The following is a 57671-nucleotide window of genomic DNA, read 5'->3' on the forward strand; positions in this document are numbered from 1 at the left end:
CATCCTTGTCTTTTCCTGGATTTCCTGAATAAGCTTTTCCCGTGTCATCCCGTTACGCCAGGACTTTTTATCCTTAAGATGGATTATCGTTTCAATCATCCCCACCGGAGCGGGATCAGTAGCGGTTTCTGCCCGGCCAAGCTTTCCCACTACCCACTCTACTTCCGGAAACTCATTTTTTATAATGATGTCCTGTTTCTTCATAACATCCATTACCTGCGTTAAGGATGCGCCGGGTAAAAACACGGGCATAAACAAAAGATCGCCTTCATTAAGCGGCGGCATAAATTCCTGTTTCATTAAAGAGCCGCATATTAATCCAGTAATCATTACCCCAATAGAAATAAGGACGATTATCCCTTTATGCTTAATAGACCATCTTATAAGAGGATTGTATCCTTTGAATAACACCTGGGCTGTTTTATTCTCTTCAACCGGCTTCAGCCTGCCCCTCAAAAAGTAATAACACAGCGTCGGTAAAAGCGCCAGCGCGATAATAGCGGCCGCCGCCATAGTAAATGTCTTTGTAAAAGCAAGGGGCCTGAAAAGTTTCCCTGCCTGTCCTGTTAAAACAAATACAGGTATAAATCCTATGATTGTGGTAAGAAGCGCGAAAAGAACCGGCTTGCCCACTTCCTGAGCGCCTTCCACGCATGTATTTAAACGTTCTTCAGTATTAAGCTTGTCTACATTCAGTTCTTTGCGCCGGGTTACAAGTCTCCTGTAAATATTCTCTACAAGAACGCAGCCGGAATCCACCATAACCCCTATGGCTATAGCAATGCCGCCTAAACTCATTATGTTCGCGTTCACTCCGAACTGCTTCATGAATATGAAAGCAATGAGAATGCCTATAGGCAGGACCAATGATATGACAACACTGCCCCAGAAGTGCAAAAGAAAGACAAGAATAACAAAGACAGTAATGATAATTTCCTGTATGAGGGCTGTTTTCAACGTGTTTATAGAACGCTGTATTAGCCCTGTCCTGTCATAAAAGGGAACGATTTTAACGCCTTCGGGCAACCCCGCGGAAAGTTCCTCTATTTTTTGTTTAACCCTTTCTATAACTTTTAAAGGGTTCTCCCCGTAACGCATAACGACAACGCCGCCGGTTACTTCCTGTCCTTCCCTGTCAAGAGCTCCTCTGCGAAATTCAGGGCCTATAATCACGGCGGCTATGTTTTTCACATATACAGGCACGCCTTCTTTCTCGCCGATAACAATGTTTTCTATATCCGAAATATTCTTAATAAAACCTAATCCCCGGATAATGAACTCGGCTCCTCCTTCTTCAAACACCTTTGCGCCGACATCTATATTGGATTTCTGGACAGCATCTATTACATGATGGAGATTAACATCATGCGCGATGAGTTTATTCGGGTCCACATCTATCTGATATTGTTTCACATACCCGCCAACCGAAGCTACTTCTGAAACCCCGTCTACCGCGGTCAACTGGTAACGGACATACCAATCTTGTATAGAACGAAGTTCGGCAAGATTGTAACCGTCGCCCTCGACTGTATACCAGAAAATTTGGCCCAGGGCTGTGGCATCCGGACCTAAAGTAACAGTAGCATCTTTGGGAACATCTTTCCGCGCGAAGTCCAGCCTCTCCAGCACACGGGTCCTGGCCCAATAAAAATCAGTGCCGTCCTCAAATATCATATTTATCAAACCGAAACCAAAGGCTGAGGTAGAACGCACCACCTTGACCCCGGGTGTGCCCATTAAGCCTATTGTCAAAGGATATATTACCTGGTCTTCTATATCCTGCGGGCTCCTGCCGGGCCAATCGGCATAGACTAAAATCTGGAGTTCTCCGATATCGGGTATCGCGTCAACAGGAGTTTCTTTCATAGATGAAAAACCCCATACGATGACAAGGGCGAAAGCTGCTATTACCAAAAATCTGTTTTTAAGACAAATCTCTATAATCTTGTTTATCATGGTAATACCTTATATTTATATTATGTTATGCTAAAAGAGATACAAAAACATCAATGCTGATGTATCGGCGGCGCTTTTGTTTCTTCTGACTCAAGCGAGCCGCCATAAGCGCTTGCCGCAATACCGGAAATCTGGCTCTGGGAATCTATAAGAAAATTCGCTTCAGTCACTACAAGCTCGCCTTCACTTACTCCCTTTATCACAGGATAAAATTTGCCTTCCTTCTCTTCAACCGCAGCGGTGGCCTCCGGCCCGATTTCAACTAATCTTCCCTCATACTCCCCGTTTTGTTTGTCTATCCAGATTATCTTACGCGTACCCGTATTGAGAACAGCGCTTTTGGGTATCGCCAAAACCAGGTGTTCGCCGCCCGGACCCATATACATATTCTGCATCACTACATCAACATACATCCGGGGTTTTAGCATTAACTCCGGATTTTCTATCTCGGCCCTGAATCTTACTGAGCGCGTCTTTGGGTCCAGCACAGGATTAACGCCGGATATAACTCCATAAAATGTCTCCCCGGGAAGGCTGGACGCGGTAACTTTTACTTTTGAACCCTTTTTAACCCAGCTTAATTCATACTCATAGACATCTCCGTAGACCCACATCTTTTTTTCAGGCATGATAAGGCCTGTTTGGATTTCCCCTGTTCGCGCAAGTTCATCTATCTGTTCATTACTCAGGCCTAAAAACTTCAGCTTTTTCTTTGAAGATTCAACTAAGTTCGCGGCCCGTTCCTTAATTTCTGAAATCTTCCCGGCCTCTATCTTCTCCGAAGCTTTCAAGCTGGAAATAAATTCTTCCTGAGCGATTGCAAGCTCGGGATCATAGGCAACAGTGCCGACAGTCCGGATTTCTTTATAGAGATGCATCTTTTTCACGGAATCTGTCTTAACACCGGCAAGCCTTGCCTGCTCTCCTTTTACCTTAACCCGGCTTACAACACCTGTTAACTTATCCGCTTCTTCCTTTGTCAACTTCTTAAGAGGCATCCCGCATACAGGGCATTTAGACATCCCTTCAATCTCCTGTATCATAAAAACATGCTCTTCCCCTTCCATTCCGCATCCGTAATATGAAGTATCCGCCTCTTCTTCTTTGAATATAGGCACTAATTTCATATTACAAATGGGGCAGTTAACCTCGCCTTTATCATATTCTTCCGGAGAGACTCTCACAGAGGGATGCATTCCGCAGGTGTAATAAAGTATTTTTTCTTCCGATGACATTTCTTTTTTCTCCCGGGACCGTTCCCCGGTCTTATTCTTACCGCAAGATACAAGAGAGAAAACAAGCGCTGTTAAAACGATGCCGACGGTTAAAGGTGTGTATTTACTGAATCCTGAGTTTAAGCGGTAAGTCATTTTTCCGGCCTCCTTACAGGTCGTTTCCAATAACCCTTTCAAGAAAAGCGATTGATTTGCGATAATCGGTTATCGCTTTATAATATGCTAATCTCGTCTGCAAAAGAATCCTTTCCGCATCGAGCCAGTTTAAGAAATCAACTTTGCCCGTCTCATAACCTGCCTTTGCCGCGTCAAAGGCCTGCTCCGACTGCGGTATCAATGCGGTTTTGTACAGCGAAATGATATCTTTATAAGTAAGTATCTTAAAATACAAATCATCCACTTCAAAAGAGACGTCATTCTCCATGTTCTCATAATTTTTCCTGGCGGCCTCTAACTGCGCTTTTTTCTCATTCACCTGAGCATTTAACTTATCAAACCATAAAGGGATATTCACGGCCACGCTTACCATCCACGCATCCTGTCCGTCGTCGGGGCTCATGGTGTACCCGTCGCCGACCTGAATATAATCGAAACCGAAATTAAAATCAGGCAGGTAATCCATCTTCGCCAAAGACCTTTCGTATTCCGCCCTTTCTATATCCATGTTCGCGGCTATCAACTCCTGTCTTGAATCCCCGGCGATTTCATGCAGAGACTGAAGGTCATACTGGAATTCCGAATAATCAACATTCGTTACTTTTCCCAGCTCCGCGCCCCGCGGCCTGTTCAGAACAGTGTTCAGCTTCGCGACCAGGCTTTTCCTGTTCTGATTCAAACGCAGTAAGTTATCTATTAACTTTGAAAGCTTAACCTGCGCCTTAATCACGTCCTGCTGGGGTGTAAAATCCGACTCATATCTTTTTTGGGCGACTTTTTCCAGGCTTTCCAATATGGCTTTCTCCTCTTCCGTTATCTGAACGGCCTTATCCACCCAGAATATGTCATAATAAACAAATTTCACGTTCTTTATCACTTCCCGCTTCGCGGCTTCATATCTTTCTTTAAATATCTCGGCCTGCTTGGACTGGGCCCTGCCTTTAAGCCCGAGTTTTCCGGGAAACGGTATTTTCTGCGATACCCCGTATTTATTTTTCTGCGGGCCCACTCTTGTCTCGACACTTTCGCCGAAATATTGATATTGCGCTACGGGATCGGGAAGGCTCTTCACCGTCCTTATCTTATACTCAGCCGCCTTCCATAAATTGTAGGATTCCTGGACGGCGGGGTTATTATCTAAAGCCTCGGTTATCAGATCCGCCATGTTTTCCGCCGCATTATCATCCGGAAATACATCTGAAACAAATAAAGCTCCGGCTGTCAATAATATGGTAAGAAACAAATATCTCATCACGCCTCCTGTAATCTCTGTCAGCGCAGGTTACGCAGTTTTTATGATATACACCGCTTTATTAATTTTACAGCTTAAGCCTGTCCGGACTTATTTTTTATGTTAGCAGGTTTATCCCCACAAGTAAAAGAGCTATCAAAACTATTTTCTTAAACGGTTCCCGGTTTATTTTTTCAAGAAGTATCCTGCCGGTTTTCACTCCGAGATAGGCGCTGAACAGCAGGAAGGGCAAAAGAATATAATATGACGGGTCATGAACAACTTTAGTGAATAAATAGGTCGGTATTCTTATTAAATCTATGACAAACGCAATCATGGCGCCCGTAGCGACATATGCCTCTTTGGGCAGATTAAAGGCGATGAGAAACGCCGATCTTATCGCTCCTCCTAACCCTATGAGGCCTGCAAGCAATCCTGATAAGCTTCCCCCGGCTATAGCAGTTACGCGATTTTGTCTGAATCTGAATTCAGGGTTCAGGAATGAATACAGCGCGAAAATTATTAAAAATACGGCTATCGCCTTTTTAAGAGCGGCGGCAGGCGCTATTGAAATCAACATAGCCCCTGCAAAAGCAAAAATGATGCTTGGGACACCGAAAAGAATAACTATTCTGAAATTTATCCTGCTCCAAAAAAATTTTACTTTAAATATGTTATTAAACAGGTGAAAACACGCAATCAGGACAACGGCCGTTTTCGCGTCCATAAACATAAGCGCCGCGGGTATCAGCAATGTTGAACTGCCGAAGCCGGCGATCGTCGCTATTACGGCCACCGCGTAAGATAACGCCAAAAACCCGGCATCTGTCAGCATTTCAGGTCTCCTTTAACCCGTATTATCTATAGAAATTAAATATGCTTCCTTATCATATCAAGAATCTTGCTTGAAGCTTCTTTATCACCTCTTATTCCCACGCGAATTTTGATCTTTGATTTATTTTTAGTTATCGGGCGCACATCTATCCATGTTTTAGAACCATCCGTATATGCGCTTATTATCTGGGTAACATTATCCCCTATCTCTATTTTGCTGATACGCATATCGAGCGACGCGAGAGCGTCTTTAGCCGCTTCCACTGTATCGTCATAAGAAGCGTTTATTTCGTCACTCAACTTTCCTGATAACCACATGGCCGTTCCGGCGCCGCCCGCGCCCGCGGCCAGCAAAGTCACACATCCGCAGATACCGGGCAATAAAGTTACCAGGGCAACCATACTTAGAATTTTTCCCGTCATTTTATTCTCCTTTTTTTTCTGTAGTATATGAACATTTATCCAATAAGCCGGCAGCCGCCTTAAGAAATTCCTGTATTGAACTTGTTTTATTGGCAATAAGGCATCCCGCGGAATCGAAATGGCCGCCGCCGTTATATTTATATGCGAGGCAGGCAACATTTATCCCGCCTTTTGACCTTAAACTGACTCTCAATAGTCCAGGACTCTTTTCCCTGAAAAGAATCGCGATTTTAACAGTCTCTATCGAAAGCATGTCGTTGGCTACGCTGTCTACGTCTTCGTCCCTGCCGCCCATTCTGGAAAAGTCCTTTTTTGTCGCTATCGACCACGCTATTTTATCATTTTTCAAAAAATGTATATTTGCCATGCACAGGCCCGAAAGCACCGCCGCCTCTTTTGTCTTTAACCAGTAAACCATTTCCGAAAGCCTGTTGTAATCCACACCGGTCAAGAGCAGCCTGTCGCACACGCGGAAAGTGAAAGGCTTGACTGACGGCAGCCTGAAGGAATTGGTCTCGACTATAATCGAAGTCAGTATGTTCCGCGCTATATTTTTTGTGATATCGATATTTAAACTTTTAAGCAGTTTGTAAATTATTTCACCCACGGCCGCGGCTTTGCCGTCTATAAGAGAAAGTGTGCCGAAGGGTTTTCTGTACATATGATGGTCTATTTCCAATATGTCTTTCGCCCTTTTAATGGCGTTGAACGGGGCGCCTACCATTTCTTTCGTATTGCAGTCCACGGTTATTGCCAGGTCAGGCGTTTCTTTCATCCTTTTTTTTATCTTATTCGCGCCGGGAAGGTTCCTGTACGCTTTGGGAATATCATCCTGCAAAAGCATATGCGCGCGCTTGCCTGTACTGTTCAGGCCCAGGCCGAAAGCAAGAAGCGAACCGATACAATCACCGTCGGGGTTTACGTGACCCGCTATGGCAATCCTGCGCGCGCTTAGTATCTTTTTTTTAATCTGTCTGAGATTTTTCATTTATAAAACAATATGGGTCCCTGTCATGGAAAATATTCAGGCCCGCTCCATTTACTACAGCCATGCATCCGCCGCAAACGGGCCTTAATGAACAGCCTTCGCATGAGGCCGGCCCCTGCCTGTAAAGTTTAGCGCTCACGGATTCATATATATCATGAATCGTTGAGGCCAGAACATTGCCTATGGGCGAAGGAAATTTACGGCAGGCATGGACTTCACCGTCAGGCAAAAGCGTCACAAAATTAAAAGCCGCGCCGCATCCATACCCCGTACAGCCGTCAAAAAGTTTGCGTTTTTTCCTGTTTAGCGCGGTATTTATAAGATTATCTTTGAAACCGATGACTTTATTTTTTTCAGCTTCATCTACATAAGCATCCAAAAAAGAAATGTATTTTTCGCGGGAAGGCAATGACAGATCAGCCCCTTTCCCGACTTGTGATAAACGGTTAAATGTAAAATGGTCTGTTTTGTCCTTAAGTATCCCGGCAAGAGGCAGAACCTGATCAATATTGTCTCCGGTAAGAGTAAGCATCACGGATGGGGAAATTTTCATTTCGCGCAGGACATCCATGAATTCCATAACTTTCCTGAAATGGCCGGGTCCGCGGATACTGTCATTATGCTCCTCTAAACCCTCCAGGCTAACCTGGAAATAAGACGGTTTGCGTATGGAACCTATTTTTTCCAATTTTTCCCGCGGGGTGGGATTCCCCAGAATAGAAGTTGAAAAACCATGATCCACGGCGGATTTATAAAGGTCGTTAAATCTGTCATACATAAAAGGGTTGCCGCCCGTAAAACACACATGCCCATCCACCTTCTTTATATCGCAGAAAGAACTCAGGTCGTCAAGTATATATATTCCCTGTTTTAACGTAAGGGGAGAGCGCTTACTCCGGTCATAACAGTGTTTGCAGTTCAGGTCGCACGCCTGTGTTATATGCCACTGCAGTGTGAAAGTTTCAGCCGTAAGATATTCTTCCGCTGAATTGGGCGTATTATAAAAATGCCCACCTTCTCTCGCTATCCCGGATTTATCCGCTATCAGAATCCCTTTCTCGGCCGAAGCCGACAGTACGTCGCGTATTAAACTCATCGAAACATTTCCGGTTTTTGCCGCCTCTTCCGGCTGCAGGTCATCCGATATTATTTTTAAAGACAATAAATCTTCTTTGAAAGCTTTTTCGATATATTCTTTCCCGTTTTCCGGACCACGCCATTTAAGCATAAACGACCCGTTATTTTTTCTTTCGATTTCAAGAGTTGAGTTTATACTATATGTTCTCATAACCACTGGTTTAAAGGGGGGCGCAACAACTATGCTTCCGGCGCCCCCCGGGTTATTCTTCTTTTTTATGTCCCGCAGGAACCTTTTCCGCAGGATGTGCTGCTTTTTTCGGTGCCGGCGTCTTTTGAGCCGCATGAACTTTTACCGCAGCTTGCAGACCCTTCTTTTTTGCATCCGCCGGACACAAGCCCTATGCCGGCTACAAGCGTGGCTAATCCCAGGCCTTTAAGGACTCTTCTTACCTTGTCTTTATTCATCCGTTGCCCCTCCTTTCCATATCTAATTTATAATTCACAACCGATTAAAATTTAGCGTTTATGCATACTTTGCCCGAACCTAAAAGAGCCAGAGAAATCAGAGCGCAGGCTATTACAAATATATATTCGATACCGCCGTTCATGAGGAAAAAACCGTTTTTGAGATGCACTTTAATACCGGCGACCAGAATCAACACAAAAAGCAGAGCGGAAGATATTCTGGTGCCCAGCCCTATAATCAAACATATGCCCCCCAACAGCTCCACACCGGAAGCCAGATAAGCCCAGAATACAGGCGGCGCAAATCCCAGTTCCCCGAGCATTTCTGAAAATCCTTTTATTCCCGGCCCCCCGAATACCCCGAAAATTTTCTGAAGGCCATGCGCGGCAAACATTATGCCTAACCCCAGACGAAGCGGAATACTTGCCCATTCAGCCATGTTAAGCTCCTTTCGCGTTTTGCTTTTTTTGAAACATATCCCTTATAATAGAAAACTTGTTTTCCCGTTCCGAGCGATACAGGCACATGCAATAATGCATAAGATAACCTAAGCGGCCGTGTATTTTTCGCCCCATTACAACACCCGGCGCCTTCCCATGCGCCATAGGAATCAGATAACCGAGATCCACGGGGCGGAATTTTTTGAGAGGCCGGTTAAGAACGCTTTTTATCACATTTCCGGCCGCTACGCGGCCCTGCCCGATAGAAAACATAACCGCCATCCTGAGCGCGGACTTCTTCCTGTCATCAAAAAAATACCCGGCATCTCCCGCCACGAAAACATTTTCAACACCGTCTTTCGCGATCCTGAGGTCTTCTTTTACTTTTATCCTCGTCCGCTCCTTCTCCGCGTCAACCGCATCTATAAAAGAAGATGTTTTAACTCCTGCCGACCATATGCAAAGCGCATTTTCAATTTTTTCGCCCGATTCCAATAAAACATCTTTGCCGTTATATTCTTTGAGAGAATCATTGCAAATAATGCTCACATTCAGGCTGTCAAGCCCGGTTCGGACTTCTTTCCTCATCCATTCGGGGACCATCGTCAATATATTATCCGCCTTTTCCAGAATATAAATCCGGCGCTTCACTTTTTCCCTTCCAAGAAAATAGTCTGCATTTGTCGCTATCTCGACACCCGTATAACCGCCCCCCGCAACAACAACATTCACTCCGGAAGGCATCTTAGCCTCCGCTCTTTTTAATAATTCGCCTCTGATTTTTACCGCGTCATTTACATTGTCCAGTTTAAAACAGCTGTTTCGGGCATTCCCGTTTTTAAAAAAATTCGTCTCTGACCCGCTTGATATAATCAGATATTCATAATCGAGCGTATTATTAACCAGATATATTTTCCCTGTTATAAAATCTACTTTTATAACTTCGTCTTTAAGCCATTCACAGCGGCGGTTGTCTGTAAGTTTTTTAAAACCGGCGCTTAACGCATCATGCCCAAGCCAGCCCCCTATTACATCCGGAAGCATCGGAAGAAATTCGAAATTCTCTTTCCTGTCTATCAGAATAACCCTGAAATCTTTCAGGGAATACTTTTTAAACCCTGACAGATACCTGAGGGCGGAAACTCCCGCAAATCCTCCGCCTATTATTACGATATTTTTTCGGGGCATGACTGATTTTATCTCCTATCCATGATAAGATATCGAAATCGTTCCGGAAATTTTTCGCCACAGTTTCCGGCAGCATGACTTTCAGATTTTCCAGAAAAATTTTTATATCCCTGAAAACCATACAAGGGACTTCGTAACGTTCCATTAAAGACACCAGTTTTTTTATGCTTCTATATTCCGGATCTCCGCTATTCAAAACAGACACAATATCTTTTTTTTCTCCGGCGGAACATTTCTCCAAAAGGTATATAAGAGGCAGTGTAACAAGGCCTTCTTTTATGTCTTTGAAAGTATCTTTGCCCTCATCCTCGCCGAAATAATCCATGTAATCATCCATTATCTGATAAACTATTCCGGTGTTAACCCCGTATTGATAAGCTTTTTCCGTTATGCTCCCGTCCAGCCCTTTTATTCCGGCGCCCAATCCGCACGCCAGGCCGAAAAGGACACCGCTTTTTTTCTCTATTATCGAGATATATTCATTTTTTGTTAAAGAGGTATCCCTGCGCCTGTAATTTTCAATCATCTCCCCCGTTAAGACTTCTCTTAAGGCATCTGTCATCTGCCTGTAAATCCACGCGTCGTCCAGCTTCGCTATCATGGAAAATGCCGTTGAGAAAAGGAAATCGCCGTAGAGCAGGCTTGTTGGAATGCCATGCCTTGTATGAAGCGCCGGTTTTCCTCTGCGCAACACGGAATTATCTAAAATATCGTCATGTATCAGCGTAGCCGCGTGCAGAAGCTCGATTGCCGTTGCTATATTCACCGATTTCTCTCCCGCATCCTGTGAAAAAGCGAAAAAAACCTTTGCCCTCAGCCTCTTGCCGGAATCCAGCATCGCATCCCGGTGTAATTCCGGGAGAAAATTCCGGCTTTCCTCTGTTATGAGAAGTATGTTCCTGTTTACCCTGTCTAATAAGTTTTTTGATTTCATGAGATTAACAACATTAAAATAATCGCTATTCCTACAAAGGAATGCTGCATTACCGTAAACCGGCTCGCCTTAATCAGCCTGTTTATATCGGAAAACCCGTTCTTCAGATTGGAGTACGCTTTTACTCCGGGGAAATATACTATCCCTATCAGGGCGGCGTAAAAAGGCAGGATACCTTTCGCTACGTTCAGGAAAATAGCCAGGAGCGACAAACAGACAACAACACCGTAAAGAATGCCGCCTCTTTTTACGCCCGTAAGAGACAAAAGGTTTTGTTTGCCGGCGCTGATATCCGATTCAAAATCAGGCACTTCATTGCATATTATGACCGCGGCTATCAGAAAAGCCACGGGAAGCGAAATGGAAAACGAACCGTAATCAAACCTTCCGCTGAACAGGTAAAAACTGCCCATGACAGTGCCCACGCCGAATAAAAGGAATATATCAAGTTCCCCCAGCCTTCTGTACGCCAGCCTTAACGGCGGCGCCGTATATTCAACAGCCAGGATCCCTCCTGCGGCCATCAATATCAGGAATACCGGATCCCGGGTCATAACGAATATAAACGCGCCGCAAACAACCGCGACGGACATAAGCAACAGGGAAAACCCGAGTATCTGCCTATCCGTAAACACACCTTCCTGTATCGCTCTCGAGCCCCCGAAAAAAGAACTGACTTTGGCGGTTCTGTTATCAGCGCCGCTCCTGTAATCGTAATAATCATTAAGAAGATTGGCGGACAGGTGCGCGGCGGCAATACCGGTTAACCCGAGAACAAACCTGGACAGCGACAGGGAAAATCCCCTGTTAACGGCATAAGCCGTTCCCACAAAAAACGGCACTATGCTGGCCGGAAGAAAATCGGCTCGGGCCGCTTTCAAAAGCTGTTTTAATTTTTCCGCCAAAATCTTTCCTTTCCCCGGCTAAAACCTAAATTTATACCGACAGGACAACGGCCCGAATCTGATGCATCCCCTGCAACAAATGTATTTTTATAAATTAGATATAAGGTTTTAATAACCTGTTCTCAAAAAATAGTAGCAAAGACAGGAAATGCTGTAAATTAGACCTTAGTCCAATAAGGGAAATCTTGCCTTTTGGACAGGTTTATCCTACACTTTTGACCGAGGCAACGGGAAAATGGCTGACATATCAAATACAGTAAATATAGAAGACATATTCCGCAAGTACAACCGCAGGATATATGCCCTCGCATTAAGCATTATAAAAGACGCGAAGGAAGCTGAAGATATCGTTCAGGACGTATTTTTGAAGATAATCAGGAAAATCGATACTTTTAAAGGTAAATCGGATATTTCCACATGGATATACAGGATAACATATAATGAAGCGCTTACTCACCTGCGGGAGAAAACGAAGCTGCGAAGCATAAACTATGCCGATGATAATCAGCATGGGATAACAAAGAACAGTGAAGGGTTATCCGTAAATTGGCCGCTGATGCCCGATGAACTAAGCGAACAGAACGAATTGAAAGAGAGCATAGACAAAGCCATAGCGCGCCTGCCCATAAAATACAGGGTTATTCTTTTGCTGAGATCCGTTGAAGGGTTTTCTGTTAAAGAGACGGCGGGAATCTTAAAAATTAAGGAAAATTCGGTTAAATCGCGCCTGCACAGGGCAAGGCTTATAATTCATAAGGAGCTTTCAAACCATATAAAAACATCCCGGCCGGAATCTCCCGAAAAAGAAGACGTGTCCTGCGATATAAACACCCGTTTTATATACGATTACATCGAAGGACATATGGACGCGACAAAAGGGAGAGCATTCAAAAAACATATAGCGGACTGCCGGGAGTGCAACGGTTTTCTGGATACATATATGAAGGCAATAGCCATCACTAACGCCTTACAGTGCGCAGACATACCCAACTCCCTGCAGGACAGGATAAAAACCTTTATAGCCCTGAACAGCTGATACCACCTCAAATCCAATTTTCCCGTAAACCTTCAGATTCATGGAACCTTTTCCATTCTCCCGCGTCTAAACTGTAAAAGAAGGGAGAGTGGTTATAATGAAAGGTAAAATAAAAAGAAGAAGGCAAAAAGAAGAAAGCGGGAATTGTTGCGGATGCGGATGCTGAATATAAATAAACTAAGGTTCGGGGGTTTGTGTATTGCGCGGGTTCTCGCGCGATATCAAACCTCCGGAATGCGGATGGCTCTCCGGTAAACGCGGTTATTTTCGCGGTTTATCTTTTATTGTTTCTTTTATTAATCCGCATGCTATGCGGTTACATCCTTTTCCTGCGGGGTCGGTAAAATAATCATCGGGCATTTCATGGATTACCAGAGAAGTCCCGGGAGCCTTTAATATCGAATTAGCGCCCGTTTTTGAAAGGGAAATCTGGTTTGTGATAAATGACATTTTGCAATTACCTTTTTTATCAACGATTATATTGGGAAGGTCTCCGGCATGGTGGCCTTTGATATTCAGGAATCCGTGTTTTTTATTGTACGGATTAAAATGTCCGCCGGCTGATTTGAAATCAGGCGCTTCGCACACAGGCTTTTCATGTATATGGAAAGCGTGCGCGCCGGGCGGAAAAGAGCTCAAATCAAGTTCTATGCCTACCGACCCGTCATCGTTATCCATAAACAATACTTCTCCCACGCTTTTTCCCTCTGTATCAATCATCCTGGCTTTCGCCTTCAACTGCCCGCCGTAAACACAGTTGTTTATTAAGAACAGCGCGCAGACAGCATAAACACATCTCCTGAGAACTCTCGCATATTTCATTTCATCCCCCATTTTTAGTTTATTCGGCGGGAACCTTCCGTCCCGTCTATAATACGCGCCATAATAAAATCATTGTCGCTGAGCCCTCCGATGGCGTGCGTGGACAGCGTAACCGTTACCTTGTTATAACTTATGCTGAAGTCAGGATGATGCCCCTGCTCTTCGGCGATAACGCTGATAATGTCCAGAAAATATTTGGCTCCGGCAAAATCTTTAAATTTAAACATCTTCCTGATTTTTTTGTTCTCAACAAGTTCCCATCCTTTAAGGCCGGCAAAAAGCTCTTTAACACGTCTTATATCAAGCGGCGGCGCGCCGGCTTCACATGGAACACAACGGGATGGCAGTTTTTCGCTCGCCGGCGCCGGCGGATTTTTTGTCACATCTTTAAGCGCCGTCAAGACGGCTTCATAATCCGGCGCGTTGGTCGCTTCTTTCACAACCTGCGCATACCGGATAATATTATTTTTATCTATAATAATCACAGCGCGGGCTAAAAGATGCAGTTCCCTGATAAGCAGTCCGTAATTAATGCCGAAAGACGAAGTCTTATAATCCGAAAGGGTTATCACTTTATTGATTTTGTTGTCCCGGCAAAACCTTTTCTGGGCAAAAGGCAAATCCTGGCTGATGCCTATTATAACGACATCATCCGACAATTCAGCCGACCTCCTGTTAAACTCCTTGACCTGCAGGTCACAGACCGGGGTATCCAGGGAAAGAAACGAGGTAATTATCTTTACAGACCCTTTGTAATCGCTTAGCTTGACTTCTTTCAGGTCAGCGTCAACAGCATAAAATTCCGGGGCAAAACCGCCTTCCCTGATTTTTCTGCCCGCCAGAGACAGCGGTTTCGACTTAAACGTTATTACCCTTTCCGGATCATTCATCTTTTACCGGTTCAAACTGTTCTTTATTAACGCCGCATTCGGGACATTTCCAGTCGGCAGGCAAATCTTTAAAAGCCGTCCCGGGCTTTACACCGTTATCCGGGTCGCCTTTTGCGGGGTCATAGATATAGCCGCAAACTTTGCACCGGTACTTTCCCGTAGATTCAACTTTTCCCAGGGGTTTTTTCGCGGGAGCTTCCGGTTTCTTCTCTGCGGCCGTTTTCCCCTCGATATTAAAACCTACTTTCAACCCGACCTGCCAGTAAGCGACGGCGCCGTCTTCTATTTCGCCTCTGATTTGCGTAATCTCAAACCAGCGGCTGTTTCGGACAGTCTTATCCGCCCGGGAAAGCGCGTTTTTAACCGCGTCTTCAACAGTGGCTTGCGAAGAACCGACCAGTTCAATCATCTTATAGGTATGATCGCTCATATAAACCCTCCTTAATGTGTTCAGATAAAGGATATTTTTCAGACGGCGTCTGACAGCACCTTATCTATATTCGAATTAACATCAACTTCTTTGCCGGAAAATTTGAACCCTTCGTCAAAAGCCGGGGCGTCTTTTTTATAAAACACTCCGAGACCTATCGGCGCGTCATTGTGATAATCCCATTCTCTTATTTTTTTTAACGCTTCGGAATAATCAGCGGGATTATGGTCCTTCAGCTCATACACCCTTTTATCGTAATATTCATACATATTATAAAATGTGGCGCATACCTGGAGTATATCCAGTAAAGCGAAACCCTTATGGTTTACGGCTTCCTTAAAAATCTTCTTCAGATGTTCAATGCCGTGTGAAAAACCGCGGGCGATAAACGTCGCGCCGGCGGACAGCATAAGCTCAAGCGGATTTATCGGCATTTCAAGCGAGCCGCGCGGAGTGGACCGCCCTTTAAATCCCATCGGGGATGTCGGCGCGCATTGCCCCGTGGTAAGCCCGTAGACCCGGTTATCATGTATGATCATCGTAATATCGATATTCCTTTTGGCCGCGAATATCAAATGCTCAAGGCCTTCCCCGTACGCGTCCCCGTCGCCGGCAAAACCTATTACTTTCAGTTTCGGGTCGGCAAGTTTTATTCCCTCAACGACAGGTGTCGCCCGCCCGTGAATCGAATAAAAGCTGTTCACATTGACATAGTCAACGATTTTGGCGTGGCATCCGATTCCGGAAACCAGAACTACATTATCGAGAGGCGTTCCCTCTTCCCGGATACTTTCCAGAACCGCCTTTATTGAATTTAAAATCGAAAAATTACCGCATCCCGGACACCATGTGTTTTTCGCGTAAGTTCCCGGCTCCTGAACGGACATGATATCATCTCCTGTCTGCCGCTATGCAGACTTTGACTTTCTCTTCCAGCTCTTCCACCGTAAACGGCCTGCCGTCATATTTCAATATTTTCTCATCAACCGAACATCCGTATTTGCCGATAAGTTCCGACAACTGAGCGGTGGCATTGTTCTCGACATCTACTAATCTCTTTACCCCTTTCAGGGCATCCCTGAACCGTTTTGCCGGAAAAGGAGAAAGCACAATCGGCTGGATTACTTTTAACCCGAGAGTTTCCGCAACCTCCAGACATACCCCTTTATTGGAACCCCAGCATAATAGCGCGGTTGAAGCGTCTTTGTTCCCGTGCACTTTCACGGTGTCGTAGTTATACAGTTTTTCTATCAGATATTTTTCTTTCCGCAATCTCTTCTCATACATGGAAACAACCTCTTCCGGGTCTTCGGTGGTTATACCGTATTCATCGTGTTCATAACTATTCACCTTGACGACCGCGCCTTTGGCGGTCGGAAAAGCCAAAGGAGATACACCGTTATCCGTATACCGGTATCTTTTGTAATCGCCTTTGCCGTCCCACGCCGGGATCTCTTCCTGCCGGATATTTCCGGCTGTTTCCCCGCTGAAACTGAACGCCCCCTCGCTTAACGTTTTATCGGAAACGATAATAGAGGGAATCTGATATGCCCATGAGATATTTAAAGCGGTTCCCGACCAGTAATAAGCTTCTTCCGTATCGCCGGGAGCAACGACAAATCTCACAAATTCTCCGTGGCCCGCGTTTAAAATAAAATTTAAATCCGCCTGCGCCGTATAAGTGGGAATACCCGTCGAAGGCCCGGGGCGCTGGGATACAACAATAACTATGGGTAACTCCGCCATGCCCGCCAGGCTGAGAGATTCGGTCATAAGGCAAAAACCGCCGCCGGAAGTCCCTACTGCGACCCGCCGGCCTCCATAAGAAAAACCGAGAGCCATTAGTATAACTCCTATTTCACTTTCAGGATGTATGACTTTCAAATTAAACTTATCGGCCCTCTCAGCGAGAAAATGAAGAATACCGGATGAAGGCGTCATCGGATAGGCGACATAAGCCCGGAGTCCGCTCTTAACAAGTCCCAGGCCTATCATCTCATTTCCGGTAAGAACCGGAAGGCTTTCTCTGTTAAGCGCTTCCGTCTTTTCCTCTTCTTTCGCGTTTTTATAACCTTTCTCTGCCAATTTCAAATTTAAATCCGTATCTTTCAAAACATTTTTCTTTATCACTTTTTTCAAAATCTCATAATCGATTCCCGCCGATTTGGCAAATGCGCCGACAATAACAGAATTACGCATAATCGGTTTCCCGCCTTCTTCTTTGACGATTTGCGACAGCTGGAGCCCGAGCCCCGCGGATTTTACAGCGTCTGAATCATAAATTATATTATTTTCATCCCTGAGTCTGTCCCTATGTAAATCCACAGTATCCTGATTTATAGCGAGAATGTAATCCACCTTCCGCCGGTGGGCTGATATTTTCTTGTCCGAGGCTCGGATAACGGCAAAGTTATGTCCGCCGCGGATAAGAGAGGGATAATCAAAATACATATATACAAAATACCCCAAATTGGAAAAAAGGCGCGCCAGCAGTATTCCTGCCTGGTTAATGCCGTCTCCGGCCTTACCGCCTATAAGGACCGATATCTCTTTCATCCGTTATTCCCCTTCAGACACCCGCCATCTTATGTTCCCTGACTTTTTTCAACGACTCAATCAATTTTCCCGCTTCTTTCCTGGTTAGCCTGTTGATGCTTCGCTTATGATAATACTTATTACGGTCCATCTTATTTCCATTCTTTACTTGCCATATATCTTGCCGCTTTCAAAAGGGCTATACAGCCCTGCCCCGCCGCAATAGTATACTGGTATTCATGGACCGAGGTGCAGTCGCCGGCGGCGAATATCCCCTTTACCGACGTCCTTCCATGGCAATCTATAACCACATGCTTATGGCTGTCCAACTCCAGAAAGCCCTCTAAAAACGCCGTGGCGGGCGCCCTGCCTATCTCCACTATTATGCCTTTAACATCCAACCGGTGTTTTTTTCCGCCTTTTTCATATACAAGGCCTGTTACGGTCTTATCTCCCGTAACTTCGGTTGTCCTGGCCTCATTAATAATTTCAACATTCTTATAAGAAGTGACTTTCTCAATCAAATACTCGTGGGCGTCGAAACTTTTACCGATATTCACAAGATATATTTTTTTGGCGATGTCTTTTGTGAAATCAACGCCTTCAAGGGCTGAATTCCCTCCGCCGATAACCGCTATATCCATGCCCGAAAAAAGAGGGCCGTCGCATATGGAACAATAGGTAACCCCTTTGTTGGCATATTTGCTTTCTCCGGGAACATTCAGCTTTCTCGGTTTTGACCCTGTGGCGATAATAACGGTTTTTGCTTCGTAACTTCCCTTATCGCTTATAACCCTGAAATTTTCTCCGTCTTTCTCTATCTTTTTTACTTCCTCGCCCGTATTGATTTTTACATCATTGAATTCGAGTTGTTTTTCAAACATGGAATTGAATTCAAAACCGTCGGTTTTCACGATACCGGGATAATTCAGGATTTCCCCCGACTCCATAAACTGTCCGCCGAATTCCCTGGCAATCAGAAGGAATTTCATCCTTTTTCTCGAGGCGTATATTGACGCCGTACAGCCGGCTATACCGCCGCCGATTATTATTACCTCATACATCCCTGGATTTCTCCATTTGTTCAACCATAGCGCCGTATTTCCCATGAATCAGCGACGCGTCAAATTTCCGGAACTCTTCAAGCATATCGTCTTTCTCTTCCCTGCTGAAATAATCCATGCAGGGGAGAAAAAAATGTTTGTCTTCTTTTTCGATATGTTTTGGATAAAACGCCGCCAGCGCTTTCATGCTGTTTAACGCGTCAGCCTTTGCTTTCTTATCGCCTTTCCCGTATCTGTCGCCGGCTTCCTCAAGTTCCTTAAGCGTCTTTCTCCCGTATTTATGTTCGGCGATAAGCTGATTCACCATCCGGAAATGCTCCTCTGAAAGTTCTTTTTTAAGGAGCTCTTTGAATAATATATCCTCTTCTTTCCCGTGATGACATTTGTCAGCGTAAGTCCTGATAAAATCAACCGCTTTTTTAATGAAAAGCGTGTTTAACTCCGAACCCGCCTCAAGGTTCTCCGCCTCTTTCCTGAGCGCGGCTATCATGCGTTCTATAAGCCTGTGCTCTATCATCAACGGCCCGGCGGGCAGAATCTTGCCTCGCGCTTCTTCCATGTGCTTTAATCCCTTTTCTGTTTACCCGATAAGTTATGACTTCAATTTAACGCCGGATTATTTTTTGGCGGATTTCTTCGCTTTGGCTTTAACGCTTTTTTTCATCGGCCTTCCGCAGCACCAGATTGTAGTCGCCGATGCGCCGCAGGAATCAACTATCACTTCCCTTCCGCAGGGTATACACGCCAATCTTGAACCTTTTTTCAATTTTTTCACTGCCATTTTACACCTCCTTTTATTCATCTTTTTCCGCAAAAATAACTTCTTAATTTTCATCGTCCTGCATCGCTGAATCAATCAAATCCAGCAAAGATTCGTCATTAAACGGTTTTTGCAGAAAACCTTTCGCCCCGGCTCTCATTGCGCGCTCGCGGTCATCGGCTTCCGCATAGGCGCTGATAAAAATAACCCGCATATTATAATGCCTGTCATTCAATATCTTTTGAAGTTCAAAACCGTCCATACCGGGCATGCGGGCATCCAGAACCAGAATACCCTTCGTATCCTGCGGAACGGAATCCAGAAAATTCCGGGCGCCGTTGAATGTCTCTGCTTCATACCCTTCGGATTTCATAAGGCGGCTGAGCGCTTTTCGCACAGAATCATCATCGTCAACCACATAAATTTTCAGTTTTGTATTAACCATTTACCAATAAAAATATCAAATCTGATAAATGATGTAAATTAGACCTTAGTCCAATACACAAAAACTCTAAACTCGAAACCCTAAACTCTAAACAAATACAAAAAAGCTTAAAATCCAAAATATAAGTTTTGAGTTTTGAGACATTGGGTTTTGGATTTGTTCAGGGTTTTACCTGGCTGGTGTTATCCCGGCTTTTTCAGCAAGGCGGACGAGTTCGGCAACCGATACAACCCGCATCTTCTGCATTACACGGCCGCGATGGACCTTAACGGTTTTTTCAGTAATAGCCATTTTGGAGGCGATCTGCTTGTTCAACATACCAGTAATTACCCAGCGCAGGACATCGTATTCCCGGGAAGTAAGGGCGTCAATCCGGTGTTGAATTTCTTTTTTCTCCGATCGGTCTTTTCTTATTCGGATATCCTTCTCTATTGCCCGGTCAATCGCGGAAAGAAGGTCTTCTTCATCAAAAGGTTTAGGCAAAAAATCCACGGCTCCGTCTTTCATAGCCTGAACTCCCATAGGAATGTTTCCGTGCCCTGTAATAAATATGACAGGCAGCAAAAACCCTTTTTCGGCAAGTTCCTTTTGCAGGTCGATGCCGCCCTGTCCCGGCATACACACATCAAGTATTAAACAACAGGGGCCGTCATAGGGCTCGCTTTGCAGGAATTCTTCCGCCGAGGCAGACACTTCCGCCCTGAGTCCCGCTGATTTAACCAGCCTTTTCAGGCCCTTGCGGACTGAAGGGTCATCATCAACAATAAATATCATCGGGGAAGGTTTTCCCATTTTTCATCTCCTGTTTTTACCTGTCCCGCCCGTTAAGGACGGGTAAAGTAAAATAAAACGACGCTCCTCCGCCGATGTTATTTTCCGCCCGCAGAGCCCCGCCGTGAGACTCAATAATCGTTTTATTGATTGAAAGCCCCATGCCCATGCCTTCTTTTTTAGTGGTAAAGAAAGGCTCGAACAGGCGGTTTATGTTTTTATCATCGATTCCGGTTCCCGTATCTTCAATACCGACAGCAACAAACTTGCTGTCTTCCCTCATTGACCGTACGCATAATTTTTTCACATCCGAGTCTTTCATCGCTTCACAGCTGTTAAGCGCAAGGTTTAAGATAACCTGCTGTAATTGTATGCGATCGCCCTTCACAAACGGGATATTCTCATCAAGTTCACTGTTTAACGATATGCCTTTTATTATCAAATCACTGTGTAGAAGAGAAATTACTTCCCTGATAATAACGTTGATATTTAATATCTTAAATTCGGGATCAGACTTTCTCAACAGCGCCCGAAGCCTGTTGATTACTTCGCTGGCCCGTTTGTCGTCTTCGATAATATCGGAAAGTATTTCCCTGAATTCATCAAGGTCGGGGTTTTCCCTTAACAGGAACCGCCGCGCCGCCTGGGCGTTGCTCATAATCGCCATAAGCGGCTGATTAAGTTCATGCGCTAACGCCGCGGTAAGCTCTCCCATCGTAGTTACCCGCGAAATATGCGTTAGTTCATCCTGGAGTTTACGAACACTTTCTTCTTTACTCCTGAATTCGGTGATATCCTGAACAGTCCCGACGCCGGTAACGGCTTCCCCTTCCTCATTAAGCTCTATCTCAGCCTTTGCCACAACCCACTTTATTCCGCCGTTGACCACTATCCTATGCTCAATATCACAGGATTTTTTCTTCTCAAGAGCGTCTTTCCAAATTCTATCTACATATTCCCGGTCATCGGCATGGACAATCTCAAGAAATTTCTCATAATTAACCGTTGTCCCTGAATCCAAACCGAATATACGGTATGTCTCATCCGACCATTTGAATATATTGTTCGCTATATCAAGGTTCCAGCTCCCGATATGAGCGACTCCCTGGGCTCTTTCAAACTCATCCTTGATAATTCTCAAGACCTTATTCGCTTCTTCAAGTTCCCGCGTGCGCTTTCGCACGCGTTTTTCCATTTCATCACGCGATTCTTTAAGAAGTTTCTGGATCTGCTTTTGCCGGGTAATGTCGATACCGTATAAATTGATGTAGCCCTGTTTCGTGATAGGCGCGAAAGAAAAATTAAAAACCTTTTCTCCCGCTTTTATTTCAGTTTCTTCTATCTTGCCCGCGATAAAAACTTTTTTAATCACATCAGAAAGATTATCAGGCAGAATCCCCCCGATTTTGGTTTTCCACTCTTCCAGCAGCGGCGCGCTTGCGTTGTTGGCAAAAATAACCCTGCAATCCTTATCAACCCGCAGCACAGGGGATGGATTTTCCTCGGGAAAACGGGAAAGTTTTTCGATATCCGCCGCCGCCTCTTTTCGCGCGGTAATATCCTGTGTCGTGCCGAAACCTCCGAGAAGTTTGCCTTTTTTATCAAATTCAAGCTCCGCCTGTTCTCTCACCCATTTTATCTTTCCGTTCACTATAATGCGGTGTTCGATGTCATAAGGCTCGCCGCGCATGGCCGCGTTCCATTTCGTATCAACGTATTTGCGGTCATCAGGATAAACGGCGGAAAGAAAAGTTTCATAGGTCATTGTTTTATCTTTCTTTACGCCGAAGATACGGTGATTTTCTTCCGACCAGGTAAGTTCATTTTTATGGACATCAAGCCGCCAGCTTCCGAGATGAGCTACCGACTGCGCGTGTCTCAGGTCTCCCTCTCTTTCCTGCAGATCCGCAGTCTTCTCTTTGACCAATTCTTCCAGATGTTTTTTATGCTTATTCAACTCCGTCTCGGCGCGCTTGCGCTCGGTGATGTCAATGCCCATCTCAAGGATCATTGTGGAACCGTTCGCCTCAGGAAACGGATAATCGTAAATATCATAAACACGCCCGTCCGGCCCGTTCCACTCCCAGCGGTGCGGAGCGTTTGTCTTCAGAACTTTGTAAGTTTCGCACTCGTCACAGGGTTCTTTTTTGTTGAAGAGAAACTCGTAACAACGCTTTCCGTACGATTCGCCGAACCGTTCGCGGAAGATTTTGTTGGCAAAAGGCACGCGGTAATCCTTATCAAGCAGGACAACATAGGCGGGCAGAGCTTCAAGAACGCTGTAAAGGCGCTGGCGTTCCATTACAAGCTCTTTTGTCCTTTTCTTTACTATATCTTCAGGTCTATTTTTCATGTTTGTCTCTGCCGCCTGTCTCATTAAAGTTGTAGCATTATATGACAACTAACAACATCATACCGGCATATGGATAAGATAAAGAAGAAATATCATTCAGCCCCCCAGCCTAATTAACAGGTAAATATTTTAACACAGGATATCAGGTGTTACAACGGAAAGGAGCGCGGAGATTTAAACTGAAAAATATCCGCGGCAATACGGCGCGGTCGAAAACGTCTTGACATAATCAAAGAATGCTTCCAATATATGATTTAAAGGCTGTATTTATAGGGGGTATGCGCCTTGGCTGAAAAACAAAAAGTTTTTTCCTTCTCTAAATTCCTATTTTTCGCCGCGATTATTCTTATCCTTGTTATTTCCATTATCATCATAAAAGCGCCCGCAATTTTATCCTCCGGCAAAGGCAAAGATTTTCTGCTGGGCGCTATCAACAGAAAAATCCCGGGCTCCATCAACATTGAATCGCTGAACCTAAGCTGGAAAAGCGGTCTGGAAATAACAGGCTTCTCCCTGAAAGACGGGGAAACCTCGATTGTATTCGGCAGTTTAAAAACAGAGTTATCCCTCCTGGATTTAATATCCGTAAAAAAATTAGACTTCGGAAAAACACAGATGCGGGACATCTACGTAAAAATATATTTAGACGGCATAAAAGAACTTCCGGGAAAAGAAGTTACAGCGGTAAAAAGCCATGAGCAGGAAAAAGTTTCAGGACAATTCATAATCCTGCCCCGGTCTTTTTCAGGCGAGATAGAAATTGAAAATGCCAACATAATGATATCAGGGCCGGATATTAAACCGGCGCGTTTCACGGAAATCAGCGTGAAACTCTTTTCAAAACCGGGCCGGAAGATCTTCAGTTTTTCAACCAGAGGAAAAGCGTCACAGGATAAATTATCCGGTTTCTTCGATGTAAAAGGGAGGCTGGAAAATCTTAAAGATATCATGGATTTCGACCTTTCAAGCGCAAAAGCGGAAATTAACGCCACTTTAAAGTCCGTACCTACCGAAGGCATAGATTTCCTGCTTAAAACCGACGGCTTATTCGAAGCCGCTTTCGGCAGCAACCTGAATCTTGAAACATCCGTATTAACCGGCGCGGGAACAGCAAATGTTTCTTTTAAGGCCGATTCCCCTGATTTTTCGGCTGATTTCACTATGGAGCTAACAGATGAAAGTATCAGATTATTAAAAGAAGCAAATATAAAATGCTCCGTATCCCCGGTTCTTTTCAAAAAAATCGTCAAGACCGCTCCGTTCCGGCTGAAAAACAAAACCGGAGTGGAAGCAACCATAACTAAACTGGAAGTCCCTCTTCGGGGGCGCGCCGGAAATCCCCTGTCAATCCTTTATGCCGCAAAACTAAACGCTGAAATCCGCGCTTCAAAACTGTCTTTAGCCGGCGTAAACGATAAATACACCCTGACCCTGGACCCTTTAAGACTTGCCGTATCAGGCGAACAATTGGGCAAAAAAACAATTATAAAAGCAGACTGCCGCCTTTCAGGACCCGGTTCGCTGGATAAAGGGGAAATATCATTTGACGGCGTCGCAAACAATATTCTGAAACCGGAAGGCCTGTTTAACAAAGAAGGTTTTTCGATAAAATTCAACTCAGGCATCGACGGGGTATCCGTAAAAGAATTAGACCGGCTCTTTGACACAGACCGGTTTCTTGCCACAGTCATGGGAGAGACTTTAAATATAAAAGCATCGGCGGAACTGCAGGATATGAAAGGCCCCGTTAATCTCAGTATTGAAGGCCTTAACGCGAATGCCGTGATACCGGCATACCTTAATGAAGGATATCTTTCGCTTCATGACAACATACGGGCAGAAATAAAAGTTACACCCGATTTAGGAAGGATAATCTTAAAAAATATCAATCCTCTGCTTATAACCGCTGTCAGCGCGAAAAAGCCTATCTCCGTTAATATCAGCCGGGATGAGTTTTATCTTCCTCTGAAAAACTTTTCAATCAGTAACGTCACTGTGAAAGAAGCCGTTGTCGAGCTCGGCGAAATAACGCTTGATAACGGAGGCATACTGAGCCCGCTTGTGGCATTTTTGAAATCCACTTCCGGGCAGGCTATGACCGCGAGCTTTACGCCTTTAAGGGCAAGCCTCCGTAAAGGAACAGCGCGGTATTCCAGGATGGATACAATCCTCGCGAACAGTTTTCATACTGTTACATGGGGAACAATTGATATCTCAAATGATAAACTCGATATAATACTCGGGCTTCCGTCAGATACTCTCGATAAAGTCTTTGACCTGGAAGACCTGCCCGAAGATTATATCCTGGAAATCCCTATCCGCGGCTCAACCGCAAACCCGAAAGTCGACTGGTCGAAAGCCGCGGCAAAAATCGGCACTCTTTTCCTGAAAAAGAAAATAGACGAAGAGGTCCCCGGATTAGGCACAGCGATAGACGGGCTCTTTAATAAATCCGGCAAAGATGACAACTCTGAAGACAATTCCCCCGGCTCCATACTTATAGATTCACTCAATAAATGGCTTGAGAATCAGGATTAAGTAGTTAGTAAAATAGGTGTTTGCAGTTTAGCCACGTTGTGTTATATGACGTGTTGTACATAACCACGTCACGATAACACTCACGTGGTCCCCATTTAAACGATATGTTGTTTGCTTTTCTATCTGTGTGTATCTGTGTTATCTGTGGTTACTATTATTTTTTAACTATCTATATGTTTTTGCTTTTCTATCTGTGTGTATCTGTGTTATCTGTGGTTACTATTATTTTTTAACTATCTATATGTTTTTGCTTTTCTATCTGTGTGTATCTGTGTTATCTGTGGTTACTATTATTTTTTATTTTTTCATATTTAGTATTTACGTCTTTCGTCCTATGTTTTAATCGTCCCACGTCCTACGTCCTACGTCCTTCGTTAAAAGGCATCCCGCATTTCATAGACTGGTGCATACGAAGTTTCTTCGCGTTATCTTTGAATTCCTCAAATTTAGCTTTCTGCTCATCGGTCAGGATACTTTCTATCTGGCTATCCGTTTTATCTTTGACAGCGTCTAATTTGCCTTTGAATTCTTCCCTGGCAGTTTCTATTTCTCCCTTATTGGCCTCAAAAATAGCTTTTACCTGTTTTTTCTGTTCATCTGTAAGGTCGCACTTCTTCGCCATTATATTTAAAAACATCTTGCCCATTTTTTCGCGCCTTTCTTCCCTGTCTCCGGGCTCCATATCGCCGCGGCGCATCTCGCCCATCATTTCTCCGGGGCCTCTGTGACGGTTTCCCCGGCTTTCATAATCGGGGCGGCCTTCTCTTTGAGCCGACATGTTTTTCAACATCATAAGTTTCTGGAATTCGCTGTGTCTCGCGGAACTCTGGATACCTCCGGCAACCAGATATCCGCCTATCCCGCCCACCAGGAGGGTCAGAATCATAAGAGCAACCAGAATAATTTTTGAGTTTTCCATATTTTTCTCCTTAGTTAAGGGTTAACCTGAATACATCATATTCAGACAGGTTTTCGGTTTCCAAAACAATTTTTTCGTTGGAAGTATAGTTGCCGGCCAGCAGGACTTCTTCCAGCGAAACGGCTCTTTCCTCAAAAAGGCCTGAAAAAGAAATAAGGCCTAAGATCAATAAAACCATAGCCGCGGCGGGAACCAGCTTCAAAGCCAGCGGCCTGACATTAAATATCCAGCCTGAAGTAAAACGGTTTTCTATTTTTTCCATTATCTGAGAGGTAAACTCATCTCCTGCTTTAAGAGGCGCGCCGCTTTTTAAAGAACCTTTAACCGTTTTCAGGATTTCGATTCGCTTTTTGCACTGAGGGCACCCGCAAATATGGGCTGACATTTCTTTTTCCGCAGAAACTTCCAGTTCCCCGTCAAAATATCTGTCAATCAGTCCGGAATATTTGCATTTCATTCTTATTATCCCTTTATATAATCTTTTAAAATCTCTTTTAACCTTGCTCTCGCCCTTGACAATCTCGACTCCACCGTACCCACCGGACGCTTAATAACATCCGATATTTCCCTGTATGAAAGCTCCTCGTAATCCCTTAAAACCACAACCGTCTTAAGCTTCAGGGGCAGCCTTTCCACCGCATCATTTATAATATCCCTTAATTCCGCCTTTTCGGCTGTATCTTCCCGGCTCGCGATTACATTTTCATTCAGGAACACGGTCTTTAACTTATTCTTCCTTATGTGATTGCAGGCCGTATTATAGGTAATCCGGTAAAGCCAGGTCATAAATGAAGCTTCTTTTTTAAAAGAACCGAGTTTCACATAAGCCTTGATAAAACTTTCCTGGGCTACATCCTGAGCCGCCTCATAGTTATCCAAAAGCTTATAAGCTATGTTCAGCACCTTATTTTTATGTAAATCTACGAGCCGGCCAAAAGCTGCCTTGTTCCCCTCTTGCGCCTGCTCAAGCAGCTGCTTCTCTTCCGTCATCTGAGGAAATTTCCTTTTTCAACCAGTTAGACACCGACCTGCTTATTTTATTCCCTTTTATTTTAACTTTTAATCCTTACCATTTCCAGCCGGCTCCGATCGAGATTTGTTTTTCTCCTTTTGATACGGCGCCCCGCAGAAAAAGCTCGCCCCGGTCTTTCAATATTTTCCTTGAAAGTTTGACATCCATTCCCAGGTCTTTCCCCTGTTCATTTTTCAGTTTAAACTCAAGATTGCCGTTTTTGCCCAGTTTACAGCTTGCCCCGAAAACAATCCGCCTGAGCTCTCCCTTTTCATACGGCATTTCAAAGAGAACACCCAACTTTTCATTTACCTTCCACTGCCCGAAAAGAGTTATCCTCTCTCTGGAAGGGACACCACCTATGCCTATCTTATACTCAAGGCCCCTCGCAAGAGGTTTCCCCAACCCCACCTCAAAATCAAACTGTGAACCTATCCTCTTATTTAAAACGTATAAAAGCCTGTGCTTTTGTGTAATATCCCAATGCCCTTTAAAGGTTACAGTCTTTGTTTCTTTTGTTTTCGTTTTTAAGTGAACCTTCTCGTAAGTATATACAACCCGGTTATCTTTATTGATAATCCAGCCGCCTTTAAAAGTTAATGCGCCGCTTTCGCCCTTTTTACTTTTCAGATTGAACGTCAGGCGGTTATATTTATCGGCCTGCCAGCTTCCTTCCAGGTTTAAAACATATTCCCTCGGCCGGCCCGACATATTCTTCCCCGCGGCGGAAAAAGCGAGTTTATTCGCTTTCGCGTCTTTTATCTCGCCTTTTATCGTAAGTTCATCTCCGGCGCTCCGGCCGTGTTTTTCATCGAGGGTAAGGACGAGGTCGTGATTTTCGTCCAGAGACCAGTTCCCCGAAAGCCTGATATGCCGGGGGATGGAAGAGTCCTGCGGTTTTTTCGCGTGGTAGATAAAAGTGTTTTTCCTGTCTATCTCGATTCTGCCGTCGATAATTTCCCGGTATTTGGGAACATTTGATTTTTTCCCAGTCCTTGTGTAGACAAGTTTGTTGTTCGGGTCGATCTCATATGTTATTTTTTCGCTTTTTCTCATTCTGCCGTCTCCGTGAATATATGGATGAAAGTAAAATTGGCTTAGATATTTTAATATTTTAACATGAAAAAAAAGCGGTTACAACGGGAAGGGAAGGAATGACCGGTCAAACAGATATGTTCGCTTTTATCTCGGCTGCGCGCCGCGGCTTGCCCTTTTGCGGTCTATTTCCGTTAAATGCATTTTCCTGAGCCTTACATGCTTGGGAGTTATCTCAACCAACTCGTCATCTTCTATAAACTCAAGGGCAAACTCTAACGTCATCTGACGCGGAGTTATAAGCGTAAGCGCGTCATCGCTTCCTGCCGCGCGCATATTCGTTAATTTCTTTCCGCGCTGGGCGTTTACGACGATATCCGTCCCTTTGTTGTTTACACCGATTATCATCCCCTCATACAACTTTTCCCCCGGATTAATAAAAATTTCCCCGCGGGGCTGCAGATTAAAAAGCGCGTACGCCACCGCATCGCCGGCTGCCTGTGAAACAAGAACACCGCTTTGACGTTTTGGAATATCCCCTTTGTAAGTCTGGTATTCAAGAAAATTCTGGTACATCATGCCGTTACCCCGGGTCATCATAAGAAACTCGCCTCTGAACCCGATTAATGCCCTCGAGGCAACAATAAATTCCATGCGGTTAGTGCCTGAAGATGTTGTTTTTATACTGCGCATCTGGGCCTTGCGGGCTCCAAGCGCCTGCATGACAACACCCTGATATTCGCTTTCCACCTCGATTACAACTTCTTCAACAGGCTCGAGCGTTTGCCCGCCCATTTTCTTCAAAATAACCTGCGGCTTGGAAACTTCCATCTCATATCCTTCGCGGCGCATTGTCTCGATAAGAATGGCAAGATGCAGTTCACCGCGGCCGGAAACCTTCAGCCGCTCGGTTCCCGCGACTTCCTCGACTTTAATGCCGACATTTATCATAGCCTCATGTTTAAGGCGTTCCCGGATATGGCGCGACGTTAAAAATCTGCCGCCGTCCCGGCCTGTAAAAGGGCTCGTATTATGGGAAAAATTCATGGAAATTGTAGGCTCATCTATCTTGATGGCAGGCAATCCTTTCGGATTATCAATACACGCAAGCGTCTCGCCGACTTCCACCCCTTCTATTCCCGCAATCAATATAATATCCCCGGCTACAGCCTCATTTGCGTCAATGCGGACCAGTCCGCGATACTTCATGATCTTAGTTACCTTGCTTTTAGCGATGGTTCCGTCACGCTTCACAAGCGCCACGGGGTCCCCGACACGGATAGACCCGTGAAAAACACGCCCTATGGCGATTCGCCCGACATAAGAATCATAATCAAGCATTGTAACCAGCATCTGGAAAGGCAGTTCAGGGTCAGCTATCGGCGGCAATACCCTGTGCAGGATAGTTTCTAAAAGAGGTTTTATGGAATCTTTCGGTTCGTCAAGGTCGAGAGTCGCGTAACCTTCCTTTCCCGAAGCGTAAACAATCGGAAAATCAAGCTGTTCTTCGGAAGCGTTCAGCTCGCAGAAAAGGTCAAATGTCATATCCGCCACTTCATTCGGGCGGGCATGCGCGGAATCAAGCTTATTTATCACAAGTATCGGTTTTAAATGCAGTTCAAGCGACTTCTTCAAAACAAATTTAGTCTGCGGCATAGGCCCTTCAAAAGCGTCAACAAGAAGCAACACGCCGTCAACCATCTTAAGGATACGTTCGACCTCGCTGCCGAAATCAGCGTGCCCGGGCGTATCAACAAGATTAAACTGCACCCCTTTATACTGGAGAGAAGCGTTTTTAGAAAGAATCGTAATCCCTCTTTCCCTTTCAAGAGGATTCGAATCCATTATGGTAGTCTCGCCGGCTTTAAACTCATAAGCGCCTGTATATTTGAGAAGAGCATCCACAAGCGTGGTCTTCCCGTGGTCAACATGCGCTATAATCGCGACATTCCTTACATCTTTTCTTCTTTTCTGGTTCGGCATATTTTTCAGTTTCTCCTGTCCGCGTTACTGTTCCGCATAAAAAAGGCCCGGCTGTTTTGCAACCGGGCCCTATATGTATCAAGGTTATACCTTTACTACATTTGCGGCTTGAGGACCTTTAGGACCGTCTTCAACTTCGAACTCGACTGCCTGTCCTTCGCTTAAGCTCTTAAATCCGTCACCACGGATTACACTGTGATGTACGAAACAATCTTTACTTCCGTCATCCGGCGTTATAAAGCCATAGCCTTTTTGATCACTAAACCATTTAACTTTACCTGTTACCATTACTTACCACCTCACCTTCTTATTAGATTTTAGTAAATAACGGCTGAAACAAAAAAAACCACAAGGCGAACTTTATTTTACCTTGCGGTCCAAATACTTCCATTCCTTTATTTACTACTTGGGTCAGAGTGTACCCTACCCCCGCGCATTTGTCAAGTACATTCTGAAAAACAAAAAACTTTAAGAACTTTTTTATGCTTTTTAGGATTTTGTGCTTTATGTCCCTCGTCTTACGTTTACGCGTCCTTCGTTTTTCGTTCTACATAAACGGTGTTTCGGTTATTGAATGATTTACTTACCGGGCAGAATATGATATAAGAATAAGACATATTTTCGGAAGAAGAAAACGAGGAATAAAAATATTATGACAAAAAACGCAGGAACAAATGTTTCTTTTGACGGGCTGGGCATCGCCCCGAAAACACTCGAAGCGCTGGACCGGTTGAAGTTTACCCATCCTACACCCATCCAGTATAAAGCTATCCCCGTTGCCATAAACGGCACAGATATCATCGGGGTGGCCCAAACCGGCACAGGCAAAACACTGGCTTTCGTAATCCCCGTCGTCCAGCGTCTTTCCCGCAGCAAGGGTAAGTGCCTGGTGCTCGTTCCCACAAGGGAATTAGCCATGCAGGTAAACGAGACTTTCCGGAAGATAGCTCCCTTATTCGGCATAAAGACCACCGTCATTATCGGAGGAGTCCCGATACGCGCCCAGCTGAATGAACTCAGGAATAACCCGCGCGTCATTATTGCCACGCCCGGGCGGCTTGTCGACCATATGAAACAGAAGACAATACGTCTCAATGACGTTGAAATCCTTATTCTGGATGAAGCCGACAGGATGCTGGATATGGGTTTCAGGCCGGATATAGAACGCATTCTCAGGTTCGTCCCGCAAAACAGGCAGACTATGCTTTTTTCAGCGACGATACCCGAAGAAGTCGTGTCGATAGGGACAGCTCATATGAAACTGCCCATCCATATCGAGGTCGCGCCGTCGGGAACCACCGCGGAACGCATTATTCAGGAGTTATTCATCGTAAAAAAAGAGACAAAAAAAGAACTGCTGGGTAAACTTCTCAACCAGTACCGCGGTTCGGTATTGCTTTTTGCGCGGACAAAAAGAGGGGCAAACAAAATAAAACGACTGATAACGGGAATGGGATATAACGCGGCGGAGATACATTCGGACCGAACGCTCGCCCAGAGGAAAGAAGCGCTTGAAGGTTTTAAACGGGGCAAATACAGGATACTTGTCGCGACCGATATAGCGGCGAGAGGAATAGATGTTGTCGGTATAGAAACAGTGATAAACTACGATATTCCGGACGACGCCGAGAATTACGTGCACAGGATAGGGCGCACAGGGCGGGCCGGGCATGAAGGGCGCGCTATCTCGCTCGCCACCCCGGAACAGGGCAAGGAGATACGCAATATCGAGAAGATTATAAAGGCGGCCCTGCCGGTCTCGGAACATCCCGAACTTCCGGGCGAGAAATTCAGGACTCAGACAGTCTTCCAGAGCAGGAACTGGAATTCGTTAAGGAAAAGCCGCAGACGCAGGTGAGATAATACCCGTTATTTTTTTTCTGTCGTGTCCGCTATTTCCCGCTGTTTCCGGAATATTTAACGGCGAGCAGCGTTATATCGTCAGACTGCGGCGCTCCTTCGGAGAATTCATTGACCCTGCTATAGACACTTAAAATTATTTCCTTAATAGTTTTCCGGCGCGCCTCATATACCGCTTCTTTCAACCGCCCTTCATCGAACAACACGTCTTTTTTATTGGCGGCCTCCGTGACTCCATCGGTATACAGGCAGAGAACATCTCCGGAATTAAGCTGTATTCTGTTGGTTCTGTACACCGCCGTTTCCAGAATTCCGACCACAATATCGCTGTCGCCTTTCAGGAATTCAACTTCTTCGCCGGAACGTATAATCAGAGGCAGAGGATGCCCCCCGTTTGAATACAGTATTTCTCCGGTTTTTATGTTTAAAATACCGCAAATAATCGTTACAAACATGCTGGCGCCGTTATCATGCGCGATTCCTTTATTCACCCTGTCCAAAATCTCGCCCGGATCTGACGCGTCTTTTGACATTGTCCTGATCATCGTTATTGTAATCGCCATAAGAAGCGCCGCCGGAACGCCCTTGCCGGAAACATCTCCCGCCACAAAACAGAGCCTCTCATCATCCATAAAAAAGAAATCGTAAAAATCCCCTCCGACCTCTCTTGCGGGTTCAAGTATGCCGTATATATCAAACTCGGTCCTGCCGGGAAACGGGGGAATATCTTCGGGACGATTCCCATCTGGATATCATGGGCAATCCGCAATTCGCTCTGCATCCGTTCTTTTACTGCCGTAGTTTCGGTAAGGTCCCTGATATATTTTTTCAGCGAGTCCCTCATGTATATGAAAGAGTCGGCAAGCATCCCCACTTCATCTTTTGATGTGATGCCGGAAAGTTCAAAATCGAGGCTGCCTTTCCCTATATCGCGCGTTGTGGCCGCCAGGATTTTAATCGGACGAGTTATTGACATCGCTATAAAAAACAGGATTATAAAAAGAACAGCCAGCCCGAAAAAGCTGAGCGCAAGCACCACGCGGTTGAGCCTGTTGATATCGGAAAGAAGCTCTTCGCGGGGAAAAATGACTCCGAGAGACCATCCTGAAGATGATAACGGCGCGTATGAAAGCCATGATTTTTTCTCGTTTACCATGCTGAAAAAAGAAACGAAATCATCCTCTCCCTTAACCATGCTTCTTCCTATTTCGCGTAATTGCGCGTTCCCTGTTTCTTCGGCTAAGCTGAAAATCGTTTCATTCATAATTAATTTATTGTTGGGATGGGTGACAAATATCCCGTTCCTGGAAATAAGGAACCCGTATCCGGATTTCGCGATTTTAATCGAAGAAACCATTTCCTGAAGCCACATCAGCGAAATATCCGCGGTTACAACACCCGCAAACTTCCTCTCCCCGCCCACATTCCGGTAAAACGGGACAGAATACGTGGCCATAAGGATATTCCCGCCGCCTTCGTCATAATACGGTTCGCTCCAGGCCGGCGTTTTGATTTCTTTCGGTATCTGGTACCAGTCAAGGTAAAAGTACTGGTAAGATTCGCCGCCCAGATACGTTAATTCCGGCTTATCTTTTTTCTTGCAGTAATAAGGCGCGAAATACAGCGATTCAGGCTCAAACGCGTATGCTTCGAAAGAAATTGTCGCGCCGTAGATCTCGGCATTAGACTCAACCGCCGAATAAAGTATGTTCAGCAGTTCATTCTTATCGAAAGTATTGTATTCAAGCAGTGATGCGACTCCCTGGGGAACTTTCTGAATCCTGTACAATATCGAATCAACTTCATTTACGGTGGCGCGCGTCAGGTTTTTCGCGTTTTCAGATATGTTCTCCGTAATCATCCTCTTTGAGAATAAATAGTTATATCCGAATATCCCGAGAAAAAGCGCCGAACAGCTGATAAGAATATATGCTATAAGCTTAAAGGCTATGCTGTTATATTTCATCGGGTTACCGGCAGTCCTTATAAAAATCGCTGAATTCAGGAACGGATTTTATCAATCCGCTTTCCCTGAGACAATCTGAAACATATATATAGTCGCTTTCCGATAATAGCCCGGATGGTTTCGCGGAATTTCCGTCTGTCATCAAATCTTTCATCCTTTCAAGCATCCATTTCTGATGGGCCCTGTTCGCGGGGATATGGGCCGCTTCCATATATTTCACTATGATGTCGAGCGCTTCTTCCTGATGCTCAAACGCGTATTGCCATCCCTCAAGCGACGCTTTTACAAAAGACCGGCACATCTGCGGGTTTTTTTCAAAATAATCTTTATCGGTATAAACCCCGTCTTCGGGAAAATTGAGCCCGTAATCATAATAGAAAAAAGTGGTTAACTCTCCCGCGTCATATCCCGAATTCAATATTGTATGATATTCGTTGTACCACATCGCCGATACGACATCAACACCGTCGCGCAAAAACAGGTTAACCGAATAGGATTGCGGGATAACATTTACCGTCAAATCAAACTTCCTGAAAAATTCGAGAGGCTGTATCCGGAATATATCGCCCCACAGGCTTACCTTCCTGTTGTTAATATCCTCCGGCTTATATATTCCGCTCGACTTTTTAGCGATAAGCATCAATGCCGATTTCTGCATCATTTGCGCGATATTCACCATCTCCGCGCCCCTGTCGTTTTCTCTTATGGCGCTGGAAAGCCACAAGGTCACGAAATCAACGCTTCCGTCTTCCAGCATCCGGGCCGGCTGGCTGTCGGGCCCGCCCTGTATAATGGCGATATCCAGTCCGTATTTCTTATATATGCCTTTTTCATACGCGACATAATATCCGGCAAACTGGGCCTGCGGAGACCACTGCGGCAGAAAAGATGCTTTTTGAAAAGTTGTTTCCGCTGAGGAAAGAGGGGTTGCCGCAAAAAACAGCGCGCAGATACACAACAGTATTTTACGCTTCACCGGAAAATCCTTCCTTAATTTTATCGTGGAAGTTATTTTAACACAGCAAAGCGGATGTTACAAAGAAAAGAGGCTTGTGGTTCTAATACAAAAAAACAGGCGCGATAAAAATAGAGAAAAGCTAAAATCCGAAATCCTAATATCTAAATACTAGACAAACCCTAATAACCAAAACTCCAATATTTAAACTGATATTTTGAATTTTGAAAATTATTATTTCGATATTGTTTCGCCTGCCTGCCGGCAGGCAGGGATTTCGTGCTTCGAATTTAGGATTTCTGCTTGCTTGTAGCAGGTGTTTCGAATTTATATCTTTCTAATAAAAAGAAGGACGGCTAAGCCGGCGCTCAACAGAAACCACGAACCCGGTTCAGGAACAGGCTGGACATTCGCTATGGTATCGCCTTCCAGGTACAGATAAAAAGAGCCGGTGGCGTCGAAATTCTTTGCGGCATGCGCTCCTCCGGCAAGAAGATCTCCCATATCAAAATAAGGCCAGATGCCTGTTCTCATATTGGCTATCAAACCGCTTGTGTTATCAAATTCTCCGTCATAACTGCTCAGGGAAACAGTCCGGGCGCCGTCGCTGAAGTATTTATTGGTTGTATCCCAGTTCAGTTGTGTCCCGTCTAAAAGAAGAACAACGTTCAGGACAAGGCGCGAATCAAGGAAGTTTTCCGCCGTGGAGCCGTCATTCCATACTTCAACGGAATGATTGGTCCCCGCCTGATTCCATATCCAGTTGAAAGACGGATATTCCCCGCCGTTATAATTAAAGAGGTTTACCAAATCCGCCCGGGCGGGACCGGCAGTCATAACTATCGCCGCGCCAACTAATAAACCCAAAATATATAGCTTCTTCACTCTCCTGCCCCCTCTATCGAAACGTTTTGTTGCGTGACCTACAATTTAGCATATATTAAGAGAAAGTCAAGGGGGGATGTTTTGGGCTTTCCGTCTTTCGTTAACAGGTGTCCCACGTCTTTCGTTTTTTTTGCTTAATATTCCCGCCCGAGGCGGGCAAGTGTTTAGTATTTCGGATTTAGAGAAAAAGGCGGTGTCAGTCCCTATTTAAATAGGTGTCTGTCCCTAATTAAAATAAAATCTGTTTGTAATTTTAGTTATTTGAAATTAAATATTGTTTTGAATTTTGATATTAGGATTTTAATATTATTTAGGATTTTGGATTTAGTGCTTAGGATTCCCGCCAGAGGCAGGCAAGTGTTTAGTATTTCGAGTTTAGGGTTTGTGTATTGTTTAGTATTTAGGATTTAGTGCTTGGAATTTGCTTTAAAAGGGGTATCTGTACCCATTTTCACTATATTGCAAGATCCGTCTTTTCATCATCGAATATAAGTTCCGGCTTAACATAAAGAGCCGTACCGAATGTAAGGGGTCCGACACGTCCGATATACATCATCAGGATAATCACCAGCTTGCCCAAAGCAGTCAGCGTGCCGGTGATACCTAAACTCAATCCCACCGTACCCAAAGCTGAAGCCGCTTCAAAAAATATGTCTATAAACGTGCCGTTTTCTGTCAGCGTAAGCAGATACGTGCCGATAATCAGAGCCGAGATATAAAAACTAAGCGTAGCCACTGCTGTCCTGACACGGTCTTCAGGCACCGCCGCGCCCAGGATACGCACATTTTTATCGCCCCTGATGGCGCTTTTCATTAAACCCCAGATCGCTGAAAATGTTGTAGTCTTTAAACCGCCGCCCGTACCTGACGGCGAAGCGCCGATAATCATCAGTATACAGATGAGCATGATAGCTGATTTTGACATAGTGCTGACGGTAACGGTATTAAATCCCACGGTAGTAAGCGCGGTCATTGACTGGAAGAAAGAGAACAGGATCCTGTTATTCGGGCCAACCCCTCCTCCATAGCTTTCAGTTAAAAACATTAAAGCTCCTCCGATTACCAGAAACCAGAACGTTATCGAAAGAATGACTTTTGTGGTTAACGTCACATGCTTCACCTTGCCGCGAATAAGCCGCCATACGTCTACACTTACAATAAATCCCATAGCCCCCATGATACTTAACCCCGATATAATAGCATTGAGCCCGAAATTATCTGCCAGGCCTTCGAAGCTGTTGGGGAACAGACTGAAACCTGCCGTACAGAAAGCCGATACGCTGTGGAATATTGCGCTCCAGGCCGGATTCTCCACTCCTGCGCGCCGAAACACAAAAAACAGGCCTATCGCGCCCAGGAACTCTATTATGGAGGAAAAACTTATCACGCTTACAATAAATTTCTCTATTTTGAAATTTTTCGGTATGCTGAATACCGTTTCTGCCACATTCTTTGTCCTGTCATCCAGGTATTTTTTAGTGGATAAAATAACGAAAGAACTGAAAGTCATGTATCCGATACCGCCAAGCTGGATAAGCACAAGGATAACCAGCTGCCCCCAAAAGTTATAGTCGTTAACCACCGTGACCGTTGTCAGCCCAGTTGTCGAAACAGCGGATGTGGCAGTAAAAAGATTATCAAGGACAGGGACATAATTTTTATGCATGAACGGCAGGCATAGAAGGATAAAACCTATAAAAATATAGGACATATATCCCATGACTACCAACCGCACCGGATTAGCTCTCCTTAATTTGTAAAGAAAACTTTTAAAATAATCCTTCATAAAAACTCTCCCAGACCGGATTTTAAAGTCAATCCTGTCCCGCTACTCCTTCTAATTGTAAAAACGGGTATTTTGTATAAAGCTCGTCCAGCACTTCTTCAAGAGAGGCGCTTCCTTCTACCGCAAGCCGGACATACCATGAATTCATGTCATCCACTATAGCGCTCCATTTTTCCCAGCCTTTTTTATCCATATCAAAACACAGGTCGCGGATTCGCTCTGCCGGGTCCTGCGCTTCTATAAACCCCATGTTGGTCCTGAGCGCCAAGAGCATCCTCATATTATCCAGTTCCGTTTCAACCTTTATTAAAAAAAACTCCCTGGACGTGACAGGAGCCTGATTGCGCGGAGAAAAAGGCAACGGAAGCAGAAGCCATAACGCGACAACCAAACATCCCGCGATTACAGCGCCTATTGTTACAATGGTTTTCGATTTATTATTATTCATCCCGCCTCCTTTATTTTTATCTAATTTTCAATTAGCATAACTTTCTGTCATGCGCAAATGATACGCACAGCCGCAACGGCCTGTCGAACAGGCTGTGAAGCTTCTCTTCCACTTCCCTGCGTATGGCATCCATTTCGCCTATCGAGCATGAATTATTCGGGTCTTTGGCTATGAAACTGATTTCATAAACAAGCTCGCGCCCTGATTTGCCCAAACGTAAAACAATGTCTTCAAAACCCCTTTGTTCGGCAATATTTTTTACCGCTTCTTTTGAAGCGCTGTAGACGGTTTTCTCAGGCGCCATAATAAGAATTCCTTTTATTCCTTCGATAAATGAGAGTATGGGTTGCCTGACAAAGAATAGCACAGCAGCCATTACCATAAGCGGGTCTATGTACCGGGAGTAGTTGCTGTATTTGGAATATTGAAAAATAAGACCAATAAAAAAACCTATTAATACCGCAAGGCTCAAGAGAGTATCCATAAGCCACTGAGAGGACAGGGTTCTGATTAATTCTGATTTAGAGGAGTTTTTTCCTCCTGCATGAACGATATAATACCAGCTGATAAAACACCCTATTACTCCTATGGCGGCATATGCCATGCCGGATAAATTGTTTATTTCCTGGCCGCCTGAGAATAATGAAATAGCGCCGGCGCTAAAAGCCTTTATGCATATAATAATCAGGGCAATCGATTGCACTACTATTACCATAGGCTCCATTTGCGCCCTGCCGAACGGGAAGTTTTCATCCCTGCCCATCGCTATACTTCTGGCAGCATAAAAATAAAGGCCGGTCAATACAAGGCTGATAAAAGAATAAACACCGTCAAACATTATCATCTGGGACTTGGCCAATACGCCCCATGTCAGGGCCAATAAAGCGAAAAACAAAGCCCCGCAGGCAGAAAATGTCAAAATATTTTGCTCATGACGCGTATTCATCTGATTCTCCCTGCTCACGAAGTGAGCGCGCCCGTGGCACGTGGACAGTTAAAGAGTTCAATGGTTCAATAGTTTTAAATTTTACCAATTTGTTCTCCTCAGACTTAACCTTAGCCTCAGCCTATGAATTTTATATTTTATCACAGGATATCGAAAGGTTACAACGGAAAGGAGTTGCGGGAATTGTGAGGGACAGACACCTTTACGACAGCATCCTGCCCGCCGGTATTAAGTTTAAACATTTCGTCGTATAGTTGCTTTGCTTCTTCGAGCCATATATTATGAAGCTCATACCAATAATAATCGCGCGCATTATTATGATTAATAGCAAATGGTATGTGTTTGAAATCTATATAAAGAACATCTCTCATAGCTCTTAGTAAATATCCATACTTCTCCAGATTTTCCATAGGAAGAGACCTCAGCATACTGTTTATTGTTCGTCCTAATTTATCAACTTTGCCCAGGCTCTCTTCCCCGTTTTCAATACTGTACTCTTTATAAGTATCCGGGTCGGGCGGCATGACAATGGTGTTTAAAAATTTCTTATATAAGGTTTTTACATCGTCATCTGTCAGATAAACCTGAGAGAATTCTTTGATTTGCGACGGGTCAATCCATGTCATTAACTCATTATTCATTTCCTCTATTTCTAATTCGGCAAGAATTTCTACCATAGCATCAAAATTTGTTTTTTTATTTTGTTCCCCGGCATATGCAAAGATTGAAATACACAAAAAAACTATAAATATAACTATATTTTTCATAATCTACTTTAATATTATTATATACCTGCGACAGCGTCTTGTCGTTACTATAAAAAAATCAGTCTTTTAAACAGGGACTTATACCTATGTTCATAAATCCAGAACTTCCCCATCTTTTAAAATCTTAACATTTTCGAATAAATGCGGGTATTTTTGGGCTTTAAATGTATGAATTGGAATCAGTGTATGAGGATTTAATGCATTAGCGAAAGTTTGTAAATCCTCTAAAGTTGCGTGGCCGCTTGTATGTACCTGTTCTATTGTTAATTCCTTTTGGGCGCAATACTGCTTAAATTCATCGGTCAGGCATCCTTCCCACATTGAATATATTATTTTGGCTCCTTGAATACCGTCTATGTTTTTCACTATAAGCGGGAAAATAGAATTGTCGCGTGAGAGCATAAGTATTTTGTTTTTGTTTCGATTAATTTCAAATATATCAATTTTCTGTTTGTTATAAACATAGAGCAGATCTCTGTATCCGGCGTTAACCAGACAATCAGCGTGGTACTTTATAAATTTTATCCTGATATTTTTCCAGTCAAACTGGGGAATATGTTTTGAACTCTTTCTTAGTTTATCCAATACAAATGCAGTGTAAATATCGACAACAAAGGTTGTATTCGTTTTAAGGCAAGCCCTGTAAGCTGAAACAAGCCTGTCAATATTCTGAGATGAGGCAAAAAGAAAGGTTATGTTCTTATTTTCTTTCAGGGTCTCTTCAATCTTTCTTTCAATCTCGTTTTCATCTTTGTAAGCCTGGTTACCTCTACCAAGCATTGAACCTTCCATCAGGAGATAATCGATATCTTTTGGAGGATTTTCAATTATATTTTTAAATAAGGAGCTTTTTCTGCCGTGGCCTCTGAAATCACCTGAATAAAATAGCCTTTTACCTTCAGCTTCTATCAGAAATGCCAGCGTATCAAAAGCTGAGTGGTCAACAAGATACGCGGTTACAGAAAAGTCTCCTATCGTTGTCTTTTTGTTTTTCTTAATAATTCTGAAATTTATAGCTCCTATTTTATGCGGAATAAAAACATCAGAAGCTTCTATGAGCCGTTGGGCTCCTTCGCTAAGATAAACAGGTATTTCGGGATGAACATAATTAAGAAGACCATAATGGTCAAGGTGAGAATGAGAAATTAAAATTGCATCAATTTCTTTTTCTTCATTTTTATAAAGTCCTTTTATATCCGGCAGGATTTTTAAGCTTTTAAGTTCCTCTATTGATTTCCCATCTAATATCTTAGCGTCAAACGGGTCTTTCCCCTTATCAACCAGCGGCATGCCGAAATCAATCAGGATTTTGGAATTAGCTGTGCTTAACTCTACACAGCTACCGCCTATTTCTTGAGTTCCGCGCTGGATTGTTAGTTTCATTGTTCAAATGGGTTTCCTGATGTTGTTTCTGACCATTTCTCCGGTAAAGCAACCACCTCAAACTCACCTCTTTTTCCATTGGCATGCCCTGTTACGACAGCAACCAATCTTGGATTCGTCAACTTATTATATTTGAATTCAGGTAAATAAAACTTCTCCTGCATCTTAATTACATTGCCACGGCTTATATCTCCATCTGATAATTTTCCCTTATACCATTCGCAATATTTTTTTAATTCAACTAAAGCCATTTTAAGATCATTGTCCTTTTTTAACTCAATTATTACTGGTATTCCTAAATGCTTCGACTTATCAAAACCAAATAAATCAATATGGTCAGAGCGTCTCCGAGGACTTTTGCTTTTACTATCTTTCTTTGGCTTCCGTATCACAGGTACCTGTGATACAACATTAGATAAATTTTCATCTATTTTCAGCGTTTTTCTTGCTGCCTCACCCCCTTTGGTATCAGCTAAAATCAAGGTTTCCAACCAATGTTCAGGGGAAAAGCCAGGGATAAGACGGTTTCTTTTTTTCTCACTGATAAATTTTCTACATTCGATAAATTCTTTTATTTTAGGCATTAAACTCTTAAGAATATCATCATCAATATCAATCTTTATGGGGGACTTCAAACGCCTAATTTTACCATTAACATCTTTATAAAGCGTTCTCTTAAGCGATCCATTCTTTGAGACTTGCAATATTTCTAAACCACAATAACGTAAACTAATGTAGTTTCCATTAAAACGAGGAATAACTATCAATGTTTTATGATCTACATATTCACTAAAAAAATTCTCAATCTTTTCTATTTTATCTTTTTTTACTTTCCAACCTTTTTTTCTACACTCAGGACTTAAAATTGTCTTAATCGCATAATAATTACACAGACCCATAATGCCTTCTCCACTTTAAATAGGGACAGGTATCATATTTCCCCGTTTAATTATGTGTCTGTCCCTGTTTGTTACAAACTTCGTTGGCGATCTTTTTCCATGATTCTAAAGCAATTTTTTTCTTATTGCAACCCGGTGGTGATACGGAATATGCACTCATAAATGAAGAAGAAGGGCGATATCTTATAAGTCTATTAGTTGCTTTAGTCCCCAATGTCGCAATAACTGCTTTTGGAAATAGATCAAGCTCTTTAAGAAGATAATTTTCACAGCAGAACCTTTCTATGCTAGCACTAATATTTGCGCATTCAGTTTCTGCTGAACATAATACTGACTCAGTAATTAATGTTTTCCTTAACTTTTCTTCAAATGTGATTTCTGGCCAACATAAATCGAGAATACATCTTATATTTCTATGAAAAATATCTTCTCCGTTTTTAAAACTATAATAATTATCAGACAAAACGTTTTTCATTAAGTCCCTAGGGGTTTTTGAGTAATAGGATTGATTTATATACGGATTACCAGGTTCAGCAACAATAAGAACAAGTTTAACTTCACTAACTTTTCCGACAGCACCACATACTCCCTGAGGAAGATATCCTTTAGAAGGATCCCATCTCATTTTTTTGCAGGCTTTTTTAAACCCACTACATTTATTATAGCAAGGTTTTAGAATATCTAAAATTGGCTTACAGGGTAAAATCGTCTGCATTAATATTGTGGATCCTATGGTTTAAATTAGCAAAAAGATAAACAAAAACCCAATATTCTTTTCTTCTTGTAACTAAAACCCTCTGCAGAGTGTATCCGCAAAGGGTAAAATTTATAAATGTCCGGCTTTAATAGCGGAACAAACTTTCTGTATTTCTATCTTACATCTATGCTTATAAAACTCAAGGGTTTATTTTCATAATATCATCTGCCTGCGACAGCATCTTGTCGTTACTATAAAAAATCAGTCTTTTAAATAGGGACAGACACCTTTTTTCGCCGTTTTAATGGTGTCTGTCCCTGTTTATTCTACGTACTTCATTTACTCCAGCCTCGGTTACTTTCTTATCGCCAAACCTCATCAAGCCTGATTGCCAATTGAATAGCCTCTGGCCAACCGGCTTTAACAAAGAGATTTAGGATATTCATTAAAGATAGAATTGTCTTTTTATCACGCAGTATTTCTTTGAAATCAGCTAAACAGATTTCGACCAAGGAAACAACCTCTCCGATTGCCAAAGAATCGAGCTGATATCCATAGCTTTCCGAAGCCTTACACAAGTTTTCTGCAATACTTATTACTCCCGCTGGATCATACTTTATAATAACGTTACACAATTGCATTAGATGATGAGTTGTGCTTGGGTGAAGAAAAGCATCTTTGCTTGACCCGACATCGATTATTTGGTTAAGCAAGGGCTTTATCTCAAAATAATACTGCTTTATGTTCTCTTCGAGAATACTCGATTTCTTACCATCCCTAGTAGCGCTAAAATACAACCATCTTGCTATGATATCTATTATGTCGTAAAGCTCTTTTGTGAGTGTTTTTCGCTCCTCAGGCCAATCATCTTTTTTATATCTTTTATTCAGACTGCGGAAGCCTTTTTCCGCACTACTTAAAAGTCGGGACAAAAGTTGTCTTGTTTTCTTTCTAATGGAATTTACTTTGACCTTTTGATGTTCTTTTCCATCGAGCCCCATAGTTAAATAATTTATGGCTGAAATGGCTACCTGTTGCAGTTCATCAAAATATTTTAATGGATTGTTTTCATAAACCTTAATTTTCGCAGTCGCTCTTTTGTTACTAAAGAATATCTCGAGCTCAGTTATTGTGGATACACACGGGTCATTATGAACACCTGACTTTTTCCGTTCCTTCAAAGACTTTCTTTTGCATATAATGTCAAATAAATCTAAAACGGTATCTGTGTTGATTTTTACAAGGGCGCTCATCGATGTCGCAAGAGCCGCTAATACGCCATTGGTTTTTTCGCTTCGCGCAGTCCGAAATGCAATCTTCCACATATCCTTTGCCGCAACTTTATAAAGAAAATACAAGCGTATAATTACGTTGTACCTAACAGCTGGTACCGAATCAGTGGATAATGCCTCAATTAATCTCAAATTATCAGGGGTTATTGTCTTTTTTCTCCTTACTAAATTCATTATTCCTTCTGCGGCCTCAATACGCGGAGCCGGTCCCCAACCCGGGCTATCAAAAGTATCGTGATATTTCTTCTCATATACAGGAAAACGATCATGAGCTGCCAAAATAAACACCTCTTCGCAGGCCTTAAAGACTTCACTTTCAATGGATAAATCATTATTCCTTGCAATTCTGACACATGCCGAGGCAAGATCGGTTAATACGTCTTGTTTAACGAGCTCATCATAAACAATATCGGTTTTCTCTATTTCTTTCTTCAGCTTCTGTATGCTCGGAAACAAAGAGTTAATTTCTTCAAGAGACGGCGCCCCATTAAGAAACTTCTCCTGAAATGATTTCACCGGAGTTACAAGCTCCAATATTGTTTTGCTAGTCTCTGCCTCTAAATTGGCACCCTTTTCTTTCAACCAATCAATATTTGTATATGGCTTACTATGAAACCCCATATCCTTCATATAAGGTTCATTGGGTAAAATCTTCTGAGATTTCTCAGCGTCACATAAAATTTTCTTTGCGGTATCGGATAGACTATCTTTTGGAATACAAGCTAATAACGTATTGCGAAATTCAATTAATCGCTCTTTCTTTTTCTCATCTGTTTCTTGATCAGGCATGATAGCTAACAGCTTTTCTATGTCTCCTTGATCTGATTTTTTTAGAAATACAAATCCAGCCTTCAATACTTCACCGGCTTCATATGCTGTATCCGTACTCGTTAGGATGGGAATCGACTTTAAGAGCGGCGCAAGCAAAGGAGCAAAAATGACAGGGCTCTTTAAAGAAAGCCGAAGCAGTCGCTTCCAAACAACAGCAACTTCATTTGATTGTGCAATCTCAAGCAATAAAGATTCAATGGTTTTTAGGCTATCCGCGTCGTTTTTAGTGGCCAACTCTTCCAAATAACCAGTAAAATCACCGAGCATCTTCAAATGCTCTTTCCTGTACTCACGGTCAGCCCAAATCGAGCTCCCATCTTCTAAAAATTTCGTTTTGATATCAAAGAAATTGAATTGCTGAACAGGGCGATTCTTTCTCCAGCTTGAGATCTCTTTTCTTTTTACAATTAGATTGACAGATTTCACCATAGCTCTAGTGGCATAAGTCGGGCACTGTTTAAGGAAAGCGGGAAATTTTTGGTCAAGGATGTAATAACACCCCTCGTAATCCTGTCTCCTGTTACTCGTCAATGACAAAACACCGCCTCGCATTGCTGTCATCTCTTGCGACTTCTCCTCATACCCGTAGACAGTCCTATAGACATCAACAACAAAATTAGGATCATGCGGCCATATGGCATCTATTTCATCGCAGAGCCTGTATACTTCATTAATTATGAATGCTTTCGATCCAACGCGTTTTAATACTTTGCGCAATATTTTCCTTGATTCTCCAGAATTGGTCCCAAATGTTTTGCATACTAAAGGAACACCCCATACTGCAATCATATGATTTAATGAATTTACTTGGTTAGTTTTAAGCGCTTTAGGCGGTTGCCATGCCCAACTTACGATCGCCCTCGCCGTGATCCCTATTTTCTCCTGCTGGGGAGTGCTCCATTTGTCTAATAAATCAACAACAGGCTTTAACGTGCGAATAAACTCATCAATGAAACTCACGTCTAATTTATCTCTCAATGAATACATTATTTCGATCCACAATTCCCCAGAGGCAATATCTTTATTAGATTTTAATGCTTTTAGAACCCTAAACATGCTGTTGATAATCCCTAAACATTTGACACGAGCAACACCGGTGGCCTTGTCTAATCTACTTTGGATCGGAACAAACTCTGAAAGATCAGTAATTTCTTTAACAAGAGTAATTACAGGCAAAATGTTGAGATACTCGTTGCTCCCGGAAAATTGGAAATGCCAAAAAATCCTCCAAAAGATAACGCGATCGCTAAACCAAAGACGGGAAAAATAGTACTCAATGCTTGGCCGTAGGAAAATAGGTCGACTTGGATCCTTCTCAAGAAAATTTAATGCGGAATTAGCGTCTTCCTGAATTATCAGGCGTGAAACGACATAATCAAATATCATGTTATGCTCAAAGGCTATTCGCTCTTCACTTGACGAAACCGGGACTAGCATCTGATCGCTTAGTAATCCTTTGAGCACGTCGTTTTTATTTCTGCTAAATACATCTTTTTTCCATACAGACAATGAGCTATCCCTGACCATTGTCTGTGCCGTTTTTCTTAGAATGTTTTCGCGATCAAAGGAATCCGCTTTATTTACAACTCTAAATTCCCAATAAAGACCGAGAAGTTGAACGACAGTTTGCATGTCAGATATTTTCTTAGCATCTACTCCGCCGTTAAGCAAAGTGTCTAGTAGCCAAAGATTAAAAGGCACGAAAAAGAGTTTCTTTAACTTGTCATTTGCTTTCTCGTATATGTCTTTTAGCCCCACATTCTCTTTCAAGAAGCCCACGACATCGGTTTCCGAAAGTGGCGGAATAAAGAAATGCCTGTAGTTGACGTTATCAATAACATATTCATTGGCTGGTTCTGGACTTCTTACAGGAAACAAATTTAAGAGTTCTATCGAATGCTTAGCGTCATATGTACGAATACTCGCAACAATCGACCAATTGGGACATCTTTTCTGAACTAATTCGATAAACTGCTTATAAATGTTTTGCTTCGTGGGACCCCTTGCCGCGTCTAAAGCATCGATAAATAAAATACTGCGCTTACCCCCGCTTGCATAATTCAATACATCTTGGATTGAATTATCTAATCCAAGGGCTTTCTTAAAATCCGCAACACTTTTTACATCAATTGCATCTACCTGAATAAAGAAATGCGGAATGTCGCCGGATGCGATTTTCTCAAGCGCTTGTTTAAGAAGCCATGACTTTCCAATACCTGGATCCCCAATAACCAAGCTCGAACCGTTCATTATGGTTTCGATAAATGCCGTTAACAATTGTTCTCTTTTAATGGTTTTCATCTATTGTTTCGCCACGTCTGTAATTTCCTTTAATCTCGCGGCATCCTTTTTTAATGATGTAGTTCTTTTATTGTTTATTTTCTGCTTTGCGTTTTTATCACTAAATAGAAAAGCTAATTTCTCAATAATTGCTTCTTGTTCTACCCATTCTTTGCTTTGCGCTTGAAGCAGAATGTCCCAAACCACATTAAAGCTGTTTCCGCATACTTTGATTAAAAAATCCTTTATTGCGCTTACGCTTTTTTCCAAACATACGGCTTCAGAATTAAAATTTGTAACAACTCCATCCTGAAGCAATTGCTTTAAAATTTCTGACCCGTTAGGCTTAATCCCTGATATTTTATTTCTTTCAATTATTTTCGGTTGCCTCGAGAAGAAAATTGGTTGTATGCCGTATTTCCCATTAAGATATGCGCGATGCGACTGCCTTGTTTTAATGTCGTTTTTCTCATCAAGGAGAACGTAATGCCTATATTGCCCTCTCCCCAAATCCCACCTAGACTTTCTAAATACTGACAAAAGATCCAAATCTTCCAAGGCGAAACCAATAAAACACATCCGGAAAGAAGATATGATACTCCACAAAATTTTATTGAATGTTTCTTGCTCGAAGTACATCTTCATGTAATCTCTTTCAGTTAAAATGATCGAATCAGGCCTGTCAAACCTCCCATGAAGATGTAAAACATATTTTGCTAATTGGTGTCCGTCCTCATGTATGCCTTGGAAAAATTCGTTTAAACGTTCTTTATCATTCCAACAAAAATCGCTTAGCGGGAAATTCGACCCCTTGGAGGCGATTTCCAATAATGTGTCATAATTAGTAGTAAGATAGTGCCTAAAAGGTATATTAACCAAATTGTGATGAAAGGAACTGTTCATAATTCGAGGGGGTTGAAATATGTCTTTTATTAATTCGTGGAACTTGTCATCGCCTATTGTTGTGACTAATTTTTCTGCATACCATAATTTGTCCTTCGTACATTTCTCACTATATTTGTAAATTTCTATATCAGCTTTATTTAAAACCTTATCTTCAATCTTGCATAACAATTCATCCCAGCCAGGATAAAATAACTTCGATGAGCAACCAGACCCAATAAAAGCAAAAACATTCCCTTTAGAGATATCTTTGCCAAGCATATCTAATGCTATTTCATTATTCTTTTTTTCTATCGAATCGAGATCGTTATCAGACATCTCTTGATTTTCACCTATTGTTCAATTTTTCAATAATTCCCTTAAAACTCTCCAGCCCTGCCTCGATGTTTTCAATAATCTCAGCCGCCAGAACGTCCGGATCAGGAAGGCTATCGAGATCGGTCAAGCTTTTGTCCTTGAGCCAGAATATGTCAAGGCTGGTTTTATCCCGGGCGATGATTTCGTCATAGTTAAACTTGCGCCAACGGCCATCGGGATTCTTATCGGACCACGTTTCCTTGCGCTTATGGCGATTGACCGGGTTATAACATTCAATAAACTCTTTCAAATCCTCAAACTTGAGCGGATCCTTCTTCAAAGTGAAGTGCATATTCGTCCGGAAATCATAAATCCAGACTTCTTTTGTTTGGGCATTCTTGCTGGCCGGACGGTTATCAAAAAAGATGACGTTTGCCTTCACACCCGGCTTGTAGAATATGCCGGTCGGTAGCCTCAAAATAGTATGCAGATCTGTGGTCTCCAAGAGTTTCTTACGAACAGTCTCCCCGGCACCACCTTCAAAGAGAACGTTATCCGGTACAACAACCGCGGCTTTTCCATCTACTTTCAGCATCGTATGAATGTGCTGAACAAAATTGAGCTGTTTGTTTGAGGTGGTCGCCCAAAAATCCTGCCGATTATAAACAAGGTCCTCGCCTTCTTCTTCGCCTTCCTCATTGGTAAATGTCATACTACTTTTCTTGCCAAACGGAGGATTGGTCAGAACATAATCAAAACGCAAACCATTATCGGCAATCAACGAATCAGCTCGCTCGACCGGCGGCAGATTATCCAAGTCGCCGATGTTATGCAAAAAGAGGTTCATCAAGCAAAGACGCGCTGTGCTCTGCACGATCTCCCAGCCCTTAAAGGTTTTATATTTTAAGAATTGGAGCTGGTCTTTATTGAGCTGATAGTTGTCCTTATTTGTGATGAAATCATAAACCGCAAGGAAGAAACCACCCGTTCCGCACGCCGGATCGGCAATCGTCTTTTCCGGTTCCGGACGCATACACTCCACAAGTGCCCGAATCAGCGCGCGAGGTGTGAAATACTGCCCGGCGCCGCTTTTTGTGTCCTCGGCGTTCTTCTCAAGTAGACCTTCATAAATGTCGCCTTTAACATCCGTTCCCAATTTAACCCAAGACTCCTGATCAATCATCTGGACGAGGCGATAAAGCTTGGCGGGATCGGAAATCTTATTCTGTGACTTAAAGAATATTTTGCCAAGCATCCCACTTTTCTGGCCGAATTCACGCAAAAGTGTGACGTAGTGCGTTTCTAATTCCGCGCCGCGCTTGCTGACAATCGTTTCCCAGCAATATTCTTTCGGGATGCCAAGCTTGCGATTATACGGAGGTTTTGAATACTCGTCAGCCATCTTGAGAAATAGAAGATACGTCAACTGCTCAAGATAATCGCCGTAACTTACGCCGTCATCTTTAAGCACGTTGCAAAACGACCATACTTTGGAAACCAATGCTTCAGTCATGCTATTTTTTTCCTTTCGGCTTATCCTGCAAAGCCTCTTTTTCGGCTTTAATTTTTTTGAGTAATGACTCGGCCGAATTCTCGCCGGATATCAAATCTTTATGTTTCTTACGCCACTGTTCGGTAAGTTTTCCCTCAAAAGCCTGCTTGAGAATGCTTTGACGAAGGGATTCTGCCTTCAATAGTTCTTCTTCAATGCAAATATTCATATTGTCACAAACCGATAAGCGATTATCGATTTCTTGAACAATTAGTTTCTGGATTTTTAAAGAAGGAATACGAATAGTAATGGGAAAAAGATCTTTTTGGTAAAGTGCGCAAACATTTGTTGTTGCCTTCTTCCCTCTTACCATCTTGCTTTTGATAGTTGGGCTTATTAGCTGATAACAGACAAAATATGGATCAATATTTTCCTTAAAGCGCATCCTCAATATATTGTTATTAAAAATACGTAAAACAGAATCGTCCTTAACAATTCCCGTTTTACCAACGAGCTCGTAACTATTCCTTGTATTGAGAAGCACATCTCCTTTTTGTAAGGCATACTTTTTAATTTTATCTTCTTCAGCTTGCACAAAAACTGCTTTTGCCATATCTACCTTACCGTCCAAATCAATACAATCCATTTTTACATACGGAATACCAAGACCCTTATCGTTTTGCTCTTTTAACGAGCGTACAAGGCCAATAAGGGAATTTTCTATAATGTCTCCGACTTCGTATTCATGCCAGTTTCCTGCATCATCTACAAGCCTTCCTTCAAACGCATGCTTCAAAACCGCCTGACGATAGACCTTCAACTGCTCTTGTGCTTTTTTAAGATTTTCGATGGCGTTGTCGAGATCAGAAAATAATTCTTCGACAATCTCAATAATGCGATCTTGTTCTGGCTGAGGCGTAAAGGGGAACGACATATTCCTCGCCTGACCAGAAGTCAAATGAACCCCTTTAACGTGCGACTGAATTTCTTTATAGCCTGCATGGGACAAGAAATAATAAAAACAATACTTTGCGCTTAGATATCCTGTTTTTGGGCTTATTCCTAACAGCTCTCCACAAAAGAAGATTTTTCGATAATTTCTAGGCAGTTTATTGACGAAACAAATCTTTCTTCCAATATGCTCTGATGAATGAGCTGATGCCGTAATCAAAACATCATGAAGCTTTAATTCGCGTAGACCAACGACTGATCTTTCACCAACAAAGCCGTCTTTATCTGTTGTCCAGTCAATGCCGGTATAATCGACGTCACGAAACTTAACGACCTTATAATCGCCTATGCTTAAATAATCTGACTTCTTCGGAGTTTTACCAAGGTCGACATCCGCGATATCGGATATATTTACTTTTAACCATTCATTTGGGATTTTAAATTCAGCCATTGTTATGCCACCAGCACTTCGTTCAATTCATTGATCAGCCTTTCGGTGCCATCACCAAACAGTTCATGGAATTTACCCAGCCCGCCGCGCTCGCCAAAAGGCGCAAGGTCAAAATCATCGTACTCGATATGAAATGACGTTGCTATGTGATCACGAATCATATAAAGCCACTCCATCTGCTCCTGATTGAAATGTTTATGCCCGGACTGCGCGCGCACAACCCAGTCGCGAAAATTCCTGCGCGCGATCGTGTCATAATCCGTCAATCCTTTATCTATCCCGACAATTCGCCGGATAAGTCCGACAAGCGCGGTCAACTCACTCTTTGGGCTACCCGCGTTACTTTTTTCAAAATGAGCATAAGCTTCCCATACCCTAAGGGGTGCAAGAGCTGGTTTCTTTTCGCGGAGTATGTCTATGACCTCCTTGATCATGCGATAGGTAATTTCACGCCTGCGGTACGGCTGGTTGTAAAAAATAGAAAGAGCCTTGATCTCATCTTTATTGGCTTCAATAAACTCCTTGAAGTCTTTGACTATTGCCTCAGCCTGCTCAACCGCCTGCTTGTCCCATCCTGCGAAAGTCACCCGGTCAATGTTGACCGTATCAATGATCTGTTCAAGTGCCCTGCGAACTGTTTCAATATACTCGTTTAAAGGCCCGTTAAAGACATGGCTTGCCTGCTTTGCCAAATCTTCCTGCGCACGTTTCAGTTTCTCGTCTTGAGGAACGTCTGCATCCGGAAACAGTTGCTTTGCCTTTTCCTCTATCAGGTCAGGATTGTGCGCGTCCAGAAGGCCGGTTACAATTGCTCCCAGCGGCATACCTCCGGACAATTCCTTGATCTTCTGGCGTTCTTTATCCTTAATTTGCCGATCCATGCGCGTCAAACGATTTGCCAAAGACAGAAAAGTATCCTCATCCTTCGCCCCCATCAAGACGGCATTCAACAAGTCTTTAAGTGGCACAGAGCTTTTGCGTTCCAGCGGACGGCTGTCGGTTTTAACTGACTTTGCAACCCCGACAGCATCGACAATGACAAAGTGGTCTTTTTCGTATTTCGCCGATGGTGTGACTTTCTTTAAATCATCGAGACCCAGAGTCCTTGTGCCGCGGCCTTTCATCTGTTCAAAATAATTGGCCGAGCGCACATCGCGCATAAAAAGCAGACACTCCAAGGGCTTCACGTCTGTGCCGGTGGCGATCATATCGACTGTCACGGCAATGCGCGGATTGTATGAGTTTCTAAACTGCGCAAGTAAAGTGTCCCCGTCCTCCTCTGCTTTATAAGTGATCTTCTTGCAGAAATCATTTCCTTCAGCAAATTCCTCACGCACAATCTCGATGATGTCATCGGCATGGCTGTCTGTTTTGGCAAAGATTAAAGTCTTGGGCACTTCCTTGCGACCGGGGAATATTTCCGGAAGTTTATTCTTGAAAGCTTTAATGACATTACGAATCTGACTGGGGTTAACAACATCCCGATCTAATTGCTGACCGCCATATTTGACTTCTTCATCCAGTTGTTCCCAGCGTTTCTTACGCGTTAAACGCTCCCGCACATCGACATATTCCTTGGCGGAAATTTGCGACCCCTGTTTTGTGATTTCTGTCTCGATAGTAAAGACGTCATAAGGCACATTAACAAGATCCGCGACCGCCTGCTCATGTGAATATTCACTGACGATATTTTCTTTGAAAAATCCGAATGTCCGCTTATCGGGGGTGGCCGTCAGCCCGATCAGGAATGCGTCAAAATAATCAAGCACCTGTTGCCAAAGGTTATAAATTGACCGGTGGCATTCATCAATGACAATGAAATCAAAAAACTCGAGAGGAATCTTCTCGTTGTAAACCACAGGCATAGGTGCTTTAGGTTGCCACACTTCGTTCGGATTGGTCTCCTCCGCCGCTTCATCGAGCTCTTCACCTTTGAGGATAGAATAAAGCCTCTGAATCGTGCTGATACAGACTTGCGCGTCTTTTGAAACATAGCTCGACTTGAGCCGCTGGACATTATAAAGCTCGGTGAATTTACGGTTATCATCTGCTGGTGTATAGGCCATCAGCTCCTGCTCGGCCTGTTTCCCGAGATTTCTCGTATCAACAAGGAAAAGCACTCTCTTGGCTTTGGCGAATTTAAGCAAGCGGTAAATAAAAGTAATGGCTGTATATGTTTTGCCGCTTCCGGTGGCCATTTGAATAAGCGCCCGGGGATAGTTTTCTTTGAACGATTTCTCAAGATTCTTAATGGCGTTAATCTGGCAATCTCTTAATCCTTTTTCATCAAGGACGGGAATATCATGCAACCTTGCCCTAAGATTCTGCGCAATGGACATCCACTCTTTAAATGTTTCCGGCCTTTGAAAAGAAAAGGTTTGGCGCGCGCGAGGCTTGGGATCATTAAAGTCGGTAAAGCGGGTTATCTCGCCTGTGCTTTCGTAAACATATTTAAGCGGCTCATTGTTGACATACTTAAGCTGTGCCAGCGCATACGCCTCTGCCTGTGCCTCATGGACAGTCAAACGGTGTCCTTCTTCCTCACGCTTGGCCTCTATGACGCCGACCGGCTTGCGCTCTACAAAAAGGACATAATCAACCGGCCCGATATCAGTGGGATATTCCCGAACAGCAATGCCGAGACCGACGTTGAAATTCAATGCCTTACGGTCTTGAACCTTCCACCCGGATTGAACCAGCATGGCATCGATTTTGTCGCGCGCTATTTGTTCAGGATTTTGATTTGGCATAATTACTCCACTAACCCTTCGTCTGCGAAACTGTAATATTGGTTATCTCCGACAATGACATGATCAAGGATCTTGATTTGCATCAATTTCCCCGCATCGCTCAATTCTTTAGTGAATTTCTTGTCCTGCGTGCTTGGCGTTATATTTGCGCTGGGATGGTTATGAACGCAAACAATCGACTTGGCGAATTTCTGCAATGCGGAGTGGATGATTTCACGAACAATCGGAAACGCCTGATCAACGGTGCCGACCGAAGCGTCTAAAATATCGATAATGCGGTTGTTGCTGTCAAGATAGACAACCTTAAACACCTCTGTCTTAAGATCGCGAAGCTGAGGCATGACGATATCCACGACATCCTTGGCAGAGGCGATCTTCTGCTTCCCGGTGGACACATCGTCCTGTCGATAGCGCCGCCCGATTTCAAGCGCGGCTTGAATATGGGCGATCTTGGCCCCGCCTAAGCCCTTGAACTCTTTCCAGTCCCGGGCGTCGGTGTGAGCCATATTGCGGAATGTGCTGAATTTCTTTAAGATTTTACGGGCGAGGTCAATGGCGCTGGTGCCCTGCGTGCCGGTGCGAAGAAGAATGGCCAGAAGCTCCGAATTACTCAAAGCCCCCGCACCCTTCTTGAGGAGTTTCTCTCTCGGCCTGTCATCCTCCGGCCATGATTTAATCCCTTTCATTTTCTGCCTTCCACAATGGTGAATCTTTCCAATCGCCTAAAAACCCCATCACCTCATAAAACTTGGGTATCTCAATAGGGTTATTTAACAGCTCATTTAACTCAGCTTGCCAATCTGATCTAATATCTTTCCCAATAGGCAATTTGCTCATGAGATTATTTATCGCGAAAATAACCGATCCTATACGTTTTGCATTTACCGCACTCCAGTCGCCTTTTTTAGGGACTTCCATGGCAATTGATAATTGTCTGTTCCAGATCCTGCTATGATGAGCACAAATATTGCGGGTATAAGTGAAAGTGTGTAGCCATGAAGAAAGCACGGAAGAATGATACCCTATGCTTTTTGATATGGCTATCTGATCGGGGCGAAGCAAGTTGTGATAAAGTTGAGACAATGCACCGAAAGACATAACTTCAACTGCCATCCAAATGGGTATTCGAGGAAAACCTTCGTATTTATTTTTGTAGTGTTCAACAAATGTTTCTTTTGACCTGTTAGTTTCTTCATGAATTTTTACAAGCCATTCCGTATGTTTTTTCTTATTAAAAAACTTTTTATCGTCTTCGTGAACAAACGCACCATATTTATTCGCAAGATAATATGAAATAGCGGTACGCACGGATATCTCTACAACCTCAAGCGCTTCATCGATCAAAAACCGGAGCCGTCTATCAAATTCATATAATTTTTGTATTTTTTCAAACGTTACGTCAGGATGGAATTCATGGCGCTTAATTTCAAAAGGCAGGCAATAAGCACTTAAGCGGTAATAATTAACTTGGCTTAAAAATTGTTCGGCTTTTTCGTGATCAGAAACTATGAGACCACGACTGATAAGCAAATCGATTTGTTTATCGCAGGGAAGCGGGGGTTTATTATATTTTTCCATAACACCCCCATATAAAAGAAAAAACCCGCCCAAAATGCGCATTAGCCCAAAGACTAAGAGGCGTGGCGGGTATGTTAATCGTAATATACCCAATCTTTTTAAGAAATGCAAGTTCTTTTTTTTGTTTATTTTTCATTATTTGCACATCCTAATGTTTTCCTTTTGTGGTCATTTCTTCTTTCCAATTTTAACAAGCATATCTATATATTTTTCTAAACAAACATATTTTTGTTATTTTATCATTATTCCACGACAACATTATGTCGCTGGAATAAAATATTTTATTAGTTTTTCCCCTCACACTTATTGCACAACTCCGGATCCTTTGTTGATGGTTTCACACCAAAAAGCTTTGAGGCAATAAGACGGTATAACAACCCTTCCAATGGCACCTTACATTTTTTGCACTTCTTCACTTGTTTCCCCCGTTAGAGCTAAGTCTTGTTAATCTCATCTTCCACTATTCTTAGTTTCTCCAAAATGCTATCAAATGACGGCGGCTCCTCAAAAAACATTTCCTGCATTTGCTTATAATCTGTTTTTAACTGACTTACCTGGTCTTCCCGAGGCAATAGCTTCAGCCCGCCGGGCTTGGCTTCTTCATAATGTGCCCAGTTAGCTTTAAAGAATAACGACTTATGTTCGGATACATCTTTCAGTAACGCTATTTTCCCTAAAGACTTCTTGTATATCGGTGTATTCACCATAACGAATAAATCATAATAATGCCGTGACATTTTAGGCGGCACATTTTTAGCTTCCGGGTAATTATGAATCATATGTAAAATTGTCGCTTTCTCCCAAAAAGTTCGTTCCGCAGCTAATACACGTACCGGGGCGCCCTCAATACTAACGTCACCTGAAACATCAGCAACGTATGGGGTAACGGTCATATTCTCGACCGGCCAGTGATCAGCTCTCGAACCGAACTCGATTTTAACAGCGGATTTTACGTAGCTTTCCATACTATTTGTCAAGGCGTGCGGGAAGACAAACAAAACCGTTTGCTTTAATGCGTCATTAGGATCAAGCTCAATCTTCCATTCTTTTTTATCAGGAAGGACAGATCCTATTTTTTCTTTCAACTCGGGAATAATGGTGTCGCTAATCTTTGCCTGGCAAGCTAATTGCAACCTTTCAAGCCTTCGCTGGTTCTCTTTATTGCTTTCGTTTTTATTCGGCTCTATGGATACTTTATCTGACAAAAAAGTCCTTTCAATGGAAACATCAACATCCTCAGAAAACCGCTTAATAACGTTATAGCATTTTGAAAGAGATGTTCCCCCTTTAAAAGTCAAATGGTTTCCTGTACCAGGTAATGAAAAAAGGATTTTAAGTATCCAGCATACCCAGAAATCCTTTTCAATCAACTGCGGCATTACATTCAAATCGGCCGCAGCTACCTCGAAATAAGCCCGTTTATCTTTATCACTTAGCTGTATAAATTTATCCATACCCCTCATTCTTGTATTTGTCTGAAGATATTTCCTATCCATGCCGGCGCATAGCGTACGTCATTCATAAGAGTGCTTTTATCTTTATCGGACAAGTGTCTTTTAAGTTTCATAATGACGGCTGAATCTATGTTTCCCTGCTTTAAATAACGCAGAGCCTGAATAACCAAGCCGCTAATACGATTTGCCGTTGCCATATTTTTGGGAGTTGTTCTTTTTAAAATAATTGTCCGTTTACCTACTTGTACTTTTCGATTGGGGCCGTCAGTCAGGAAAACGATCTTTGCCGGAACCTGCTCTGTTAAACCTAAGAGGTTCGCGGCATACGCGCCGGAAGGTTGAATTTTCAAATTATCTCGTCCCTCTAATGC

The 57671-nt window shown here is 43.2% G+C and carries 52 protein-coding genes and 2 pseudogenes (2 of these 54 running past the window's edge); 3 read left to right on the forward strand and 51 right to left on the reverse strand.

The window, feature by feature from the left end; translation table 11 throughout:
- From M0R36_00845 to M0R36_00900, 12 genes are all read right to left on the reverse strand, one after another.
- Positions 1 to 1956 carry the 5' portion of a CusA/CzcA family heavy metal efflux RND transporter gene (locus M0R36_00845; protein ID MCK9554357.1) on the reverse strand. 1185 nt of this gene lie to the left of the window's left edge, so 1956 of the gene's 3141 nt are visible here — the first part of the coding sequence; it begins with the start codon at positions 1954 to 1956; its stop codon lies beyond the left edge, outside the window.
- A 50-nt stretch (positions 1957 to 2006) separates the two neighbouring features.
- Positions 2007 to 3326 (reverse strand): efflux RND transporter periplasmic adaptor subunit, encoded by a 1320-nt coding sequence (locus M0R36_00850; GenBank protein MCK9554358.1) that lies wholly within the window; start codon positions 3324 to 3326, stop codon positions 2007 to 2009.
- A 13-nt stretch (positions 3327 to 3339) separates the two neighbouring features.
- Positions 3340 to 4599, reverse strand: a complete 1260-nt coding sequence (locus M0R36_00855; GenBank protein ID MCK9554359.1) for a TolC family protein — start codon at positions 4597 to 4599, stop codon at positions 3340 to 3342.
- Positions 4600 to 4696: 97 nt separating this feature from the next.
- The gene (locus M0R36_00860) at positions 4697 to 5413 is read right to left on the reverse strand and encodes a sulfite exporter TauE/SafE family protein (GenBank protein MCK9554360.1); all 717 of its coding nucleotides are present in this window, start codon (positions 5411 to 5413) and stop codon (positions 4697 to 4699) included.
- Between the two features lie 35 nt (positions 5414 to 5448).
- The gene (locus tag M0R36_00865; protein MCK9554361.1) at positions 5449 to 5835 is read right to left on the reverse strand and encodes a DUF3568 domain-containing protein; all 387 of its coding nucleotides are present in this window, start codon (positions 5833 to 5835) and stop codon (positions 5449 to 5451) included.
- Position 5836: 1 nt separating this feature from the next.
- On the reverse strand, positions 5837 to 6823 hold the full coding sequence (locus tag M0R36_00870; GenBank protein MCK9554362.1) for a bifunctional oligoribonuclease/PAP phosphatase NrnA: 987 nt from the start codon (positions 6821 to 6823) through the stop codon (positions 5837 to 5839).
- The gene (sbtM, locus tag M0R36_00875) at positions 6801 to 8111 is read right to left on the reverse strand and encodes a thio(seleno)oxazole modification radical SAM maturase SbtM (protein MCK9554363.1); all 1311 of its coding nucleotides are present in this window, start codon (positions 8109 to 8111) and stop codon (positions 6801 to 6803) included. Before sbtM ends, M0R36_00870 begins: the two co-directional genes overlap by 23 nt.
- Before the next feature lie 65 nt (positions 8112 to 8176).
- On the reverse strand, positions 8177 to 8368 hold the full coding sequence (gene sbtA, locus M0R36_00880; GenBank protein ID MCK9554364.1) for an SbtA family thio(seleno)oxazole RiPP natural product precursor: 192 nt from the start codon (positions 8366 to 8368) through the stop codon (positions 8177 to 8179).
- A 44-nt stretch (positions 8369 to 8412) separates the two neighbouring features.
- Positions 8413 to 8808: a DoxX family protein gene (locus M0R36_00885; protein MCK9554365.1), complete on the reverse strand. Its 396-nt coding sequence runs from the start codon at positions 8806 to 8808 to the stop codon at positions 8413 to 8415.
- Between the two features lies 1 nt (position 8809).
- Positions 8810 to 9997 carry an FAD-dependent oxidoreductase gene (locus tag M0R36_00890; GenBank protein ID MCK9554366.1) on the reverse strand — a complete coding sequence of 396 codons (1188 nt, stop codon included), beginning with the start codon at positions 9995 to 9997 and terminating at the stop codon, positions 8810 to 8812.
- On the reverse strand, positions 9921 to 10931 hold the full coding sequence (locus tag M0R36_00895) for a polyprenyl synthetase family protein (GenBank protein ID MCK9554367.1): 1011 nt from the start codon (positions 10929 to 10931) through the stop codon (positions 9921 to 9923). The genes M0R36_00890 and M0R36_00895 overlap by 77 nt, the downstream gene beginning before the upstream one ends.
- Positions 10928 to 11836: a prenyltransferase gene (locus tag M0R36_00900; protein MCK9554368.1), complete on the reverse strand. Its 909-nt coding sequence runs from the start codon at positions 11834 to 11836 to the stop codon at positions 10928 to 10930. The genes M0R36_00895 and M0R36_00900 overlap by 4 nt, the downstream gene beginning before the upstream one ends.
- A 235-nt stretch (positions 11837 to 12071) precedes the next feature.
- Between M0R36_00900 and M0R36_00905 the strand changes: the two genes are divergently transcribed.
- On the forward strand, positions 12072 to 12872 hold the full coding sequence (locus M0R36_00905) for a sigma-70 family RNA polymerase sigma factor (protein ID MCK9554369.1): 801 nt from the start codon (positions 12072 to 12074) through the stop codon (positions 12870 to 12872).
- A 261-nt stretch (positions 12873 to 13133) separates the two neighbouring features.
- On the opposite strand, the gene M0R36_00910 is transcribed toward M0R36_00905, so the two are convergent.
- The 13 genes and pseudogenes from M0R36_00910 to M0R36_00970 form a co-directional block, all read right to left on the reverse strand.
- Positions 13134 to 13694: a superoxide dismutase family protein gene (locus M0R36_00910; protein MCK9554370.1), complete on the reverse strand. Its 561-nt coding sequence runs from the start codon at positions 13692 to 13694 to the stop codon at positions 13134 to 13136.
- 14 nt (positions 13695 to 13708) lie between these two features.
- Positions 13709 to 14077, reverse strand: a complete 369-nt coding sequence (locus M0R36_00915; protein ID MCK9554371.1) for a 4a-hydroxytetrahydrobiopterin dehydratase — start codon at positions 14075 to 14077, stop codon at positions 13709 to 13711.
- Positions 14075 to 14584, reverse strand: a pseudogene (gene tpx, locus M0R36_00920) (thiol peroxidase). The gene M0R36_00915 and the pseudogene tpx overlap by 3 nt, the downstream one beginning before the upstream one ends.
- The gene (locus tag M0R36_00925) at positions 14577 to 14762 is read right to left on the reverse strand and encodes a rubredoxin (GenBank protein MCK9554372.1); all 186 of its coding nucleotides are present in this window, start codon (positions 14760 to 14762) and stop codon (positions 14577 to 14579) included. The pseudogene tpx and the gene M0R36_00925 overlap by 8 nt, the downstream one beginning before the upstream one ends.
- Positions 14763 to 14810: 48 nt before the next feature.
- Positions 14811 to 15014: pseudogene (locus tag M0R36_00930) on the reverse strand (dodecin family protein).
- Between the two features lie 38 nt (positions 15015 to 15052).
- A complete protein-coding gene (locus M0R36_00935; GenBank protein MCK9554373.1) occupies positions 15053 to 15901 on the reverse strand; it encodes a thiamine pyrophosphate-dependent enzyme in 849 nt (282 codons plus the stop codon).
- A 4-nt stretch (positions 15902 to 15905) separates the two neighbouring features.
- Positions 15906 to 17570, reverse strand: a complete 1665-nt coding sequence (locus M0R36_00940; protein ID MCK9554374.1) for a 2-oxoacid:acceptor oxidoreductase subunit alpha — start codon at positions 17568 to 17570, stop codon at positions 15906 to 15908.
- Between the two features lie 131 nt (positions 17571 to 17701).
- Positions 17702 to 18613: an FAD-dependent oxidoreductase gene (locus M0R36_00945; protein MCK9554375.1), complete on the reverse strand. Its 912-nt coding sequence runs from the start codon at positions 18611 to 18613 to the stop codon at positions 17702 to 17704.
- Positions 18606 to 19172, reverse strand: coding sequence for a hemerythrin domain-containing protein (locus tag M0R36_00950; GenBank protein ID MCK9554376.1), 567 nt, complete (start codon positions 19170 to 19172; stop codon positions 18606 to 18608). The genes M0R36_00945 and M0R36_00950 overlap by 8 nt, the downstream gene beginning before the upstream one ends.
- A 57-nt stretch (positions 19173 to 19229) precedes the next feature.
- Entirely contained in the window at positions 19230 to 19394 is a 165-nt protein-coding gene (locus M0R36_00955; GenBank protein ID MCK9554377.1) for a hypothetical protein, read from the reverse strand.
- Positions 19395 to 19437: 43 nt separating this feature from the next.
- The gene (locus M0R36_00960) at positions 19438 to 19818 is read right to left on the reverse strand and encodes a response regulator (GenBank protein MCK9554378.1); all 381 of its coding nucleotides are present in this window, start codon (positions 19816 to 19818) and stop codon (positions 19438 to 19440) included.
- A 168-nt stretch (positions 19819 to 19986) separates the two neighbouring features.
- The gene (locus M0R36_00965; protein ID MCK9554379.1) at positions 19987 to 20610 is read right to left on the reverse strand and encodes a response regulator; all 624 of its coding nucleotides are present in this window, start codon (positions 20608 to 20610) and stop codon (positions 19987 to 19989) included.
- Positions 20611 to 20626: 16 nt separating this feature from the next.
- Positions 20627 to 22942 (reverse strand): PAS domain-containing protein, encoded by a 2316-nt coding sequence (locus tag M0R36_00970; protein MCK9554380.1) that lies wholly within the window; start codon positions 22940 to 22942, stop codon positions 20627 to 20629.
- A gap of 285 nt (positions 22943 to 23227) precedes the next feature.
- Between M0R36_00970 and M0R36_00975 the strand changes: the two genes are divergently transcribed.
- Entirely contained in the window at positions 23228 to 25480 is a 2253-nt protein-coding gene (locus M0R36_00975; GenBank protein ID MCK9554381.1) for a hypothetical protein, read from the forward strand.
- Positions 25481 to 25835: 355 nt separating this feature from the next.
- On the opposite strand, the gene M0R36_00980 is transcribed toward M0R36_00975, so the two are convergent.
- The 6 genes from M0R36_00980 to M0R36_01005 all read right to left on the reverse strand — a co-directional run bounded on the left by M0R36_00980 (position 25836) and on the right by M0R36_01005 (position 30717).
- On the reverse strand, positions 25836 to 26399 hold the full coding sequence (locus tag M0R36_00980) for a hypothetical protein (GenBank protein MCK9554382.1): 564 nt from the start codon (positions 26397 to 26399) through the stop codon (positions 25836 to 25838).
- A gap of 10 nt (positions 26400 to 26409) precedes the next feature.
- The gene (locus M0R36_00985; protein MCK9554383.1) at positions 26410 to 26856 is read right to left on the reverse strand and encodes a hypothetical protein; all 447 of its coding nucleotides are present in this window, start codon (positions 26854 to 26856) and stop codon (positions 26410 to 26412) included.
- A gap of 5 nt (positions 26857 to 26861) precedes the next feature.
- Positions 26862 to 27389 (reverse strand): sigma-70 family RNA polymerase sigma factor, encoded by a 528-nt coding sequence (locus tag M0R36_00990; protein ID MCK9554384.1) that lies wholly within the window; start codon positions 27387 to 27389, stop codon positions 26862 to 26864.
- A 76-nt stretch (positions 27390 to 27465) separates the two neighbouring features.
- Positions 27466 to 28467 carry a hypothetical protein gene (locus M0R36_00995; protein MCK9554385.1) on the reverse strand — a complete coding sequence of 334 codons (1002 nt, stop codon included), beginning with the start codon at positions 28465 to 28467 and terminating at the stop codon, positions 27466 to 27468.
- Between the two features lie 126 nt (positions 28468 to 28593).
- The gene (gene typA, locus M0R36_01000) at positions 28594 to 30429 is read right to left on the reverse strand and encodes a translational GTPase TypA (protein ID MCK9554386.1); all 1836 of its coding nucleotides are present in this window, start codon (positions 30427 to 30429) and stop codon (positions 28594 to 28596) included.
- 84 nt (positions 30430 to 30513) lie between these two features.
- Positions 30514 to 30717, reverse strand: coding sequence for a cold-shock protein (locus M0R36_01005; GenBank protein MCK9554387.1), 204 nt, complete (start codon positions 30715 to 30717; stop codon positions 30514 to 30516).
- Between the two features lie 364 nt (positions 30718 to 31081).
- Between M0R36_01005 and M0R36_01010 the strand changes: the two genes are divergently transcribed.
- Positions 31082 to 32287 carry a DEAD/DEAH box helicase gene (locus M0R36_01010; protein MCK9554388.1) on the forward strand — a complete coding sequence of 402 codons (1206 nt, stop codon included), beginning with the start codon at positions 31082 to 31084 and terminating at the stop codon, positions 32285 to 32287.
- 34 nt (positions 32288 to 32321) lie between these two features.
- On the opposite strand, the gene M0R36_01015 is transcribed toward M0R36_01010, so the two are convergent.
- The 20 genes from M0R36_01015 to M0R36_01110 form a co-directional block, all read right to left on the reverse strand.
- Positions 32322 to 32921 (reverse strand): serine/threonine-protein phosphatase, encoded by a 600-nt coding sequence (locus M0R36_01015; protein MCK9554389.1) that lies wholly within the window; start codon positions 32919 to 32921, stop codon positions 32322 to 32324.
- Entirely contained in the window at positions 32837 to 34255 is a 1419-nt protein-coding gene (locus M0R36_01020; protein MCK9554390.1) for a HAMP domain-containing protein, read from the reverse strand. The genes M0R36_01015 and M0R36_01020 overlap by 85 nt, the downstream gene beginning before the upstream one ends.
- A 4-nt stretch (positions 34256 to 34259) precedes the next feature.
- The gene (locus M0R36_01025) at positions 34260 to 35231 is read right to left on the reverse strand and encodes an ABC transporter substrate-binding protein (protein MCK9554391.1); all 972 of its coding nucleotides are present in this window, start codon (positions 35229 to 35231) and stop codon (positions 34260 to 34262) included.
- Between the two features lie 306 nt (positions 35232 to 35537).
- Positions 35538 to 36095, reverse strand: coding sequence for a PEP-CTERM sorting domain-containing protein (locus M0R36_01030; GenBank protein ID MCK9554392.1), 558 nt, complete (start codon positions 36093 to 36095; stop codon positions 35538 to 35540).
- Between the two features lie 454 nt (positions 36096 to 36549).
- Positions 36550 to 37881: a potassium transporter KtrB gene (locus tag M0R36_01035; protein MCK9554393.1), complete on the reverse strand. Its 1332-nt coding sequence runs from the start codon at positions 37879 to 37881 to the stop codon at positions 36550 to 36552.
- Positions 37882 to 37909: 28 nt separating this feature from the next.
- Positions 37910 to 38329 (reverse strand): hypothetical protein, encoded by a 420-nt coding sequence (locus tag M0R36_01040; GenBank protein MCK9554394.1) that lies wholly within the window; start codon positions 38327 to 38329, stop codon positions 37910 to 37912.
- A gap of 31 nt (positions 38330 to 38360) precedes the next feature.
- Entirely contained in the window at positions 38361 to 39275 is a 915-nt protein-coding gene (locus M0R36_01045) for a cation transporter (protein MCK9554395.1), read from the reverse strand.
- Positions 39276 to 39433: 158 nt separating this feature from the next.
- The gene (locus M0R36_01050) at positions 39434 to 40042 is read right to left on the reverse strand and encodes a hypothetical protein (protein ID MCK9554396.1); all 609 of its coding nucleotides are present in this window, start codon (positions 40040 to 40042) and stop codon (positions 39434 to 39436) included.
- A gap of 90 nt (positions 40043 to 40132) precedes the next feature.
- Positions 40133 to 41425, reverse strand: coding sequence for an MBL fold metallo-hydrolase (locus M0R36_01055; protein MCK9554397.1), 1293 nt, complete (start codon positions 41423 to 41425; stop codon positions 40133 to 40135).
- Complete coding sequence (locus M0R36_01060; protein MCK9554398.1) at positions 41422 to 42324, reverse strand: hypothetical protein; 903 nt, start codon at positions 42322 to 42324, stop codon at positions 41422 to 41424. Before M0R36_01060 ends, M0R36_01055 begins: the two co-directional genes overlap by 4 nt.
- Before the next feature lie 46 nt (positions 42325 to 42370).
- Positions 42371 to 43039, reverse strand: a complete 669-nt coding sequence (locus M0R36_01065; GenBank protein MCK9554399.1) for a hypothetical protein — start codon at positions 43037 to 43039, stop codon at positions 42371 to 42373.
- A 344-nt stretch (positions 43040 to 43383) separates the two neighbouring features.
- Positions 43384 to 47445: an ATP-binding protein gene (locus M0R36_01070; protein ID MCK9554400.1), complete on the reverse strand. Its 4062-nt coding sequence runs from the start codon at positions 47443 to 47445 to the stop codon at positions 43384 to 43386.
- Positions 47446 to 48645 (reverse strand): SIR2 family protein, encoded by a 1200-nt coding sequence (locus tag M0R36_01075; protein MCK9554401.1) that lies wholly within the window; start codon positions 48643 to 48645, stop codon positions 47446 to 47448.
- 10 nt (positions 48646 to 48655) lie between these two features.
- Entirely contained in the window at positions 48656 to 50137 is a 1482-nt protein-coding gene (locus tag M0R36_01080; GenBank protein MCK9554402.1) for a type I restriction-modification system subunit M, read from the reverse strand.
- A 1-nt stretch (position 50138) separates the two neighbouring features.
- Positions 50139 to 51518: a restriction endonuclease subunit S gene (locus tag M0R36_01085; GenBank protein ID MCK9554403.1), complete on the reverse strand. Its 1380-nt coding sequence runs from the start codon at positions 51516 to 51518 to the stop codon at positions 50139 to 50141.
- A gap of 2 nt (positions 51519 to 51520) precedes the next feature.
- On the reverse strand, positions 51521 to 54268 hold the full coding sequence (locus tag M0R36_01090) for a DEAD/DEAH box helicase family protein (protein MCK9554404.1): 2748 nt from the start codon (positions 54266 to 54268) through the stop codon (positions 51521 to 51523).
- Between the two features lie 2 nt (positions 54269 to 54270).
- Entirely contained in the window at positions 54271 to 54954 is a 684-nt protein-coding gene (gene radC, locus M0R36_01095) for a DNA repair protein RadC (GenBank protein ID MCK9554405.1), read from the reverse strand.
- Complete coding sequence (locus M0R36_01100; protein MCK9554406.1) at positions 54941 to 55846, reverse strand: Abi family protein; 906 nt, start codon at positions 55844 to 55846, stop codon at positions 54941 to 54943. The genes radC and M0R36_01100 overlap by 14 nt, the downstream gene beginning before the upstream one ends.
- A 434-nt stretch (positions 55847 to 56280) precedes the next feature.
- Positions 56281 to 57300, reverse strand: a complete 1020-nt coding sequence (locus tag M0R36_01105; GenBank protein ID MCK9554407.1) for a nucleotidyl transferase AbiEii/AbiGii toxin family protein — start codon at positions 57298 to 57300, stop codon at positions 56281 to 56283.
- Between the two features lie 5 nt (positions 57301 to 57305).
- On the reverse strand, positions 57306 to 57671 hold the 3' portion of the coding sequence (locus M0R36_01110) for a DUF6088 family protein (GenBank protein MCK9554408.1). Its footprint extends 282 nt past the window's final position; only the last 366 of its 648 coding nucleotides appear in the window; its start codon lies beyond the right edge, outside the window — the gene reads right to left on this strand; its stop codon occupies positions 57306 to 57308.

The sequence above is a fragment of the bacterium genome, assembly GCA_023228325.1.
Classification (GTDB): domain Bacteria; phylum Auribacterota; class UBA6266; order UBA6266; family UBA6266; genus UBA6266.

Bases quoted from the DNA above. Each gene is read 5' to 3' on its own strand.
- M0R36_00850 (MCK9554358.1), bottom strand. From the start codon at position 3,326: ATGACTTACCGCTTAAACTCAGGATTCAGTAAATACACACCTTTAACC.
- M0R36_00855 (MCK9554359.1), bottom strand. From the start codon at position 4,599: ATGAGATATTTGTTTCTTACCATATTATTGACAGCCGGAGCTTTATTT.
- M0R36_00860 (MCK9554360.1), bottom strand. From the start codon at position 5,413: ATGCTGACAGATGCCGGGTTTTTGGCGTTATCTTACGCGGTGGCCGTA.
- M0R36_00865 (MCK9554361.1), bottom strand. From the start codon at position 5,835: ATGACGGGAAAAATTCTAAGTATGGTTGCCCTGGTAACTTTATTGCCC.
- M0R36_00870 (MCK9554362.1), bottom strand. From the start codon at position 6,823: ATGAAAAATCTCAGACAGATTAAAAAAAAGATACTAAGCGCGCGCAGG.
- sbtM (MCK9554363.1), bottom strand. From the start codon at position 8,111: ATGAGAACATATAGTATAAACTCAACTCTTGAAATCGAAAGAAAAAAT.
- sbtA (MCK9554364.1), bottom strand. From the start codon at position 8,368: ATGAATAAAGACAAGGTAAGAAGAGTCCTTAAAGGCCTGGGATTAGCC.
- M0R36_00885 (MCK9554365.1), bottom strand. From the start codon at position 8,808: ATGGCTGAATGGGCAAGTATTCCGCTTCGTCTGGGGTTAGGCATAATG.
- M0R36_00890 (MCK9554366.1), bottom strand. From the start codon at position 9,997: ATGCCCCGAAAAAATATCGTAATAATAGGCGGAGGATTTGCGGGAGTT.
- M0R36_00895 (MCK9554367.1), bottom strand. From the start codon at position 10,931: ATGAAATCAAAAAACTTATTAGACAGGGTAAACAGGAACATACTTCTC.
- M0R36_00905 (MCK9554369.1), top strand. From the start codon at position 12,072: ATGGCTGACATATCAAATACAGTAAATATAGAAGACATATTCCGCAAG.
- M0R36_00910 (MCK9554370.1), bottom strand. From the start codon at position 13,694: ATGAAATATGCGAGAGTTCTCAGGAGATGTGTTTATGCTGTCTGCGCG.
- M0R36_00935 (MCK9554373.1), bottom strand. From the start codon at position 15,901: ATGTCCGTTCAGGAGCCGGGAACTTACGCGAAAAACACATGGTGTCCG.
- M0R36_00940 (MCK9554374.1), bottom strand. From the start codon at position 17,570: ATGAAAGAGATATCGGTCCTTATAGGCGGTAAGGCCGGAGACGGCATT.
- M0R36_00945 (MCK9554375.1), bottom strand. From the start codon at position 18,613: ATGTATGAGGTAATAATAATCGGCGGCGGTATAGCCGGCTGTACGGCG.
- M0R36_00950 (MCK9554376.1), bottom strand. From the start codon at position 19,172: ATGGAAGAAGCGCGAGGCAAGATTCTGCCCGCCGGGCCGTTGATGATA.
- M0R36_00955 (MCK9554377.1), bottom strand. From the start codon at position 19,394: ATGGCAGTGAAAAAATTGAAAAAAGGTTCAAGATTGGCGTGTATACCC.
- M0R36_00960 (MCK9554378.1), bottom strand. From the start codon at position 19,818: ATGGTTAATACAAAACTGAAAATTTATGTGGTTGACGATGATGATTCT.
- M0R36_00965 (MCK9554379.1), bottom strand. From the start codon at position 20,610: ATGGGAAAACCTTCCCCGATGATATTTATTGTTGATGATGACCCTTCA.
- M0R36_00970 (MCK9554380.1), bottom strand. From the start codon at position 22,942: ATGAAAAATAGACCTGAAGATATAGTAAAGAAAAGGACAAAAGAGCTT.
- M0R36_00980 (MCK9554382.1), bottom strand. From the start codon at position 26,399: ATGGAAAACTCAAAAATTATTCTGGTTGCTCTTATGATTCTGACCCTC.
- M0R36_00985 (MCK9554383.1), bottom strand. From the start codon at position 26,856: ATGAAATGCAAATATTCCGGACTGATTGACAGATATTTTGACGGGGAA.
- M0R36_00990 (MCK9554384.1), bottom strand. From the start codon at position 27,389: ATGACGGAAGAGAAGCAGCTGCTTGAGCAGGCGCAAGAGGGGAACAAG.
- M0R36_00995 (MCK9554385.1), bottom strand. From the start codon at position 28,467: ATGAGAAAAAGCGAAAAAATAACATATGAGATCGACCCGAACAACAAA.
- typA (MCK9554386.1), bottom strand. From the start codon at position 30,429: ATGCCGAACCAGAAAAGAAGAAAAGATGTAAGGAATGTCGCGATTATA.
- M0R36_01005 (MCK9554387.1), bottom strand. From the start codon at position 30,717: ATGGTAACAGGTAAAGTTAAATGGTTTAGTGATCAAAAAGGCTATGGC.
- M0R36_01010 (MCK9554388.1), top strand. From the start codon at position 31,082: ATGACAAAAAACGCAGGAACAAATGTTTCTTTTGACGGGCTGGGCATC.
- M0R36_01015 (MCK9554389.1), bottom strand. From the start codon at position 32,921: ATGGATGATGAGAGGCTCTGTTTTGTGGCGGGAGATGTTTCCGGCAAG.
- M0R36_01020 (MCK9554390.1), bottom strand. From the start codon at position 34,255: ATGAAATATAACAGCATAGCCTTTAAGCTTATAGCATATATTCTTATC.
- M0R36_01035 (MCK9554393.1), bottom strand. From the start codon at position 37,881: ATGAAGGATTATTTTAAAAGTTTTCTTTACAAATTAAGGAGAGCTAAT.
- M0R36_01040 (MCK9554394.1), bottom strand. From the start codon at position 38,329: ATGAATAATAATAAATCGAAAACCATTGTAACAATAGGCGCTGTAATC.
- M0R36_01045 (MCK9554395.1), bottom strand. From the start codon at position 39,275: ATGAATACGCGTCATGAGCAAAATATTTTGACATTTTCTGCCTGCGGG.
- M0R36_01050 (MCK9554396.1), bottom strand. From the start codon at position 40,042: ATGAAAAATATAGTTATATTTATAGTTTTTTTGTGTATTTCAATCTTT.
- M0R36_01055 (MCK9554397.1), bottom strand. From the start codon at position 41,425: ATGAAACTAACAATCCAGCGCGGAACTCAAGAAATAGGCGGTAGCTGT.
- M0R36_01060 (MCK9554398.1), bottom strand. From the start codon at position 42,324: ATGGGTCTGTGTAATTATTATGCGATTAAGACAATTTTAAGTCCTGAG.
- M0R36_01065 (MCK9554399.1), bottom strand. From the start codon at position 43,039: ATGCAGACGATTTTACCCTGTAAGCCAATTTTAGATATTCTAAAACCT.
- M0R36_01070 (MCK9554400.1), bottom strand. From the start codon at position 47,445: ATGAAAACCATTAAAAGAGAACAATTGTTAACGGCATTTATCGAAACC.
- M0R36_01075 (MCK9554401.1), bottom strand. From the start codon at position 48,645: ATGTCTGATAACGATCTCGATTCGATAGAAAAAAAGAATAATGAAATA.
- M0R36_01080 (MCK9554402.1), bottom strand. From the start codon at position 50,137: ATGACTGAAGCATTGGTTTCCAAAGTATGGTCGTTTTGCAACGTGCTT.
- M0R36_01085 (MCK9554403.1), bottom strand. From the start codon at position 51,518: ATGGCTGAATTTAAAATCCCAAATGAATGGTTAAAAGTAAATATATCC.
- M0R36_01090 (MCK9554404.1), bottom strand. From the start codon at position 54,268: ATGCCAAATCAAAATCCTGAACAAATAGCGCGCGACAAAATCGATGCC.
- radC (MCK9554405.1), bottom strand. From the start codon at position 54,954: ATGAAAGGGATTAAATCATGGCCGGAGGATGACAGGCCGAGAGAGAAA.
- M0R36_01100 (MCK9554406.1), bottom strand. From the start codon at position 55,846: ATGGAAAAATATAATAAACCCCCGCTTCCCTGCGATAAACAAATCGAT.
- M0R36_01105 (MCK9554407.1), bottom strand. From the start codon at position 57,300: ATGGATAAATTTATACAGCTAAGTGATAAAGATAAACGGGCTTATTTC.